The sequence below is a fragment of the Stenotrophomonas sp. SMYL8 genome (assembly GCF_036320065.1).
Classification (GTDB): domain Bacteria; phylum Pseudomonadota; class Gammaproteobacteria; order Xanthomonadales; family Xanthomonadaceae; genus Stenotrophomonas; species Stenotrophomonas maltophilia_A.
The window spans coordinates 8,397-66,067 of the sequence record NZ_JAWIRR010000015.1; the positions used below are offsets into that span (position 1 = coordinate 8,397).

Consider the following 57,671-nt stretch of genomic DNA (forward strand, 5'->3'; position numbering starts at 1 on the left):
CCGCCCCCCCGCTATTTTGGTCGTGTCGCCCCTGGCCCTCCGCCCTTTCGCACAGTGCCAGATCAGTCGAGCATGGCTCGACTCTACAGAACGCTTCCCCATCGAGGCATTGCCATGGAATTCAGGGTATTACCCGCCGGCGCACCGGGACGGCAGCAGTTGGCCCGGTGGTACCACGCCGAATGGGGCCGCGACGCCGGCCTGTCGCTGGAACAGGAACTGCAGCGGCTGAACACACCTCAGGACGCCGAGGGTTTCCCGCACCTGATCGCCGCCTTCGATGGCGGCCAGGTGGTCGGTGCCGTGCAGCTCAAGCGCCGGGAAATGCAGGCCTTCCCGCAGTACGAGCATTGGCTGGGCAGCGTGTTCGTGGCCGATAGTCATCGCGGGCGTGGGCTGGCTGGCGCGCTGGTCGAACAGGCCGCGGCGCAGGCGGTGCGGATGGGCGTTTCCGAACTGTACCTGCAGACCGAATCGTTGGATGGCGGCCTGTACGCGCGGCTGGGCTGGAAGCCGCTGCAGGAAGCCGACAACCGCAGCTATCGCGTGCTGGTGATGGTGCGTTCGCTGTAGGAGAAGTGCCCTGGTGCTTCGTCCAGGCGGTGAGCTGGATGTGCCGGTTGAATGAGCTTGGGAGCTCCGGCTCACTGCTGTCGGAAAAGGGGCGACCTCAGGGCTTGGAGACTTCGGACATCGCATGCTCAATCGGCAGCCAGGTTGCCCGCGACGAGGACAGCGTTGTGTCGTACATCGTCACGCTCGATGTATCGCAGGAGGTCCTGTGCGAGAACGCGTTTGCTGATTGTTGCCAAACGCTCATTGTCCGCATCCGATTTTGCCGATGAGCTGGCTGAGAGCAACAGCATGTTAACGATGTGGGATGAGATTCTGGACTGCAGTTCAGCCTGGGATCTTGCTTCACCATCCTCGTCGAAAAGCATGTGGATGGACATCGCAAGATCATCGCTGTACTGCTGCTTCAGACTGGGTAGTCCATGGGTGATGTGAAAGGCTCCCAGAAGCGAGAACGCAATGGCGACCAGGGAATGCGATCCCAACTGCAACCATATCTTCATGACGGAACTCCTAGCGGGGACGGACCCATTCGCAGCGGTCCAGCTTTCCGTTTATCGATCCGCATCGGTAATAGCCGCCACTAAAGTTGTAGCGGATCTCACGTGGCCAATCCCCCTTGTCGATATCAATATCAATCTGTCCCCCATTCCTGATGGTGTCTGATTCAGGCAATGCCTGGCCAAAAACATCCCTGGCGGTGTCTTTGATCAGTCGAGCCGCCCCTCTTGCCATTGGATTGATCTGCCAGCAAGCGGTGTCGCCGTTGTCCATCAGCAGGCAGCCGCCAACGCCTCTCCCGAAGAAGTACTCGAGCGACCGGAAGAGTGAGCCAATGAGGTTTCCATTGATCTGCCCGTGTTGCCAGGCTGGATTGTTTGCGGTGTGCGCGATTCGGATAGCATCGTCCACTGCGGGGATGAACTGGTTTGCGACATGCAGGCTTGAGAAGTAGCCGCTGTCGTTTACGGGTTTTATGAACACCCATTCTTTCGACATGCGGACGATCGCTTCAAGCTGAAGTCGTTCGCCGTCTGCCAGGCCCTGTGAACTGCTATCGAAGTCACCTTGCCCATACCGGGTCAACACCGGTTGGCTCGGTAGGCGCCAGCTTGGAACGTTGATGTCGGCAGCGACTCCCAGATCGCCCTGGGAAGGGGCCTGGTGGAGGCGTCTGGGAACCTCGCCAGGAGGAATGTAGTTGACGGTGACGTAAAGCGCTTGGGCGGTGTTGGGGTTGACCACGAGGTAGGCCTCCCAGCCACGACGGAACCCATGAGCCATCTCGCCAGCGGATTCGTATTGCCAGGATTGAGTGCAGTTGCCACAGGTGACTACCTGGACCGCGTGTGCCTCGAACGGGGAAAGCACGGAGCCTGCGAGAATCAAGGTGGCTGCAGAGATCATTTTCACAAAGTGGCTCCTTGGACGAGTGGGTGTACCTGCGGGTACACCTTCCTGATCCACGGTGTTCCCACGCATTCACCTTGCGCTTCGTGGCGACTGCCGCGTATCGGTATCCGCCGTGCGGTTCGTCAGAGATCCGAGGATCTTGATGTCAGGCATCCAATCTGACCCCTGCTGCACCCAATGTCAGTCAGCGTTATTCTGGAAGCGGACTTCATCTTCTGATGGCTGATAACGTGACCATGGCTGTACCCCGCCATTCCCGCTCCGCCCTGATCTTCCTGATCGCGGCGATCGTTGCCGCGTTGGTCTCCATGCCCCTGCTGCGCGCCCTGGGCATGGTGCTGTGGCCGGTGTTCGTCATTGCCTGGCTGATCAATCTGGGCGCGGCCTGGCATCTGGCCCAGTGGGCGCGCCAGCAGGGCCGTTCGGCGTGGGCATTCGGGTTGCCGGCGGCGCTCGGCACCGTCGCCTCGATCGTGGTCTATGTGCTGCTGGCGTTGCTGGGGCCGAAAGCCCCGGTGCACTGAATCTTCGCGGCTGTCGTGGACAATGTGCCGAGCATGGCTCGGCACTACAGTAAGGCCGAGCCAAGCCCGCAGGTGTTGCGTGGAGCGCCGGCGGACAGGCCGGCGCCCCGTTGCCTCACATCGTCACCTTGCGCCGGTTGTCATCGCTCACCCGGTCGATCAGCTTGTTGTAGGGATCGAAGCCTGCTTCATCCGGCTTTTCATCCACCGTCACCGTGATCTTCGGCTCGGCACTGGTGATGTGGTGGCGCTGCAGATACAGCACCTTCTGGTCGCGTTCCTTGCCGGAGGGCCCGTTGGCGAACACGCCGATCTCGACCCAGTCATCCATCGTGCCGTCGCTCTCCTTGCCCTTGCCATCGGCGTACTGCTTGGCGGCGTGCAGGTCCAGGGTCACCTCGTAGCGGCCGTCATCACGCTTGCGGGCGCTGGCGGCCATCACCCGGTTGTCGTAGAAGCTGATCTTCTCGAACAGGTCGGTGACCAGCTGCTGGCGGTCGGCCGGGGTTTCGGCCCGGATGTAGTCCAGCAGTTCGCGTGAGGTGGTGTACGGCGGTTGCTGATAGCCCTTGTCCTGCAGGAAGTGCTTCAACGCACGGTTCAGCGCCTGCTCGCCGATTTCCTCGCGCAGGCGGTAGAACACCAGCGAACCCTTCTGGTAGTGGATGTACTGCTGGTTTTCCACGCGCTCCAGCGGCTGCTCTTCGATGGCTTCGCCGCCGCGCCCGGAAAGGTAGCCGTCCAGCTCGCGCTTGAGGAACTGGCGCATGTGCTGGCGGCCGTACTCCTGCTCCATCACCATCAGCGCAGAGTACTGCGACAACGATTCGGAGAGCACCGTCGCGCCCTGCACGTTGGCACCGATCACCTGGTGCGCCCACCACTGGTGCGCGATCTCGTGCGCGGTCACGTAGAACACGTAGTCCACCTTGTCCGGATCGCGCAGGTCGGCGATGAAGCCGATGGCCTCGGAGTAGGGGATGGTGTTGGCGAACGACTGCGCGAAACGCGCATAGCCCGGGAACTCGATGATGCGTACCTGGCGGTGCTGGTAGGGCGTGAAGTTCGCTTCGTAGTAGGCCAGCGACTTCTGCACCGCTTCGATCATCCGGTCCACGTTGTAGCCGTGCGCCGGGTCGAAGTAGACCTCGATCGGGATGTCCTTGTACTTCGCCTTGCGCACCTCCCAGCGTGCCGACAGATAGGCGTAGAAGTTCAGCATCGGCCGATCCATGGCGTAGCTGAAGCAGCGGCGGCCATTCACCGTGGTCTCCTTCTGCAGGTAGCCCGGGGCCAGCGCCACCTGGTCCGGCGCGGTGCAGACCGTGGTGCGGAAATCGAGCCAGTCGGCGTCGTTGGAAATGTAGGTGTTGGCGCGCGCGGCTTCGTCTTCCAGCTTGGGCATGCGCCGCGGCTCACCCAGGCCGCGCTTGCGCCGCTCGTTGCGGTCGCTGATCTCGGCGCCTTCGTTGTAGCCGAACGACGGCAGTACGCGGCTGTTGAAGAACGTGCCGTTGTCGACGATGTTGCTCGGCGCCTGGCCGGCGGTGATGCCGTTGGGTTTCTGCACCACCCGGAAGTGGACGTTGCGGCTTTCACCCGGTTGCAGTGGCGCGGCCAGGCGGTAGATGCGGTAGCCGAGATCGGCGTCATGCATCGACAAGGTCTGCCCACCCAGGTCAGCCGCGACCAGCTGCTTGTCGTCGCCCATCGAGACATGCACGTCCTGGATCGGTACGGCATGCGTGTTGCGCACCGTCCAGTTCGCATCGATCACCATCGACTGCGATTCGGGGAACAGGTCCACGCGGTTGTCCACCGCCACGATGCGAGGCTGCGGCAAAGTGCGGTACTTCGACAGCTCGCGCTCGTAGCGGGCCTGCAGATCCAGCTGCTGGTCGGGCGAGATGAACTCGTTGCGGATGTTGGTGCTCCAGTAGAGCCAGCCGCCCACGCCGATGAAGGCCAAGGCCGCTACTCCAGCGAAGACGCCGGTCGGACCGCGCAGGCGGCGGCCGGCCAGGGCCAGTCGCTGGCGCAGCCCTTGGCTGACGCCACGCACCCAGAATGCCGATGCCAGGCACATCAACGTCAGCAGGAACAGGGCCCAGTAGCCCTGGAACGCCAGCTGCCCGGTCAGGAAGTGGCCGTAGCCGTTCATGTCCGAATAGGGCGCGTTGGGCCAGCTGCCGAAGTTGTACAGGTTCTGCGTGTAGTCGAGCAGGCCGAGCACACCCTGGCCGATCATCACCACGATCAGCAGTGCGTAGCCGACGAACTTGTTGTTGGTGAGCACCTGCAGCACCAGCGCCAGGCCGCCCATCAGGATGTAGACCACCGAATCCAGCGCCAGGCTGCGCAGGTACAGCAGCGGCTCAAGATGCGTGTAGCCCTTGGCCAGCTGCACGCCCATCGCCGCCAGCGCGCCGGCGGCCTGGAAGCAGACGATCACCGCCAGCAGTGCAGTGAACTTGGCCAGCAGCGGCACCCAGTTCGGCACCGGCATGGCATCGGTCACTTCATTGATGCGCGCGCTGCGTTCCTTCCAGACCAGCTCACCGGCGAAGAACAGCACGATGATCACCAGCAGCCAGCTGAAGGCGCCCTGCAAGCCCATGATCATCTGCGAGGTGACCGGCCAGATCGAGGTGCCGTACAGGGTCTGCCGGAACAGCGCGCTGGGCAGGAAGTTGGCCAGGCCCAGCACCAGCAGCACGATGAACGGCACGCTGCGCAGGACACCACGTGTATCGAAGCGGACCTGGCGCAGGAACTGCTGCCACGCCGTGGTGGTAGTGAACGCCGGTACCACGCGCGGCAGCGTTGCGCGGGTGGGGCGGACGGCGCCGGCATCGGCAACCGGTTGCGCCTGCCTGCGGCCCCAGCGCCGACGGCCACTGCCGCTGCGTTCGGTGCGGAACAGCGCGAAGGTGGCGGTGAACAGCGCGGCAGCCACGCCCAACCACAGGGCGCGATTGGCCAGCAGGTAACCGGCCAGCTCGGGAATCCCGTTGTTGCGTTCGGTGGTGGACCAGTAGCGGATCGTGCGGCCCAGTGCGCGCATGCCCAGCGGTTCGCTCAGCACCGCGATCCACGTGTTGTCGATGTCGCGCAGCAGGGCCGCGCTGGCGCCGTACAAGACCAGGTAGGCCACCAGGCCGATGTAGACCCACAGGATCGAGCGCGTCAGCGCCGCCAGCAGCGACAGCAGCGCGGTGGTGAACAGCAGGTTCGGAATGACGATGACCGCGAACGTCCACGCATAGCCCTGCCAGCTAATCGGGCCCATGCGCTCGGGATCGACCCACGGCATGAACGGCGCCAGCCACAGGCCGAACGCGATCAGGACGTAGACCAGCAGCCCGGCCGCCAAGGCGGCAGCGATGCGTCCGGCCAGGTAATCGCGGCGTTTCACCGGACTGGCGAAGATCAGTTCGGCGGTGCCGAGTTCGAAGTCACGCAACAGGGCGTTGCTGACGAACAGGGCGGTGACCAGCATTCCGAGCAGGGTGAAGATGCCCAGCATCTGCGCGATCACGGTGGGCGCGTTGCTGTGCACGTTGCCAGTGCCGCCACCGATCTGCACGGCGTCGCTGGAGGCGGCGGCGAAGGCGAGCAGGGCGAACAGCCCGGCCAGCAGCCACAGCAGCGGGGAACGCAGCTGCTCGCGCAGCTCGAAGCGGAAGAAGTTGAGGATCATGGCGTGCTCCGCTCAGGCTGCCGCGCGGGCACGGGCCTGCAGGCGCAGGCGCTGGAAGTACACGTCCTCGAGGTCGGGAGCTACGGCCGCAAAGCCGTCGCCGGGGTCGTTGGCGCTGTGCACGTGGATCACCGGGCGGCCACCGACCAGGCGGGTCGACAGCACCACGTAGCGCGCTTCGTGGTCGGCCAGTTCAGACGGATCGACCTGCTTGCGCCAGACCTGGTGCTGCAGGGCGTCGATGGCTTCGGCAGGACGGCCGGTCAGCAGCACCTGGCCCTTGTTCATGATCGCCATCGTCGGGCACAGATCGGTCACGTCCTCGACGATGTGGGTGGACAGGATCACCGCCACGTTCTCGCCGATGGCCGCCAGCAGATTGAGGAAGCGGTTGCGCTCTTCCGGGTCGAGGCCGGCGGTGGGTTCATCGACGATCACCAGCCGCGGGTCTCCCAGCAGCGCCTGGGCAATACCGAAGCGCTGGCGCATGCCGCCGGAGTAGGTGCCCAGCTTGCGTTTGCGGGCGTCCCACAGGTTCACCTGCTGCAGCAGCCCATCGACCACCTCGCGGCGCTGCGCGCGCTGGGTCAGGCCCTTGAGCACCGCGAAATGTTCCAGCAGGTCCAGCGCGCTGACTTTCGGGTACACGCCGAAATCCTGCGGCAGGTAGCCCAGCCGGCGGCGCACCGCGTCCTTGTCGCGCAGTACGTCGATCGGCGCCTCGCCTGGAATGGTGAGCGTCGCCGTGCCGCTGTCGGCCTCCTGCAGGGTGGACAGCGTACGCATCAGCGACGACTTGCCGGCGCCGTTGGGGCCGAGCAGGCCGAACATGCCGCGCGGGATGTCCAGGTTGACGTTGTTGAGGGCATGCACGCCGTTGGCGTACGTCTTGGACAGCGAATCGATCTTCAGCATGCGACGTACACCTTTCCATGGACGATGTCTGCGCGTTATCCGCGCATCAGCCTCCGTGCGCATCCGCCGTTGGTCATGGGGGGAGAATTCCGCCGTCGCACGTTGGGCCGGGGCGGGAGGCCTGGCGGCGCTTACCGGCGCAGCGACGATTCCCGCACCACCAGCTTCACCGGGATGCTCTGGCTCTCCACCGGCTGGCGACCGATCAGTGCCAGCAGGCGCTCCACCAGCAGCTGGCCGGCCTGCTTGGTGTCCTGCTGCACGGTGGTCAGCGCCGGGGATACCGAGGCCGCCAGCGGGATGTCGTCGAAGCCGGTCACCGCCACGTCCTGTGGCACCCGCAGGCCGGTCTCGCGCAGCGCGCGCATCGCGCCGATGGCGATCAGGTCGCTGGCGGCACAGATCGCATCGATCGGCTCACCGCGTGCCAGCAGCGCCTGGCAGGCTTCCTGGCCGGAAGCCTCGGTGGTGATCGCATCGTGCTGCAGCGCCGGTTCGGCGACCAGGCCGTGGTCCTGCAGGGCCGCGACATGGCCGCGGTAGCGCTCCTGGAATTCGGGGTAATGGCTGGAGGCATGGCCGAGGAAGGCGATGCGGCGGCAGCCCTGCTGCAGGAGGTGGGTGGTGATGTCATGCCCGCCCTGGAAGTTGTCGCTGCCGATCGATACACCGGGTTGGCCGGGCAGGGCGGCGCCCCAGCGTACGAAGTGCGTGCCCTGTTCGACCAGCCGCTGCAGGCGGTCGCGCGATTGGTGGTAGTCGCCGTAGCCGAGCAGGATGATGCCGTCGGCCTTGTTGCTGTCCTCGTAATCGGCCTGCCAGTCGGTGGACAGCTGCTGGAACGAGACCAGCAGGTCCTGCCCATGCAGGGCGCAGGCACGGGTGATCGAGCCCAGCATCGAGTGGAAGAACGGGTTGATCAGCGAGTCGTCGTTGGTCGGGTCCTCGAAGAACAGCAGGGCCAGCGTGCCGGCGTTGCGCAGGCGCAGGCTGGAGGCGTTCTTGTCGACCTTGTAGTTCAGTTCGCGGGCGATGCGCAGGATGCGCTCGCGGGTCTCGGCATTGACCATCGGGCTGCCTCGCAGGGCCCGCGACACGGTCGGCTGGGAGACCCCGGCCAGGTGGGCGATGTCCAGGGAGGTGGCTTTGCCTTTGATCGTCATGGGAACGGATAGGGAACGTGCAGCGATCATGATGCCATGAGGCTGGCCCTCTGCTTGCAGGTGCGCTCCTGTCTGGATGAACGGAGTTGATGTTAAAAAATGTGATCAATTTGTCACTTTGACCTGATTTGCACAAAAGCGCATTCAGCGGATGGACAGCTGCCATGGGATGGCCCTAGAGTCCGCGCACCAGGGGACAACAAGGCAGTTGACGTGGGCAGTAACGGATCAGGGATCGATCTGCAGGAGTCACTGTGCGTGGACGATGGAGGCGCGCTGGCGTGCTTCGTCGCCCTGTTGGGGTTTCTGGATCGGCCTGCCGACCCCGACCAGCTCCGGCACCAGCTGGGCCACCCCGAAGGCCGTATCGATACACAGGATCTGTTGCGCCTGGCCAAGCGGATGGACGTCAAAGCACGCGTGGTACAGGCGCGGGTAACCGCGCTGCGCGACCATCCGCTGCCCGCCATCGCCTGCCTGGCCGACGGGCGCTATACGCTCGTGCTCAAGGCTGACGCCGAGAACGTGTTGTGCTTCGACGCGGCGGCCGACGGACGCCCGGTCACGCTGTCCCTTGGCGAGTTCTCGCAGGAGTTCGATGGCCGCCTGTTGCTGATGACCACGCGTGAAAGCGTGGCCGGCGCCGTGAGGCGCTTCGATGTCGGTTGGTTCATTCCTGCCCTGGTGAAGTATCGCCGCCTGCTGCGTGACGTGTTGGTAGCCTCGTTCTTCCTGCAGTTGATGGCACTGATCACGCCGCTGTTCTTCCAGGTGGTGATCGACAAGGTACTGGTGCACAAAGGCATCACCACGCTGGAAGTGCTTGCCCTCGGCCTGCTGGTGGTTTCGGTGTTCGAAGTGCTGATGGGCGGACTGCGCACCTACCTGTTCTCGCACACCACCAGCCGCGTTGATGCCGAGCTGGGATCGAAGCTGTTCTCGCACCTCACGCATCTGCCACTGGCCTATTTCCAGGCGCGCCGGGTGGGCGATTCGGTGGCGCGCGTGCGCGAACTGGAAACCATCCGCGAGTTCCTCACCTCCTCGGCGCAGACGGTCGTGCTGGACCTGTTCTTCGCCATCGTGTTCCTGGCCGTGATGTGGCTGTACAGCCCTGCATTGCTGCTGATCGTACTGATCACGCTGCCGCTGTACGCGGTGGTGGTCATGGTGGTCGGGCCGATGCTGCGGCGCCGCCTGGATGAAAAGTTCGTGCGCGGTGCCGAAAACCAGTCGTTCCTGGTCGAAGCAGTGACCGGTGTGGAGACCATCAAGGCGCTGGCGGTCGAGCCGCAGGCGCAGAACCGCTGGGACAAGCAGCTGGCGGGTTACATCCAGGCCAGCTTCCGCGCCAGCATGCTGGCCAACTGGGGCTCGCAGGCGGTGCAGCTGATCCACAAGCTGGCCACCGTGGCACTCCTGTTCTTCGGCGCGCGGCTGGTGATTGACGGCAAGCTGACCGTGGGCGAACTGGTGGCGTTCAACATGCTTGCCGGGCAGGTTGCCGGGCCGGTGCTGCGCCTGGCGCAGTTGGCGCAGGACTTCCAGCAGGCGCGCATTGCCGTGGAGCGGCTGGGCGACATCCTCAACTCCCCTACCGAACCGGCCAGCTCACCCTCGCGTGCCAGCCTGCCGGCAGTGGATGGCCGCATCGCGCTGGAGCACGTGTCGTTCCGCTATCGGCCTGAGGGGCAGGAAGTGTTGTCGTCGGTCAGTCTGGAGATTGCTCCGGGTGAGATCCTCGGCGTGGTCGGGCCCTCGGGATCCGGCAAGTCGACCCTGACCAAGCTGATCCAGCGCCTGCACACCCCGGAGCGCGGCCGTGTGCTGGTGGATGGTGTCGATCTGTCCATGGTGGATCCGGCGTGGCTGCGGCGACAGGTGGGTGTGGTGTTGCAGGAAAACCTGCTGTTCAACCGCAGTGTGCGCGAGAACATCGCCATGGCCGACCCGGCGATGCCGATGAGCCGGGTGGTGGAAGTGGCCAAGCTGGCTGGCGCGCACGATTTCATCCTGGAGCTGCCCGAGGCCTACGACACGCGCATCGACGAGCGCGGGGGCAATCTCTCCGGCGGCCAACGGCAGCGCCTGGCGATCGCGCGTGCATTGGCGATCGATCCGAAGATCCTTATCTTCGATGAGGCGACTTCGGCGCTGGATGCGGAGAGCGAAGAGGTCATCCAGGACAACCTCAAGCGGATGTCCGCCGGCCGCACCGTGATCATCATCGCGCATCGTCTGTCGGCGGTACGCCAGGCCAACCGCATCGTGACCCTCGAACGTGGCCGCATCACCGAGACCGGCACGCACGAGGATCTGCTCCGCGCGGGAGGCCGTTACTCACTGCTCTACACCAAACAGATGGGCCTGCCCGCCGTGGCGGCCCCGCTGAACTGACCACTGCGGGCCCAGCCAAGGACAGCACGCATGTTGAAGGGACTGAGGCATCACCTGGGCATCCTGCGCGAGAGCCTGCGCGCAGAGCGTGCGCAGCCGGATCAACGGGATTCGGCCGCGCCGGACTTCCTGCCGGCGGCGCTGGAAATTCTGGAAAAGCCCCCGAACCCTATCGGCCGCACCGTTCTCTGGTTGCTGATCGCCTTCCTGGCCATCGCATTGGTCTGGTCGTGCCTTGGCCGCCTGGACATGGTTGCCGTGGCCGAAGGCAAGGTCATTCCGCGCGGCAACGTGAAGGTGATCCAGGCGGCGGATCAGGGCGTGGTCCGTGCGATCCATGTGGTCGAAGGGCAGTCGGTGAAGGCTGGCACGCCGCTGCTCGAACTGGATCCGACGGTCAGCCATGCCGAGGTCGAGCAGGCGCGCCAGGCGTTGCTGACCGCGCAGATCGATGTGGCACGGGCGCAGGCCGTGGTTGACCACGTTGCCGGCCGGGCCGGTCGGTTCATCGCACCGGAGGGAGCATCTGACAGCATCGTTGCCATCCAGCAGGCACTGGTGGCCGCCAAACAGCGCGAGTTCGATTCCACCGTGGGCGGCTTGCAGCAGGAGCGCAGCCAGCGCGATGGCGAGCACGGCATGATCCTGGCCGAGATCGCCAAGCTGGAAGAGCAGCTGCCGCTGGCTACAGACCAGCTGAACAAGCTGGAGGAGCTGAGCCGCGACAACTATGTGCCGCGACTGCAGGTGGCCGAAGTGAAGGAGCGTGTTGTCGGCATGCGCCAGGACCTGGCGATCCGACGCGAAGAGCAGCGCAAAGCGACCGCAGCGCAACTGGCGGCCAGCCAGCAGATGAGCAAGAGCCGCAGCGAGTTCGCACGTGAAGCACTGGACGCCCTGACCGAGGCCGAAGCGGCGCGCGCGCTGCGTGGCGAAGAATTGAAGAAGGCCCATGACAAGGCCGGGCACATGGTACTGCGCGCGCCGGTGACCGGCGTGGTGCAGCAGCTGCAGGTGCACACCATCGGCGGCGTGGTGAAGCCGGCAGATCCGCTGATGGTGCTGGTGCCGCACGACGGCGAACTGGTGGTCGATGCGATGCTGCCCAATCGTGATGCCGGCTTCGTCCGCGACGGCCAGTCGGTGGAGGTGAAGTTGGAGGCCTACCCGTTCACCCGCTACGGCGTGGTCGACGGAATCGTGGAGACCGTGGGCCATGATGCGGTGCAGACCGAGAAGGAAGGGCTACGCTACCCGGCGCGCGTGCGCCTGCTGAAGCCCTGGATCGAAGTGGATGGCCGGCGCCGCGCGCTGGCGCCAGGCTTGGCTGCCACGGCGGAGATCAAGACCGGTGATCGCCGCATCATTGAATACCTGCTGTCACCGCTGTCGCGGCGTGTTCAGGAGGCGGGGAGGGAGCGATGAAAAGCGGAGTTCGAGCCTCAAACGGCAACCCTGTACCTATGCGGGCTCTTGGTCTGATTCTCGCGCTGGTACTCCTCCCTTGGCATCTACAGGCACGAGATCACGCCTCCTTGAGGTCGGTGGACCTGCAGGAACGCCTGGTTGGACTGCTGGCCCGACAGGGCGGGGACCACTGGAAGGGCATCCCGCCGAGCACTCTGGAACAGGCGATGCGGGTCAGTTGGCGGCGTGGAGCAGGTTTGCCTTCTTCCGGCAGAGGGGAGGGGGTCACGGTCGAAGGCTGGTCTTTCTGGATGCACACCGAGTTTCGCAACGGTGGCTATCAAACGCGCCTCGACACCTACGTTGCCACGCCAGGGAGCACCTGCACCTTCAATGCCGATCAGTTTGCCCGGAGGCTCAAGGCCATCGGGATGGAGGGTGGGCCAGTCAGATCAACGCTGCTTCCCGAGACCTGGTACCTCGGTGCCAGAAACGTGGAGGTTGCGGTCAGGACATACACAAGCACTACCAATGGTCAGCGCCATCAGTGCGTTGAAACGATCAGCATCGGTCCCCGGGAGTTCTGAACATGCCATCGATCAACAACGAGCTTGAAGCCGTTCTGCAGAGCCTCCGTCAGAAGGGAGGGCAGTTCTCCAAGGCCGAGCAGACCATTAGGCGGACAATCGAGAGTTCACCCGAACTCATGATTCGCTTGAACGTATCCGCCAAGAATGGAACGCTGAAGGGAATCGAACTGCTTCCCTCCGGTGCGACAGAGGGAGGGCACTACAGCGCCGGGTCCGGAGTCATCCGTATAAGTCGCGATCGGTTCGTTGCTGGAGGTGAAGCTGCGTTGGACGCGCTGGCATTCGTGCTCGGCCATGAAACCGCGCATAGCATCTATCAAGTCGAGAACGCCAAAGCGCTCGAAACTTTCCGCCAGCAGGTATACGCACTCTCGGTCGTGAAGGGTGTCAGAGACTACACGCCCATCCTGGCTGCCTACCTCAAGGCTACTCGCGAAAACGAAGCGGTTGCGATGATCGGCGGATGGAACGCAGTCTGGGGACGAGCCGTACTCAATTCCAGCAATGGCATTGACCAGCAGTCGTTCTTGGCCAGGATGTATCAGGCGATGCCACCGGGATGCGTCATCAAGGAGCCCAATGGTAGTTACAAGCTCGCACAGGGCATCACCATGCGCGGCAACTACTCCATTGAGTCCAGCAGGAATTCGCCGAACATCGAGGGATTCGGAATCTGCTACTACGACGGTACCGGTGCGGGGCTCGGCCAATCCGGGGGGCTCGATTACCGGAACTACTACTTGGGTCCCCAATTGGAGTACATCATCGAAGCCGAGCTGCAGATGCAGCGGCTGATGCCGGCGGGAAACCAGCCTGGCGACGTTCGGATTGATCTTGAGGCGATAGGTGGCAACGAGGCGGTCCTTGAAGCAGACGGCCTGTACTTCAGCGGAAGAGATAGCCAGTTCATATTCTCTGATGGCCGGGGGCCATTGCGGGTCTTCAATAGAAAGGGTGATGCTTCGCAGAAGCCGCGAAGCCCTTCACAGATACAGCTCCCCGTTGACAGTGAAACCTTGCAACGAATCACCATGTCTGGGGGTTTGGGCGGGGCCATTGGCGGGGCAATAGCCTCTGCGCTGAAGATCAACGATCCACTGTGGAAGGTACTCGCTTCAGCCACGTTGAAGACGGTAGGCAAAAATCTGGGCGAGATTGCAGCCGCCGGTGGAACGAAGGTCGTGACCCGGGCGGGCGTCTTGGATCTGCTCTCTGATGTTCCGGACGAATTTCGAGTAAGCCTTCAGGGCGCCGCTGCTGGCACGGTTTCTGCCTATTTGACGGCTGAGCTGATCAGCTCGCTTGGCATCAAGGGCACGCTGGGAGAGGTCGGACAGAGCGTTGCCGCAAGCTCACTCAGCCAGATCATTGAGAATGCGATCAAGATTGCTGATGGCGCCACGATCGGCATCACAGATGGCTTGTCAAAGGGGCAGGTCTTTACCGCGATCGGTGGGTACATCGGCGCGCGCCTGGGCGCCAGCCTCGTCCAGTTCGAAACAGTGGGTGGACAGTTGGGCGCTCAGATCGGCTCTGCTGTGGGCGCCTATGTTGGTGCCACGATGGCACAGACGTGGAGTGCCTTGCTGCAGGCCGTTGGCACGACCTATGCCGGACCCATCGGCGCGGCTATTGGCGCGTTGGTTGGGTACATATTCGGAGGATTGATCGGAAGTTTGTTCTCCAGTGGGAAGCCGCGCTCTTGGGCATCTGTCACCTGGGACGAGGCGAACTCGACCTTCACCGTTTCTGGCGTTCGTGCCCGCTCGGGCGGCGTGAGTATCGGAGCGACGCTACTGGCCAATCAGGTCGCTGGCACAATGAATGCGGTACTGGAGGTGTCGGGGAGCCGGGTGGCAACGGGTGCGACGGTGGATGGCGGTACCTATGGAACGTACGGCAAGAAGTATCGCTATTGGTCGGAGCCTTCATTCACCACCTCCAAGGCCGAGGATGTAATTTCCTACGGTACGGTGCGGGCGTTGTCCAATCTACTCGATCGGATGATTGGTGGAGACATCTACATCAAGCGTGCCATCGGAAAGAATCTTGTCAGCCTAGATGCGCCGACAGGTTTCAGTGCGACCAATCTGTTTGGCGACATAGCCGTTGCTTCCGACTACGCTCGATATGTTGCGTCTCCATGGGAAATCAATACTCTGATTGCGGGAGCGCCTGAGAGTGGGTTCGCCGCACAGTGGGCCATTACGCTCGTCCGTGTCGAAGAGCTCGGACTCAACCGCCGTGCAGCGTCTGATTGGACGGGGGGATTTGCTGCATGGCTTGATCAACTGGCAGACGGCGCTGTAGACGGTGTCGGTCTGGTCGCCTCCAACATGACGTTGGCGCTCGATCCTGATGGAGGACGAAAGCGTACCTTGGTCAGCTGGACCGGAGACGAAGTTCACTCGTTGGGCGACACCATCGTCACCGCAGATAAAGACAGGATCCTCGGCGGAACCGGCAGCGACAGCATCATCGTCAATGGTGCATTGCTGTCCAGCACCACCGGCCTGCTGGTCAACGGCAACGCACCTTCGGCCACGCATCGCATCGAAATCGCGGCTGTCATCGATGCCGGTGCAGGTGACGATCTGGTCCGGGGTGGAGACCTCGGCAACGATCTGCTCGGCGGCAGCGGCAACGATACCCTGGTGGGCGGCCTGCTCGATGACTGGCTGTTTGGCGGGGACGGCAATGACGTGCTGTTCGCCGGCAATATCACCAATGTGAACTTCGCCATCGGTGATGCCAGCGCACAGGCGCTGGCGATCGCTGCGCGTGGTGGCAACGGCAACTACCTCGACGGCGGTGCCGGCGATGATCGCCTGTATGGCAGCACCGGTTCGGACTGGCTGGAAGGTGGCGCTGGCAACGACCTGCTGGTGGGTGGCGAAGGGGGGGACATCATCGCCGGTGGCGCTGGCGATGATCGGGGTGCCAATGTCGAAGCACGCCTGTTCGGTGGGGGCGGCGCGGACCAGTACCTGTTCCGGCTCGGTGACGGCCGCGACGTGATCTACGACGAAGAGGGCGCAGGCGCCATCCGTGGCAGCGGCGACAGCTTGAATGATCGCCTCGCCAAGATCGCCAATGGACAGCTGGCGCGCAACTGGGCCGGTGGCGGCGAGTACGAGGTCAACGGTTCGGTGAAGGGCGGTGAGGACGCGATCGTGTTCGGCACCGGCCTGTCGCTGCAGAACATCCAGATGCGCCGCTCCTCGGCCAGCGGTGCCGGCAACGACCTGATCATCGCCCTGGTCAGCTATGACGCCGCCGGCAACGCGACCCTCACCGGCGATGAGCTGACCATCAAGGACTGGTTCGAATCCTCGCATCGCGTGGAGTGGCTGCGGTTTGCCGATGGCGAGGACATCCGCATCGGCGACATGACCTCGTACATCATCGGCACCGGTGGCTCGGATGTGATCCTGGGCACCTACGGTGCGGACTTCCTCTATGGCGGCGCCGGCAATGACGAGATCCGGGGCCTGGCCGGCAATGACTTCGGCAATGGTGGCTCGGGCGACGATTTCGTTGCTGGCGATGGCGACCAGGACTGGGTGATGGGCGGCTCCGGCAACGACCAGGTGCTGGGCGGCGCGGGCAATGACACGGTGTTTGGCGATGATGGCAATGATCGTGTGTATGGCGGTACGGGTTCGGACCTGGTGGTCGGCGGCCGTGGCAACGACGAAGTGGTGGGCGGTGAAGGCGATGACGTCTTCCGCTACCAGCGCGGCGATGGCGACGACATCGTCATGGACGACTATGTCGACAACTGGGATCTGGTCTGGGAAAGGGGCGCCTATGTCAACGGCTATGTGCGCAATGCCGATGGCACTGTCAGCAAGGATGGCGTGGTCTACTTCGATGGCTCCACCTGGATCAGCCACAACGACTGGAATGATGAGGCGCAGGTGCTGCGCCGGCACAAGGGCGCGCTCAATGGCCTGATTGCGCGCAACGCGGGTGTTGATTCGCTGGAGTTTGGCGTTGGCATCGACATCCAGGATGTGATGTTGCAGCGCGATGGCAATGACCTGCGCCTGGTGATCGGCCGCGATGGTGAGAAGGAGCGCCTCTCGGCGTCCAGTGACCGCATCACGATCAAGGACTGGTACGCGCTGGGTGGATCGATCGAGAACATGGTGTTTGCCGCGACCGGCCGCCATGCGCTCACCGACATGACCCTGCTGGGGGGCGGCGATGGCAATGACACCATTGCCGGTACGGCCGGCAAGGACTGGTTGACCGGCAACGGTGGCGATGACGTCATCGACGGCGGCGCGGGCAATGACCTGCTGATGGGCAACGAAGGCGACGATACGCTGCGTGGCGGTGCGGGTGACGACATCCTGTACGGCGGCCAGGGCGATGATCTGCTGCACGGCGGTGCCGGCGCGGACACCCTGTTCGGCGGCGGTGGCGTGGACATCGCCTCTTACGCGGGAAGTGCGGCGGTGCGCGTTTACCTGGAAGGCACGTTCGCCAATACCGGCGACGCCAAGGGAGATGTCTACAGCAGCATCGAGGGTATTGAAGGCAGTGCCGGTGCCGATCGCCTCGGCGGCAGCATCGGCGCGGACGTGCTGCGCGGTGGTGGCGGCGCGGATGCGCTGTACGGCGGTGAGGGCGACGATGCCTATGAGTACAACGTCGGCGACGGTAGTGATGTCATCTATGAAGGCGCCTTCTATCTGGATGAGGTGATGTCCAGCTCAGGGACGTTTGGATCAGCCTACACGGCGTCCTGGGAGTATCTGGGCCTTGGCGAGACAACGGCGGGCAACAAGCATCAGTATCGGTTGACGGTCAAGGAGATCGCATCCGGCACCGTTGTCTACCAGAGCGTGGACAAGGTGGACTTCCTGTTTGACGCCCCAGTGGCGAACGCGCCAGCCTCCACCACGTGGCCATCGGCGCAGGGGCAGTTCCGTTCGTCGACCTGGCGAAACGGGCCAAATGGGCAACAGATCGTGCGCGAAGTGTTCCAGGCCACCGACGGGGGCCAGGATACGCTGGTACTGGGAGCAGGGCTCAGCCTCTCCAATCTTCGGTTGGCGCTGAGCGGGACGACGCTCCAGGTGGATGTCTTCGCCGCACAGAACGGTACGATCAAGCTCGCCAATCATACGAATGCCCAGCGTCGCGTCGAGTTCATGCAGTTGAAGGACGGACTGGTGCTGGATCTGCGCCAGTTCCGCCAGCTTTCCCAAGGCGGTAGCGCGAGTGACGATGTATTGTTCGGGTCCGATGGCGCGGACACGCTTACGGGTCTTGCAGGTCACGACGTGCTGGCGGGTGGAGATGGCAATGACACGCTGCGGGGCGGCGACGGCGACGACACGCTGGAGGGCGGCGCCGGTGCCGACATCCTCGACGGCGGCAGCGATCGCATCAGCCTCGGCCAGGCCGCGGTGGCGGGTGAAGCCTATGGCGATACCGTCCGATACGTGACCTCCACTGCGTCGCTGGTGCTGGACCTGGCTGCGGGTACTCTGTCGGGCGGGCACGCCGATGGCGATACCCTGGTTGCAGTCAACGGCGTCAGCACGCTGGAGAACGTAGTTGGCAGCGACGGCTTCGCCGATACGATCAGTGGTGATTCACGCGCGAATCGCTTGATCGGGCTGGGTGGCAACGACTGGCTGGATGGGCGGGGGGGCGACGACGTGCTCATCGGTGGTGATGGCAATGACACCCTGATGGGCGGCGACGGCAACGACGCGTTGTCCGGTGATGCCGGCGATGACCGGCTTGAAGGTGGCGGGGGCAACGATGTGCTGGCCGGCGGCGCCGGTGCCGACGAGCTTTACGGCGGGCTGGGCGACGACCAGATCAGCGGCGATGTGGGCAACGACAAGGCTTGGGGCGGCGAAGGCAATGACACCCTGGGGGGCCAGGACGGAGACGATCAGCTCTATGGCGAGGCCGGCAACGATACCCTGGTGGGCGGCGCAGGCGACGACCTGCTGGATGGCGGCACCGGCAACGACACCCTGGCCGGTGAGGCCGGCAACGACCTGCTGCGGGGCGGGGATGGCAATGACACCTACCTGTTCGATCGGGAGGGTGGCAACGACCGCATCGAAGACGCACTGGGCGTCAATCGCATCGTGCTGCAGAACGTGGCCAACCACGAGGTCTGGCTGCAGAAGGTGGGCAACGATCTGCTGGTCAGCGTGATTGGAGGCAGCACTCGGATCACCATCGCGGGCTACTACACCGGCGCCAGCCGGATCACCGAGATCGCGACCGGTGCAGGCTCGCTGTTCCTCGCCCACGCCGAGCCGCTGCTTGCGGCAATGGCGGCAGAGTCGGCGTCCGTGCCGGCTGGGATGTCCTCCAGCTTGCAGGGCATGCTCGGCAGCTACTGGCAGAACTCGAGCAAGCCGGCACCGCTGGTCGAAACGCAGTACCTGGCCACCGACGAGGACGTGCCGCTCAGTGGCAGCGTCAATGCCGTCGACCATGACGGGAACATCACCGGGTACACGGTGATCACCGCCCCCGGCATGGGGACCGTCACGCTTAATGCGGCCACCGGCGCCTGGGTCTACACGCCGGCGGCGGACCGCCACGGCAATGACCATTTCGTGGTCCGGGTCACCGATGCCGACGGCAATACGGCCGACCAGATCGTCGATCTGGAGGTGCGCTCGGTCAACGACGCGCCCAGCGACATCCTCGCACCCGGTCCGCTGGCCGTGGACGAGAACGCCGCCAACAACCTGTCGCTGGGCCGCTTCGGCCATGTCGATCGCGACGGCGCGGAAGATACGGCCAGCTTCACCCTGATCAATGATGGCGGCGGCCGCTTCAAGCTCACCGCCGATGGCACGCTCAGCGTTCGTGATGGCACCAAGCTGGACTATGAGACCGCCACCGCGCACACCATCCGGGTGCGCGTGACCGACGGCGCCGGCGCGTGGTTCGAGAAGGACTTCAAGATCGACGTCCGCAACGTCAACGAGGCGCCGTTCACGCCGACGCGGCCACCGAACACTGCGGCCGTACTGGCCGGCGAGAAGACCGGGGCCGGTACGGTGGTGGGCACCTTCGTGATCGGGGACCCCGACAAGACCACGCCGACCCTGCAGCTGGTGACCAACCCGGGTGGCCTGCTGGAAGTGGTGGGCAACCAGGTGCGTGTGCGTGCGGGCGTTGCGATCGACTTCGAGACGCTGGCCGCCGCGCAGGGCGCGACCCTGGTCGATCTGGATGGCGATGGCATCAAGGAGGTGCTGCTGACCGCCAGCGTGAGGGCGTACGACGGCAGCCTGGCATCGGCCTCGACGCTCAGCTTCACCTATGCCATTGAAGATGAGAACGAAGCGCCGACGGCGGTGGTGTTCGCGGCCACCACCACCAGCTTCAGCGAAACCGATCGCGTTCCCACCGGAACCGCGCTGCCGGCGATCCTGCTCGGCACGCTGTCGGCCACCGATCCAGACACCACCGCCGGCAGTGATTTCGCCACGATGGTGTTCAGCGTGTCCGACAGCCGCTTCGAGATCATCAACGGCAACCAGCTGCGCCTTAAGGCCGGTGCGATCGTTGACTATGAAGCGGGAGGCAACGTCACCGTGACGGTCACCGCGACCGATCGCGGCGGCGCCGGATTGAGCGTCAGCAAGCAGTTGGTCTTCACCGTGGTCAACCGGGATGACTACCTGTACGGCACTGCCGCTGGCGAAACGCTGGTCGGCCAGGCCAACCGGGACGTGATCCAGGGGCTCGGCGGCAACGACATCATCAACGGCGGCGGTGGCAACGACGACCTGTACGGCGGCGATGGCGATGACAATCTGCGCGGTGAGGCTGGCGACGACAAACTGTGGGGCGAGCTGGGTCGCGACACGCTGTACGGTGGCGCAGGCGTCGACGAACTGCGTGGTGGTGATGGCGATGACAACCTGTATGGCGAAGACGGTGATGACCGCCTGTACGGCGACGCCGGCAATGACATCCTCGATGGCGGTGCCGGCAATGACCTGCTGGAAGGGGGCATCGGAAATGACACGCTGCGCGGCGGCGTCGGCAACGACATCCTGCGCGGTGGCGATGGCGACGATATCCTCGATGGCGGCGTCGGTGCCGACACCCTGTCCGGAGGCGCCGGTGTCGATACGCTGACCTACGCCTCGGCGACTGCGGGCATCGTGCTGAACCTGGCTACCGGAACACATGGCGGGGCGGCTGCCGGCGATGTGCTGGAAGATGCGTTCGAGCGCGTGATCGGCAGTGGGTTCGACGACGTCATCACTGGTGGCGCTGGGGATGATTACATCGAGGGTGGCGCGGGCAACGACAAGCTCTACGGCGGCGCTGGCAATGACACGCTGTATGGCGGTGATGGTGACGACCTGCTCGATGCGCAGGCAGGCAATGACACCCTGTATGGCGGCGCCGGTAACGACATCCTGATTGGTGGCGATGATAGCGACGTCTACTTGATCGACCGCAACTCCGGTGCCGACGAAATCCGCAACTACGACTCCAGTGGCGACGATATCGACGTCATCGGCTATCGCGACATCAGTCGCAATGATCTGTGGTTCAGTCGAACCGGCGACGATCTGGTGATCTCGGTGATTGGTACCAGTGTGGTGACCACGATCAAGGGCTGGTACACCACCACCAACGCCAATGATCGCGCCAACTACAAGATCGATTTCTTCCTGGCCGGCGAGCACGCCAGCAGCACGATCAATGCAGAGGCACTGGTCGCGTTGATGGCCGGCCGCACCAAGCCCGCCACGGTCGCGGCCTATCAGGCATTGCATGCCGACGGCACGTTCGAGAACCAGTGGCGGCACTACTGGGATGGCAACGGCCTGCCGTCGATCAGCATCGTGCCGGATCAGTCGATCAACGAGGATGGCCAGGTCGCCCTGCAGTTCACCGTCGGTGATGACCTGACCCCGGCGTCCGGGGTCACCGTACGTGCCGTGGCGGTGGATGCCACTGACCTTACGACGGTGGTGGCCTGGATGAATACTCCGACCATCACTGCGGGGGGCAACGGCGAGCGCACGGTGACGCTGGTGCCCAAGAGCAACGCCAGCGGACGCGTTGCGATCAAGCTGATCGCAACCGATGCCGGTGGGCTGGTGACCGAGCGCGTGTTCTTCATGAATGTGGCGCCGGTAGTGGACGCGCCGGTGATTACCCGTGCCGTGCAGGTCGGCAAGACACTTGATAGTGGCACGCTGACGCTGGATGTGCAGGCGGCGCTGTCCGATGCCGATGGTTCGGAGACCCTGGAGATCCGCATCTCGAACCTGCCGACCGGGCTGACCCTGAACAAGGGCACGAACCTGGGCAACGGCGTGTGGTCGCTGACGCCGGCGCAGCTGGCCGGTCTAGCGCTGGTCGGTCCGGCCACGTGGTCGGCCGACCTGACCGGCACTGCGGCGCTGACGGTGACTGCCATCGCCAAGGAGACCGCGACGGGCAAGACCAGCAGCAAGACGCAGACGCTGTCGGTCACCATCAATGCGCGTCCGACCGACATCACTGTCGACCGCGCGTTGAGTACGGTCGAGTCAACCGCGGATGCACCGGTGGCCAATGGCACGGTGCTCGGCAATTTCGCCCGCGTCGATGCGGACAACGATGGCTTCACCTTCAGCCTGACCAACAACGCGGGCGGCCGCTTTGCGATTTCCGCAGCCGGTGTGCTGACCGTGGCCAATGCCAGCCTGCTCGACTACGAGGCCAACACCTCGCACCAGATCGTGGTGCGGGTGACCGACTCGGGCGGGTTGACCCGCGACAAGACCTTCACCGTCGCGGTGACCAACGTCGATGAAGCCCCGGCAACACCGACCGTCTCCAGCCAGCCGGTGGCAATCGCTGCGGAGAACGCGGCCTTGGGCGGCGTGGTGATCGCCAGCCTTTCCTCCAGCGGAGGCAATGGCAGCTACAGCTATGTGCTGGAAGGGGACTCTCGCGGCTGGTTTACCCTGGTCGGCAACCAGCTGAAGTTCCGCGATGGCCTGGTGCTGGATTTCGAGGCGCTGAAAGCCGCAGGCCTGACCCTGAGTGATGCCGATGGTGATGGCCGCCAGGAGGTGGTGTACTCGGTATCGGTGAAGGCCGTGTCGGGTGGGCTGACCTCGGCGGGGGCGCGCACCATCACCGTGCGCCTGGAAGACGTCAACGACGCGCCGCATGGCATCACCGTCGATCGCACGCTGAGCATCGCGGAGAATACCGCCAACGGTTCCGAGGTCGGCAAGTTCAGCGGCCAGGACCAGGACGTTACCGACGGCCTGACCTTCACACTGGTGAACAATGCGGGAGGACGCTTTGCCATCACCGCTGCCGGGGTGTTGAGCGTGGCCAATGGCGGGCTGCTGGACTACGAGGCCGCCACCTCGCATTCGATCACGGTGCGGGTCACCGACACTCATGGTGCCAGTCGCGATCAGGTGTTCCAGGTCGGCGTGTCCAACGTCAACGAAGCACCGCGCACGCCTGACGTCGTCCAGCATGTGGCGCTCACCTCGGAGAATACCGGCGTGGCCGGGCAGGTGGTGGCTACGTTGTCCTCATCTGATCCGGATGGCACCGCGCCCTCTTATCAGATCATCAACGATCCCTTCGCCTGGTTCGTCATTTCCGGAAACCAGCTCAAGTACAACGTCAGCAGTTTCGATTTCGAAGCGGTTGCACCGTACCTGCAGCTGATCGACGGCGACGGCGACGGCCAGCTGGAGGCTTACTACAACGTCACGGTCCGTGCCACGGATGGTGCGCTGGTGTCGGGCAATCGCGAGATCACGGTGCGCATCGAAGACGTCAACGAGGCACCGACGACCTGGGGCCAGAGTCTGACGCTGGCCGAATCGGCGCCGGGCGCGGGCCAGACCGTGTTCCAGTTCACCAACTGGTCCGACCCCGACAGCCAGTGGTACAACCGCGACCACCGGTTTGCCATCACAGGTGGTGCCAGCAACCTGTTCGGCATCAACGCCACCACGGGTCAGATCGCGCTGCACGGGCAGCTGGACTATGAAACCGCGCAGAGCCACCAGATACAGGTGACGGTCACCGATCGTGGTGGCTTGTCCAGCAGCACCTGGGTGACGATCAATGTGCAGAACGTCAATGAGCGGCCGACGGTCGTCCAGACGCTGGATAGCAACTACGTGTACGTGCTCTGGGGAAGTGACCAGGAGGACATCTTCAGCCGTCTGGTGATCACCAGTGCGGTGGAGCTGGTGAGTACTACCGGCCAGTACTGGGACACCTACACCAACGAGACATCGTTCTTTGACTATGGGACCACGTCGAGGGCCATTTCCGGTGATGGCTTCCTGAACGGCTATTACTACAACGGCACGCTTGCCACGCGGATCGTGAATCGTGGAAACCGGCGCCAGGTGAATGACGGAAACTGGGGCGATCCGCGCGGAAGCGGCGCGGGCTACTACCAGGAGACCTACTACGACACCTACTATGAAATCGTCATCCAGAGCGTGGACAGCGCTGGTCTCTGGAGTGATCCGCTGAAGTTTGTCGTCAACGAGTTCGGTGCACGCCTCGGTCCGGTCGTGCTTGATCTGGATGGCGACGGCGTGGAGACCGTGGGTTGGGCACAGAGCGCCACGCGGTTCGACATGGACGGTGATGGCGTGCGTGACTTGACCGGTTGGGTCGGCCCGCATGACGGCCTGCTGGTGCTCGACCGCAACCGCAACGGCACGATCGATTCCGGCGCCGAAATCTCGTTCACGATGGATCTGGAGGGGGCCCATTCCGACCTTGAAGGCCTGGCTGCCTATGACAGCAATGGTGATCGGCGTCTGGATGCCAATGACGCCCGCTTCGGAGAGTTCCAGGTCTGGCGTGACGCCAACCGCGATGGCATCAGCCAGGCGGGTGAACTGTTGACGTTGCAACAGGCGGGTGTGGCGTCGATCAACCTGGATGCGCGGCGCACCGGGCAGATGCCCGGTACATCGCCGGACAACACCACCTACGCCAACGGTCAGTACACCCGTACCGATGGCACCCAGGCGGCCTTGTCGGACATGTTCTTCGCATTTGGTGAGCGTGAAGAGGATGCTGACGGTGACGGCCTGAACCTGAATGCTGGCGCCGGCAAGGGCGGACGCGACCTGGGCAGCGGTGATGCCGCCTCCGGCCGGGTCAACCGTCGAGGCGGCGATCCACGCTTCGCGCCTGCAGCTGACCTGCCGCAGGCCCCGGTGGCGCAAGCAGTGACGGAACCGGGGGATCGTTTCGGTGGCGTTGAGCCCACCGCCGCCGAGCGGATGCAGCAATCGACTCGTTCGGAACATCGTGCTCCTATCGACGAAAGCATTCCCTCCGGCCAGGCATCACAGCGCTCAGCCTTGCATGACAATCTGGCGCTGGCACAGAAGAAGCGGTTCCAGATGATCGAAGCGATGTCCACGTTCGACGCCCAGCCCTATGCCCAGGGCATCAGCACAGCGGCGCGCGATCCGGCCACCATGGAACTGTTGACCGCCATTCCCGACTACAGGATTTCCCGTTCATGATCACGTCCACGACCGCCACCGCCACCACCACCACCGATGGGGCGCCGCGTACCGTTGCCGAGGCCCTCGGCCAGATCGTCTGGCTGCTTTCACAGTCGCCGCTGCACCGTGAGATGCAGTTGAAGGACCTCGAATGGTCATTCATGCCGCCGCTGCTGAAGGAGCAGTTCCGGGTGTTCCGTTTCGGCATCCTGCCGCCGTTGCCGGGCATGCAGGAGGCCGGTGCGGCCTTCGCCGGGGTGACCCAGCAGGCGCTGGAACAGTTGCCGCTTGGAGTTGCAATCTGGGCCAATTTGTCAGAGGAGGCCGAGCGCAAGCTGGAAGCCGGCGAGCGGCTGGAACTGGACGACTGGAACAGCGGCGATCGCCTGTGGCTGATCGAGTTCATCACCCCCTTCGCCCAGCCCGGCAACGGCCTGGCCGAGGCCATGCTGGGCGATCTGCTGACCGGGCCGTTCGCGGGGCGCAGTCTGTCCATGCACCGGACCGATCCGGCCACCGGCCGGCGTGACAAGGTGACCCTGGGCGGCGTGCCGTCGCAGGCGGCCTGATCCGGGAGAGGTGAACGTCCGCCCCGGTCGCCACGCTGGCGGTCGGCGGAGTAGAGGCAAGCCCGGTGGGCCGGGGCTCGATGATAGAATGCCGGGTTTCTGGCAGTGCCCACCCATGGGCGGCCGGGTATCGGCAACTCCGGCTGTGTGCTATGACAGGCACCAGCCCCCGGACAATGGAATCACTTACCTATGGCGCGCGGCATCAACAAAGTCATCCTGGTCGGCAACCTCGGCAACGACCCGGACGTGAAGTACACCCAGAGCGGCATGGCGATCACCCGCATCAGCCTGGCCACCACCAGCGTCCGCAAGGACAAGGATGGCAACCAGCAGGAACGTACCGAATGGCACCGCGTGGTGTTCTTCGGCAAGCTCGGCGAGATCGCCGGCGAGTACCTGCGCAAGGGCAGCTCGGTCTACGTCGAAGGCAGCCTGCGCTACGACAAGTACACCGGCCAGGACGGCGTGGAGAAGTACTCCACCGACATCGTTGCCGATGAAATGCAGATGCTGGGCGGCCGTGGTGAAGGCGGCGGTGGCGGCGGTGGCGGCAACTACGGCGGCGATCGCCCGCAGCGCCAGCAGGCGCCGCGCCAGGAGTACGGCGGCGGTGGCGGTGGCCAGCGCGGCGGCCAGGGCGGCGGTTACGGCAACCAGGGTGGCAACCAGCGCCCGCAGCCGCAGCAGGCGCCGCCGATGGACGACTTCGCTGACGACGATATTCCGTTCTAGCGAATACTAGATCAATAGTGGTGATATAGCTTCGAGGAAGGCCCTGTTTTTACAGGGCTTTTCTTTTTTCTACGCTGACTTGCGTAGTCGAAAATTTCATATACAGTTGTACATATGTCAAAACAGTAGAAGAACAGTGATGGCCATGCTGTCAGTTCATGTGCTTGGCGAAGGAGAACGAGTTCCAATGCTCCACGACGAGCAGGGCGTGCCTTTGTTCTACCCGACCCTGTTTGCTACTTCCCAGCTTCGGAATGCCGGGGCAGCCGTCAACACGATCCGAAACAAGCTTGCCGACATCGTTGTACTTCTGCGCTGGGAGCAGGCCAATGGCCGAGACCTGATCACCGAGTTCCGCAGCGGGCGCCTTCTCACAGTTTCAGACATAGTCTCGCTTCGAGATTTCGCCAAGCTCGACATGCGGGAGTTGAGTTCAGTGGGAGAAGGTGACAAGAAACGAAGCGTCGTCATCGATTTTCTCGAGGCGCGAGTTGCCTCAAATCAGGTGCTGGCCACCATTGGTGGGCAACAGCATTTCAACCGTATCAGCACGTTTGCCGACTATCTGGAATTTACGGCTTCGGTCGTTACACAGCACCAGAACTCGTCTCGAACCGCTCAAGAAATTGCGCGGATGGCTAGAACCATTCGCAAGCACCGACCGCGCGGGTTGGCAAAACAGAGGGATGACGATTTGGATCTGCGCTCGCCACCCTCCGAGTTGGTCGAGCGATTCATGGCGATAGGCACTGAGGGTGATCCGCGCAATCCGTTCCGGCATCCGGAAGTCCAGCTCCGCAATGCCATCATCTTCGGGCTGCTAAGACACACCGGAATGCGACGAGGAGAGCTATTGAGCTTGCGACTCGACCAGTTCGACTTGGGCCATGAGCCGCACGTCTGGGTTCGGCGCAATCAGGATGATAAGCATGACCCGCGACCCTATCAGCCGGTAACGAAGACCAAGGAGCGGCCATTACCGATACCTGAGGCGCTCGCCAATCAGATCGACCGTTACATGCTGAATGTCCGTTCCAGGATCGGCCCCGCCAGAAGGCATCCGTATCTACTTGTCTCGCACAGGAAGGGCGATACATGGGGCAAGCCACTCTCCACCTCAGCTCTGAGTAGCCAGATCTTTTCGCGGATGCGCGCGGTGGACCCCGCCTTTGAGGCGATCCATCCCCACGCCTTTCGACACCATTTCAATTACGAGCTTTCCGTCAACATTGACAAGCACAACGCCAAGATCCGGTCGGGTGAAGATGCTGAGGCATTGCCGTTCAGCGAGGCTAGGGAGCTGGATGTTCGTGCTTTCCTGAATGGTCATCGCAGCAAGGCATCGGGAGCGACGTACAACCGGCGCCACATTCGTGAAGCCAGCGACAAGGCTGCTCGTCAGGTGCAGGCCGCTCATCCCAAGCGTAGCGATAACTCCAAGGGGGGCGGTGGTGATCCGCGCTAATCCAAAGCAGGTCGATGTCGAGGGAAAGTCGACCGCTCAGACAGTGTCTAAGGATGGTTATCCCTTCAAGCCTTCGGATAAACATTGGCAATTAAACAAGGACGTGCAGATTTCACTAGCGCTGCCGGGGGTGGTTGAAGCTAGAACCGAGGCTGGCTTTCGCGCCACGCTGTTGCGCTATGCGGAAGAGGCATCCGCTCGTCATGCGCGAAATATGGAGACGCGTTTCAAGCGATACCTGCGGGATACAGGAGCGTCGCGGGTGACCGTGGTTGACCTCATCAACTGGCGCGCCAGCCTTGCGGCAGACGAGCAATATCAGTTAGGCGGCCTGAAGGGCTTCCTGCTTGCCTGGCACGACTACGGATTTGACGGCGTCACCAGCGAAGTCGTTGATCTCCTCCAAAGCTGGCGAATAAAGGGGAACGAAAAGGGGGCGGCCGTTGCTAGTGGTTGCCCCGAGAATGGGCCCTACACCGACCTCGAGATGGCTGCGCTCCTGGATTGGGCGAACCTCGCGGTAGCACGAAAGGACATTGCATTCGAGGACTACGCATATCTGCTCACCTTGGCGATGACCGCGCGCCGTCCCGTCCAGATCGCTGCTCTCAGGGGGCGGGATCTCGTTCGTGAAACAGGTGAAGGCGCGCCCATGTTTAGGCTCAACATTCCGCGAGCCAAGCAACGTGGCATCGCTTTTCGAGGTGCCTACCGGTCTCTTGCCATCCTTGAAGACCTATATTTGGTGCTTCGGCAGCAGCATCGACAGTCCGTCGCCGCAGTTTTCGAGGCGATTGGGGGGACGGTTGATCCTGCCTTGGTAGGTGAGGTGCCGATCTTTCTCAATCGCAAGAAGCTTGAGGATGTTGGAAATTTAGACGAGCTCACCGACTATCTGATGGGTGGCGCGCCAGATCAACTGCATGCAAAAATTGACTCGCTCGATTCCGCTCTACAGCGTTGCGCGAAGGCGTCGACTGCGCACTCGGAGCGTACTGGTGAGTTTATTCGTTTTTCCGCACTGCGATTCCGACACACGCGAGGCACGAAGCTTCGCCGAGAGGGATTCGGTGCATTCATCATCGCCGAGTTGCTGGATCATTCCGACACCCAGAACGTCCACGTGTACACGGAGAACACCGCTCAAGAGGCGGTAGTCATCAATGAGCTAGTGGGTGCTCGACTCGCTCCCTTCGCGCAAGCCTGCCTCGGCAAGCTTGTCCACTCTGAACGTAAGGCAGTTCGCGGTGACGATCCGCGGAGCCGTGTGCCGAATGATCGTCAACACGCGGTGGGGACCTGCGGTAACTATGGATTCTGCGCTAGCGGCTACCGAGCCTGCTACACATGCTTTCACTTCCAGCCGTGGGTCGACGGGCCGCATGAAGAGGTGCTGGTGGACCTATATGCCGAGAAGGAGCGCACCCGGGAGGCAGGCTGTTCCAACGTCATTGTTAATGCTAATGACCAACTGATCCTTGCTGTCGAGCACTGTGTTTCGATGTGCAAGGATGCGAGGGCTCAGATGCTCGACGCGAATCTGTTGGAGGCGGGCACCCATGGGTGATGTCGTCCAGTTCGTTCCCCGCGCTGAGCGCGAAGCCAGCGGAAACCTTGCCGACTTCATACGCTTGGCAAAAGAGGGTCTGACTGCCTTCGCGAATGGTGGCGCTTGGGATCGCGACAAGTGGCAGCAAAACGAGACCATAGTCGTCTTCGCGACGAAAACAGCACCTCTGAACTCATACTCTTTCACGCCCTTCGTCGAACCATTCATGCAGTTCGCAAAGGCATACATTCGATACAGATATAGCCACAGGCCAGTCAAGAGCTTGGCAATGATGCTCCAAGCACTTCGCTGCGTGGAGGCAGGATTGCTGGCGGCTTGCGGCCGAGGAGATGTCGGACTCCTGAGTGGTGCGGTAATGGACGTTTGCGCCAACAAGTGCAAGGAGTTCTACTCCAGCGAGGACGTGCACCACAAAACCGGGCTCCAACTTCAAGCTGTATTCGACTTCTTACGTGAGAAGAGCCTTGTCCCGTCGTTGCCGGCTTGGAAGTCTCCTTTCAAGAAGCCGGTGATCCTGACCGAGGATCTCGGCGAAGCGGGACAGGCCCATCGCATGGAAAAGCTTCCCACCAATGAGGCAATGCTCGCAGTTGCTGACGTGTTTGCCCAGGCCGACGATCGGGAGAGTCAGTTTTACTCATCAATCTTCATCCTGCTTATGGCCGCGCCAGGCCGCGTCTCCGAAGTGCTGAAGCTTCCTATTGACTGCATCCAGTGGGAGGAAGATGACGACGGTAATCTTCAGATGTTCCTGCGTTGGAATGCGGCCAAGGGCAAAGGAGCGACGAGGAAGTGGGTCGTGCCTGTCATGCATGACGTCGTGAAAGAGGCCGTCCGGCGCCTGATCGAAATCGGTGCTCCTGCACGTGAGTTAGTCAGGGCGGCGTTCGAAGGCTCCACGTCTTCGTCTGAAGATGTCGGCACGTCCAATCTCATCAAAGAATTTGGCGGCTTCTACTGGCCCTTCCTTGATGAGAAGAGGGTGCTGACGACCTGGAGTGCTCTGTGCCTGCATCGAGAGAATGAATTCAGTCGCGAGAAGGAAATTAGGCCTGACTCATGGCGGATTCCAAACGCTAACGAGGTGAATAAGCGCTTGGGCGCTGGCAGCGGCCACGGCGAATCTCTCTTTGACCGTATGGGCCTGCGGAATTTGGATGGCACGCGCATCACGTTGACATCGCACCAGCTCCGTCATTGGCTCAGCACGATGTCAGAACGGGCGGGCATGGACGACTACAGCCTGGCGCGCTGGGCCGGTCGCGCAAAGGTTTCCGACAACCGTCATTACGACCATCGCTCGCCGGAGGAACGCCTAGAGGCTGCCCGTGGGCTGCTTCCGATGCAGCCTGCCCCATTGCTCGAGCGCATCAAGCAGCGTCAGCCGGTGACGTATCAGGAACTTGGGACTGATCGGCTGGGAACGGCCAAAGCCACGCTCTATGGCATGTGCGTGCACGACTACGCCATGGCACCGTGCCAGAAACAGCGCGAATGCATGACCTGCAAGGAGCATGTTTGCATCAAGGGTGATCACGTTGCGCTAGACCGGATTCGCCTCTTGGAGGCGCAGACGGAAAAACTGCTCCAGCAGGCCATGAAAGCTCATGAGGATGGCGACTTTGGTGCCGACCGCTGGGTGGACAATCACAAGTGGAAGCTCGCGCACGTCAAGGCAATGAGGATCGCATTGGAGCATCCCAATGTTCTGGAGGGAGCGGTCCTCAGGATTCCGGATGGGCACGATCCTTCTCCGGTTCGCCGTGCTCTCATGGATCTTGGCGTTGTCGAAGTGCCCTCCATGGATGCGCTTGGTCCGAAAATGATTGCCTTGGCTCTTACCTGACCCGCCATGCCAAAGAAGATCATCACCAAGGCAACGCTGCCAAAGATAATGCGTGAGCTGGATCGCTGGGACGGCAAGCTCACTTGGCCGCTATTCTGCGAGCGCGCCGCAAAGGTGCTGGACGTGCCTTCGATCTCGAAGCACACGATGTACCTTTATCCTGCCGTCAAGGAGCGGTTTCAGCAGCGTCAAAAGGATTTGCGTGAGGCGAGAGATGCGCTCCCGAGAGATTTCACGTTGGACGCCGCTATCCGCCGCATCACTGACTTGGAAGCGCAGGTTAAACGGTTAGGGGACACCAACAATCTGCTTCTTGATCAGTTTCGTCGATGGCAATACAACGCCTACGCGAACAACGTTCGTATGGACTTGCTTGCATTGGACAAGCCGTTGCCTGAGGTGAACCGTTCTGGTCGCCGGAAAGGTGAAAAGAAGAAGAGAGAGAATAGCGAGCAGTGACCTGGAAGTGGTCTCTTTTGAGAGGTCACGGCAGCTCCGCGGGTCGCAATGCACGCTACTGAGTAGTAGAGCCTCGGTTCGGACCGATCAGAATCGGCTGCCGGCTCTTATCGGCGCCTTGCAGGAAGGGATCCGGACACTGAAAGAGCGGTGCGCGCAAGAAGACCAAGCTACGCACGGTCGATCTGTTCGAGGTGTGGTGCGCATTGCTGTACGTAGTGCTCTTAAGTCGAACCTAACATTCGCTTGGATGAGACGGGGATCCTGTAGTGCTGTTCCTGCGCGCTATAGCCTGCAGCGGAGTGCGCCCCTCCGACCATGTGCGGCTGCTGTAGCCGATTCACCGCAACCGCGTGATGCAGATAGGCGCTAAAGATCTGAAGTGCGCTTCCCTCGCCGTCCCGTGGAGATTCAATGGCGTAGGAGGAGTTAGGGTCGGTGGTCACATCGCCGTGGACGTTCGGATCCGTTCCGGCAACGCATGAGAAGGACCAGGCGGGGCCGTCTAGAACACAGATGCAGTCGGGCAACTGTTCAATTTCCTCAATCCCAAGCTGCTTGAACAGTTCGCCGGAGTTCATCGCTTCAGGCAGCTTTCGGAGGGCGCGCGCAGAATATGCGATTACTCCCGCAAAGTACGTATTGCGGCGGATGGATGCAGCTTCCATCACGTCGACCGCAGATTTGATGTTCTCAAGGGCCTCGACCAGGCTGCCCGCCCAGCGGTAGTGTCGCCCCTTGGGGGTGAGAAACGATGGGCTGGTACTCATCCGGACGGTTTCTCTCACTATTTCTAGAGAGCTCTTGACCTCAATGATCGCAGCAACGGATTCAGGCCTAACGATCGAAAATTCATCGGCGCGTAACAGCGGGGTAAAGTCCTGCTTGTCATGCGCGAGGCAGTCGATCTGACGCGAGGATCGATCAACCTGATTGTCTTGCTCTCGATCATGATCGGTCACGAATCCGCTGGTAACCAGGAAGCGTGATGGGAGATGCTGCTTGAGGAACTCTCGCAGACTCGCTTCCCGATATGCTCCCAGCGTGCCCGGGTGGCTGGTGAAGAGGCTGATCCTCTTCCCGTCAGCAAGGAGTTTCTGGGCTTCCAGGCGGTAGGACGTTGAGACGCTCATTGTTCCGATGACTCCAAATGGGGCGTCCTCTCTGCCGGGGCGGGTTGAGGAGCTTGATGGACTACTCCAAAGGACGGCTTGCTCCCGCTTCCTCTCCATTGGAAGGAGAGGGGGCTGGCTCTCCAAGCTCCTTCAGCGAGGCCTGAAACGCCGCTATCGGCGTGAACAGCTTGAACTTTAGCCTCGGAGTTCAGAGAACGCGATCACGATGCCCATGCCTGCCGCATCTTGGCCTCGGTGGCCGGCTCAGGTTTCGCATGATATGCGTTGGTTATCGGGCTGCATGCTTTTTATGAAGGCCTGCTTGCTCGTAACTTGATTTCTCGACCGTCTCGGACAATTCAAACTCGCCATTATCGGGTACACCGCTGTTCTCAAGGGCTCTCAACTTGGAGAACTCGCAAGTAGCGAAGGATGAGTCAGGAGCTGCCGGATTCCCAGGTCAAAAAAAAGGAATGCGCACTGTTGTTCCACGGTATTTGCCATTGCTCCGGCGAGTTGGAGTCCTCCAGTATCTGGTGGCATCAAAGCTGGGTTGCTCCGATCGCCTGATAGTCCTCGAGCGGACATGTCGATATGACCTATGCGCAGAAGCAACTGATGCTTGAGATGAGAGGGCGCTGGGTCTGTGCGAATCCTTGGACCACCGTGGCGACTATTGATCGATGGCCCTAGAATTGGTTCCTAAAAGCCACTTTCAGGATGAGGACAAGGAATGTCTGCCATGCTTCAGTCGGATGAGTTCCCGTGGGAAGAGCTGATCGCGGACCAAGGACTGGCTCCGACGAACATCGTACTGACGGCTAACACTGGCCGCGCGGAGCGGGTGGCCAAACTGGTCAACCTGATGCTGATCTCCACGGTCGACTCGGGGGAGGCTGCATTCAGTCAGGTCTGTGTTCTATTGCCCCCTGATGTTCCGGATACGATCCATCAAGACGTGATGAATGACATGGCTCGGCGCCATGGTGGATCCGATGAGGTTCACGCACAAGCTGTGTCAGGGCGCCTCCATGTTCACCGCGTTACGTCCCTGAATGCCGCTGAGCTGGTCGCGTTAATTACAGACCTTCCTGATGGAAGCTTTGCCATTGTCCTCGACGCGTCAAGGTATCGTGCGCCAGACGCGGCCAGCATAAGCTCATCATTTGGGCTGCCGGAGGACCGCTGGATTCCATCCTTGATCTGGCTGGCGGATGCGTGTATCGAGCGTTCATCAGCTCCCAGATGTGTTCTGATCGATGCGGGTGCGTCACCGCCACAGTTGGAGCGTAACATTGATGCCTTCCGGGATCTTGACTGCCTGGTGTGGGCGGTTGGCGGTCAGGCCGCGGTAGCTGATGACGAGATCCTCAGATTCAAGCGATGGGTTGCCCGAGTCAAGCGAGGGGATGTCCTGACTGTCCTGGATGAAGTTGACGTTCTTGAAGCCACGTCCAACCAGTCAAAACTCATAATGAAGGCTGACCTTCTGCATAAGGGCGGAAGGTCGTCTCGTGCCGCGGAGCTTCTTCAACCCCTTTGGGCCTCTGCGGAACGTCTTGCTCCGTTTGTAGGAATTCGATTAGCTGCCATCGCAGTTGCTGGTGGGGACAGGGTAGGCGCAGCGGTGTTTCTAAACGGGTGCGCCGCCAAACTTGACGATCCTCAGATGATGGAGGATGCCCTTGACCTGGCACAAACGCTACAGTCCGAAACGGTGACGCGTCATTGTTTGTCCTGGTTGGCCCGGTACCAGCCTGATTCGGCGGCGCTACAAGAGCATCAGCTGCAGGCCATGCTTGTCGCCTGTCGTGACGGGGGCACGATCCAGTGCAATGACATTGCAGGTCTCCCCCTCACGGCCTATGTCGATCTCATTCTTGCCAGCGTTCATCGCCAAGAGGTTCCGGACTACTCTGCAACTATTTCAGGTCTTGGGACGGAGTGGGAGCATCTTCACAGTGAGACCGTACTTGCGTGCGCACTTGATGCGATGCGACGAGACCTGCCCGTTCAGGCGGCAATGCTTGTGGTCGGCCTGTCTCCGGTGGCGGGGCGCGTAAGTGCCTCGAGCCAGCTTCTACTCTGGACAATTGAGCGCTTGCTGATCGCTGGACAAGGGGATCATCGTGAACTCATCAGCGATGCCGTCCTGTGGGCGCTCAGGTACTTGGCTGCTCACCCAGCTGATACGCAGGTTCGTGAGCGGCTTGACGAGCTTCTTTCCATTGATAGTGCTGGCGTGAATGGCATCGCACTGCTGGCTCACGCGGTTCTCCGACTCATTGATATCCAGCAGGTGTCCGAAACCTCCCTCCACCGGCCTTCAGTGCCGGCGGGGGCGTGGCAGGATGAGGAGTGGCTGGGCTTCTACCGTTCGGCCACGGAATGGATCACCCAAGATGGGGTCGTGGACCTGGCGACGGTGCGCCTTCCGATAGAATTACTTACGCTGAGTGCTGATGAGGTACTGGCAAAGCTCAAGGTGCTGGCACAGTATGTCGTCGAGCAAGAGCAGCCTGACGATTACGCCGTTCTGAATCAGATGTTGATGATCGCGTTCGCGGTAGTGCCGCATGCGGACAACTCGAGCGCGGATCTTGAGCTGCTCAGGTTGGTGGCTACACGGCTGGTCATTACCGGTCAGGCCCAGCTTGCCCGCGACCTGGTCGAGTCGGGTTTGTCTGCCACGCATGATGATCCTCATCGACTTCGTCTTGCGTGGCATGCCTATGGCGATGTGTTCCATCGGATGCAGGACCATCCAAGGGCACTGCTTTCCTTCGGTTGCGCGGTCGCGAGCGGTGGAGATATCGGGCTGGAGCAGGCGTACTATGAGAGCGTTGCCTTGGCAAGAGCCCTGCGCGACATCGGGCTGTTTGACGTCGCTCACGCGCTCTTGGCGCGCTGTGAGGGGCTGATTTCCCGAATGGGGGCTGGGGAGGACATGGCCCATCGATTGCAGACACTGCGGCTCGGTGTTCGCCTTGGCGAACTGCATTCTCTGAGAGCAGAGCTGGGGCATTGGATACCGCTACTGAGTGAACTATCAGCCAATCTTCGCGAGGTCATGCGCAGGGATGATGAGATCACCACGGTACTTCTACTTCTCGTCCAATCACGCGATCGCGTTCTGCTGCTTGGCGGGGAAGTGCCCTCGTCAGTTGATGAAATCATACAGCAGGCCAGCGCAATGGCCGGCGCGATCACTCAGGATCTATTGCTTCTGGCTGAGAACGCAGCCCCGGGGAGGGACCGACTCGTTTCCTATGCGCAGCTTGCTCAACGTGCACGGTATTCGGGCGATGTCGGCTTCGATGTGCAGCGTTTGGTTCGCGCGGCCCGAGCTCAACTTGCCCAGGAAGAGACGCTCGCCGACGCAGAGCTGGCTGCGTTCGCGGTGGAGGCTACCTCCGATCATGCCATTCTAGTGCCTGGCGCAGTTGGCCAGCGCTGGCTTCCGTCCACCCTCGACGAACCGGCTGAGACGATCAATCTCTTGTCCCAGCAGGGGCTTCAGGTGGAGTTGCTCGCCCTCGATAGCGCTGACCGCCTCATCCGCGTCAGCGGTGTGGACGGACGGATTCTGGTGAATCGTGAGGATGGGGTGTTCTCCGCCCGCGGACTCGATGCATGGTCCATCGTATATCCATATGCCTTTGGCATAGACAGTGATGATCCCAATCTGTTCCATACCAGTATGCGCGAGTTGGGCCTGTCCAGTAGCATCGGGGCTCGCACCGTTTTTGTAATGGACACCCGGCTGCAGAGCATTCCCCCGCAGCTATTGGTCGTTGAAGGAGAGTTCGTCGGTAATCAGGCCTCTATTGCGGTGGCCCCTTCCTTGGCGTGGCTGCGAGGTGCAACGACCTCAAGCCCGCTTCAGTACGGACCACCGGCAGCTTGGATATCAACCGCCGTATCCGACGGTGAGGACGGTACGCTGTGTAGGGTGGCTGATCGCCTGAACGAGACTTTTGTCCAGCATCAGATTCAGCTGGATACCGGCGCCGAGCCACCTCCCAGCCTGCGAGCTGCCCAATTGGCGATCGTCGCCGCTCACGGCGGGCTGGATCCCGGTGCACGCTTCTTCCAGGTTGTGTCGGACGAGTCGGCGCTGAGAATCAGCTCATTGGACCTTGCTCGAGCGCTTGAGAGGGTCGGGGTGGCGATTCTTTTTGTATGCAGCGGTGGGCGGCAGAACGCTCATCCGGCAGCGAACACCACCGTGGGACTACCGAAGCAGCTTCTCAGTCGCGGAACACGTGCGGTCATCGCATCGCCTTGGCCTTTGGACTCTCGTGTGCCGTCGCACTGGCTCCCGGCGTTTCTTCATGCATGGAATGAGGGCGCCCGACTGATCGATGCAAACGCGGATGCAAACCGGGCGGTCGCCCGGCAAATGGGTCATGAGCCACGCGATGCGCTGGCAATGACGCTTTACGGCAACCCTCTTCTGTGCAAGGGTGACCTGCCGCTTTCTGAATAAGGGTGACGGCAAGTGCGGGGTAACTCCCTGGCTCGATGGGTAGGGCATGGACCGCAGTATTCTTGAACGTCTAGGGGGCAAAGAGACTTTGGCGATTGCCTCGACGTGCAAACGCACACCTGGACACTCGCTTAGCTCGACTCACGGCCTGAAGCGACCACTTGCATGCTCACTGCTGCAAACCTGCAGCAGATACGTTCTGGCCATTTCGGCAGGGTCGATAGTCAACGTTGGCTGACGGGGCCTTTGCTCCTGTCCAGAGCTCGCTCTCTTCAGGAGAGTCGCTTGGTCCATCTCTTGGTCAGTGACAGGATGCCCACTCCGACCGGATGCGCATTGAGTTAGGCCCAAGTGATGACAGATGCGATCATTGAGTCGGAGAGGACATAGCTTAGAGAGGCCCTGCGGCTTACCAATGGACGACGCTCACGCCGCCTTTGAGGCTCTTGAGAAATTGGATGGGGCACTATCGCCGGCCCTCGCCGCAGCAGTGGTTCGCTTGGTCCAGTCCAAGCATGCATACGACGCTTTGGCAAGAAGGGGCGACCCTTTGGCTGCGATTGCTGGGAGTCGCCTGGGGATCTGGCAGAACGAGCACTCTGTACCTGGTGCTGTCAACTTCTTCCACCGAGTGGCGCTAGTGCCTGCGGTCCACATCATTTAGGGCATTTTTCCCTTTCATTTCATATAGATAGAAAAATTACTGCTCATTTAGAGTGGCCATACAGCATGAGATGTCTGCCAGCATCGCTGATCAACTACCGCACAACAGATGCATCACCTCTACAGCTAACGTCATGTTGATCACGACGAACCAGCCATCTATCCAACGTTGCAGGCTAATGCCCAGCGTCGCGGTGCGGAGCTGCTCGGATCATTTGTGATGGATTTCCCCTTCCAAGCCCAATGGTGCCGTGAAATCCATCGCCGGCGCCTTCCCTATAAGGCCTATTGCGGCAGGGCATAGAGGCCCAGTAGTCACTGTTGTCCCCTTCAGTGTTTATAGGTCCTGAAGGGGTCACACCACGTTGTTCACTACCAGCCACCACGTGTCGTTGAAATAGAATGCAGACGTGCGGCCGGCAGGCAGTCGGCTGCCAGACCGTCGGCCGAGGCGGGGCTGTTAGGCCTCCCTCGCACCGAACGGTCGAGATGACATGAGCATCGCCCGCCTATGTAGGCCAACTATTTATTCAATCGGCGCATCGCGGAAGGGTGCGATGAGTGAAACGGGAGTAGCATGACTCATCTGCTCCCCCAGGCCAGAGGGATGATCTACCCAATCGCCAGTGACGCCACCAGCCTGGAAGGACCTGCTCTGCGCGCGTTTACCAAGATGGCAGAAGTTTGGAAACTAAGCGCTCATGAGCAGTCGGCAATCCTGGGTAGGCCCATCGACGTTGCTTGTGCACAGCTAGAGGCGGGAGTGACTGACGGCCTTTGGCCAGAAACACTCGAGCGAATCAGCTATGCGCTCGGCATATACCGGGCACTGCACATCCTCTTCCCTGATCAGCAGCAAGCTGACAGCTGGCTACGACGCCCCAACTGCGCAGCACCGTTCAAGGGGACCCCGGCCTTGGCCTTCATGTGCTCTGGTCAACTCAACGACCTTGCCACTGTTCGTGACTATCTAGAGGCCCAGGGAATCGCCGCCTCCCTGACAGCTCCGACGACGTCCAGCAGTCTGTGACCGAGCACCACTAAGAAAGTCGGGACTATAACCACCACCTCGTCACAACCACCAAACCGCATAGCCGATACGTGAGACGAACGAAGACGATGGATCCTGTTCATTTTGCAGTCTTTGATGGCTTACCTTCTGTGCCCGCCAGGCCTGTCCAGAACAAATTCTTTCCAAATCCAGTCCAGTTGGCATCGTTCTTAAGAGCCGCGTAAAGTTCTGTAGAGACAGGATAGTCCACTGGGGACGGAGCATGCCGATCGAACGTATTGTTATCGATAACTTCAAGTCTTTTCGTCACCTCAATCTGCAGCTCAATGCGCACATGAACCTTGTGGTTGGTGACAACGAGGTGGGAAAGTCCACCTTGCTGGAAGCGATCCACGCAGTAATAACTGGGCAGCTGTATGGTCGCAACCTCACCTACGAGCTCACACCCTATCTTTTTCACCAGCCAACGGTGAGGGAGTACTTAGCGGCTCTGCGCGCAGGAACGCCTGCGTCACCGCCCAGGATCTCCATTGAAGCCTATTTGGGGAACGATCCCGCGCTGGCGTCTTTGCGCGGCACCAACAACTCATTAGGTCTAGACAGTGCAGGCGTCCGATTGCTGGTCGAGCTTAGCGATGACTATCGCGAGGAATTCAACGCCTACCTACAGCAATACCAGGGCGCGACCAGCCTCCCAGTGGAATACTACACGGTGCGCTGGTACTCCTTTGCCAACAACGGCGTCACCGCTCGTACCATCCCGTTCGATTCAACTATCATCGACACCCACGGTATCAAGACACTGTCCGGAGCCGATCGCTATATCGCCAGCATCATCGAACAGGCGCTTACCCCAGCGCAGCGCGTTTCGCTATCTTTGAGTTTTCGCCGCATGCGGCAAAGCTTCTCGGAAGAGGACGACGTTGCCGCCATTAATGCTTATCTCACTCAGCACACAGGAGACATCAGTCACAAAGCACTGACGGTTGGCGTGGACTCTTCACCGCGCTCAACGTGGGAAACAAGCTTGTCACCGTACCTGGATGAGCTTCCTTTCACCCAAGCTGGCAAGGGTGAGCAAAGCGCAGTAAAGATGAAGCTGGCTATGCATGCTGCAGGGTCGGCGCATGTACTGCTGATCGAAGAGCCGGAGAACCACCTCTCCTTCTCTGGCATGAGCCAGCTGATTGACAAGATTTCAGCGCTCTCCACGACGCAGCAGGTGGTCATCGCAACCCACAGCAGCTTCGTTCTGAACAAGCTGGGCGTGGACAACGTGATCCTGTTCAGCGCCCAAGGCCAGATGAAACTGGATCAGTTGCCGCATGATACGCACGATTACTTCATGAAGCTTCCTGGTCATGACACGTTGCGACTGATTCTGGCCAAGCAGGCAATTCTGGTGGAGGGCCCGTCCGACGAGCTGATCGTGCAACGTGCCTACTTTGATCACCACGGCGTAGCGCCATTGGCGCGTGGCGTGGACATCATCTCGGTCAAATCACTGGCGTTTAAACGCTTCTTGCAGATTGCGGAGCGCCTGCGTATTCAGGCCAGAGTCGTCACCGACAACGATGGTGATATCGCGCTGGTGCAAGAGCGATATGCCGACTTCCCCAATGCCATCTACTACGATTCTGACGAGAGCGCCCCATCGTTGGAAGATCAACTCATTAAAGCCAACTCATTGGACGAGCTGAACACCGTGCTGGTCAAGTCATTCGCCGACGAGGTGGCGTTGCTCAAGTACATGAAAGGTCACAAGACCGATACGGCCCTAGCCATTTTCAACAGCCCTCATTCAATCAGGTTCCCGGACTATGTCCAGCGTGCTATCGCCTAACCGGGTACTGCTATCGGCAGCCGGCTCTGGCAAGACCACCTTGCTGGTCCGCCAGGCCTTGGAGCGACCACAGCGCCGCATCGCTATGCTCACCTATACCTTGGAGAATCTCGAAGAAATTCGGCGCTCATTCGAGGCCCATGCCGGCGCGGTTCCCGCGAATGTTACGTTGTATAGCTGGTACGGATTTCTGCTACGCGAGTGTATTCGACCTTATCAGGCTGCACTGTGCCGCGAGCCACGGGTTGAATCGATTCAGTTCGTTGAAGGACGGACTAACAACCGGGCACCCCGCTCGCAGACTTCCCGCCACTATCTGGCAGGCGACAGGATGTACTCGGATCGGGCCTCCGATTTCGCCGTTCGTTGCGATGAGCTAACTCATGGTCAGGTCATCTCGCGCTTGGCGGACATGTACGACGAAGTGTACGTCGATGAAGTGCAGGACTTGGCTGGCTACGACCTAGATCTGATCGAGCGCCTGTTGAGGAGCCCGATCGGCATTACCCTGGTGGGCGACACTCGCCAAGCGACCTACGCCACCAACTACGCGCCTCGGTATAGCCAGTTCCGCGGACCGAACTTGGCGACCTTATTCCAGCTTTGGGAGTCGCACGGCTTGTGCCAGATCGATCACCGCCTCACAAGTTTGCGGTGCGTGCAGGCGCTATGTGATCTGGCCGACGCGCTCTATCCACAGATGCCTCGGACTCGATCAGGGAATGATCAGGTGACGGGTCACGATGGCATCTACCTTGTCGCGCCCCATCATGTGACCGCATACATGCAGGAATTTGCCCCGACCGTGCTGCGGCATGACCGACGGCAGGCGTGCGACGGCCTACCAGCGATGAACTTCGGTCAGTCCAAGGGACGCACCTACGGCCGGGTCCTCATCTTCCCTAATGGGCCTTTGACGCAGTACCTGCGCACTGCAGATGCGTCACGCATTACGGCGCCACCTAAGTATTACGTGGCCTTTACCCGGGCGAGGCAGAGTGTGGCGTTTGTGTATAACGGCACGTGCGCGCTTCTGGGCCACCAGCTCTATACGCCTCAATCCTAAACGCCTTAGCGGAGCGGTAGCTCGCAGGACTCGCAGCAGACCTCGATTCCGGACAGGTACGTCCGGAGATGGGATCGCCGGCCAGACACTTGCATCCTACAAGAATAGTTGTAGGATCTAGGCATGAAAGATGATTCCGCCGTCCTCGCACTCTCTGCGCTCGCCCAGTCTGATCGCCTAGCTGCATTCAGGATGCTGGTTCGTGCTGGCCCGGATGGCATGCCCTCCGGCGAAATTGCGGAAGCTCTCGCGATCGCGCCACCACGCATGAGCTTTCACCTCTCGACCCTGGAGCGAGCTGGCCTGCTGCGCTCGTGGCGAGACGGGCGGCGCGTGCTGTACGCCGCTAGCTATGAGCACATGCGCCAACTGCTCGCGTTTCTGACTGAGGACTGCTGCTCCGGGACTCCCGAGATTTGCGGTGACCTCTTCAAACTCGCCCGCCCATGTACCTCGGAGACCTGCGGATGAGCCTTACTCAGCCCTTCAACGTCCTGTTCCTATGCACGGGCAATTCTGCGCGATCGATACTGGCGGAAAGCGCCCTGCGGAGTATTGGCGATGGCCGTTTCAACGCGTTCTCTGCCGGCAGTCACCCCAAGGGCGAGGTCCACCCGCTGGCGATTGAGACGCTGTACGAGGCCAACTACCCGGTCGAAGGCCTGCGGTCCAAAGCATGGGAGGAGTTTGCCGCGGCAAGTGCCCCCCGCATGGATTTTGTCTTCACTGTCTGCGACCACGCTGCTGGCGAGGCGTGCCCAATGTGGCCCGGGCGACCATTGACGGGGCATTGGGGTATCGAGGATCCCATCCGCGAAGCTCACGGGGAAATGTGGCAACGCGCCGCCTTCCGAAAGGCGCTGATGTACCTGGAAAACCGCATCCGAGCCTTCGTCGCGCTGCCACTCCATACGCTGTCTCGAGCAGCATTGACAGCGCAAGTCTGCGCAATCGGCCAGCTCGAAGGCACTTCGTTCTCCCGACCAGACGTTGCTTGAGGGATCCATCATGACACTAACGATCTATCATAATCCGGCCTGCGGCACGTCCAGAAACGTTCTGGAAATGATGCGCCAGTCGGGCGAAGACCCGCAGGTCATCGAGTACCTGCAGTCACCGCCGACGCGCGAGAGACTTGTCGAACTAATTGCCGCAATGGGCATCACGCCTCGCGACCTCCTGCGCAAGAAGGGAACGCCATACGAGGAGTTGGGCCTGGACAACCCTGGCCTCACCGACGACCAGCTGGTGGACGCGATGATGGCTCATCCCATTCTCATCAACCGTCCAATCGTGGTCTCCGACCGTGGCGTTGCATTGTGCCGACCGTCTGAGAAAGTGCTCGCACTGCTGGCGAACCCCGTGTCTTCCTTTACCAAGGAAGATGGCGAGATCGTTACAACCGGGACGTCACCGTGATTGATCGCATTGCGGCAGATCTGCCAAACATCGACCCCACACAACTTGCGCCGATCGACGTAGACGCCCTCATCGGGCTTGGCGACCCGATCCATCCACCGCGGATGCTCATCCTCTACGGCTCACTGCGTGAACGCTCCTTTTCCCGCCTGCTCGCAGAGGAGGTCGGTCGGCTTCTACGCTGGTACGGCTGCGATGTGCGTATCTTCGATCCGCACGACTTGCCATTGCCCGACGGCGCGTCTCCCGATCATCCTAAGGTGAGCGAACTTCGCGAGCTCGCGTACTGGTCCGAGGGCATGGTCTGGGTCAGCCCTGAGCGTCACGGCGCCATGACCGCCATTATGAAGGCTCAGATCGATTGGATACCTCTGGCCGACGGTGCCAAGCGACCGACACAGGGCAAGACTCTGGCCGTCATGCAGGTTTCCGGCGGCTCGCAGAGCTTCAATGCAGTAAACCAGCTACGTGTCCTTGGCCGATGGATGCGAATGGTCACCATCCCGAACCAGTCGTCCGTGGCCAAAGCCTTCCAGGAGTTCGATGAGGCCGGGCGCATGAAGCCATCGGCCTACTACCAGCGTGTCGTTGACGTATGCGAGGAGCTAGTGAAGTTCACCTGGCTCGTACGAGGACGCGCAGCCTATCTCGTTGATCGCTATTCCGAGCGCGTTGAGAGCGCCGATGAGCTTTCCAAGCGCGTCAATCAGCGCTCTATCTGACTTCCAACGGTGGGTTACATGCTTGCTCTCGCGATTTTTATCGTCACTCTTGTTTTCGTGATCTGGCAACCTCGCGGGCTTGGCATAGGCTGGTCGGCACTCGCCGGTGCCGCCGTTGCTTTAGCCACTGGGGTTGTTGGGTGGAACGATGTTGGAACGGTGTGGGGAATTGTCTGGGATGCAACGTTCACCTTCGTCGCTCTTATCATCATCTCTCTCATTCTCGACGCAGCCGGTTTCTTCGCGTGGGCCGCCCTGCATGTGGCCCGTTGGGGCGGCGGCAATGGTCGGAAGCTTTTTCCGCTCATTGTCCTGCTGGGAGCTGCAATTGCTGCAGTGTTTGCCAACGACGGCGCGGCTCTTCTGCTGACTCCGATTGTTCTTGCGATCCTGTTGCGCTTGAATTTCCCGCCTGCCGGCGCGCTGGCATTTACGGTCGCCTGCGGATTTATCGCCGATACCGCCAGCCTTCCGCTCATTGTCTCCAACTTGGTCAACATCGTTACAGCGAACTTCTTTGACGTGTCCTTTGGGCGCTACGCCGCGATCATGGTGCCGGTGAACCTGGTATCGGTCGGAGCTACTTTGATCGTCCTATGGCTCTGGTTCCGGCGCGACATCCCCAGTAGGTATCCAGTCGAGGATCTAGAAGCGCCCCGCGACGCGATACGCGACGTGGCAGTTTTTCGCGCAGCGCTGCCTCTTCTAGTACTGCTACTGATTGCGTACTTCGTAACCGGGCCGCTCGGCGTTCCTATTGCTTTGGTGACGGGTGCAGCTGCACTAGTGCTGATGGGTATTGCAGGCCGCTGGGCGACTGGAGGCCGGGGCGCCACAATGGCTGTGACCAAGATCCTGTGTGACGCACCCTGGCAGATCGTGCTGTTCTCGATCGGCATGTATCTAGTCGTCTACGGACTGGGTAATGCCTGGCTGACTGACGCGGCGAGTGCAATCCTAGAGTGGTTGGCAACGCAGGGTAGCTTCGTGGCAACGATTGGTACGGGCTTTGCGGTCGCTGCTCTCGCTTCCATTATGAACAATATGCCTGCGACACTGGTCGGTGCGCTTGCTATCGATGGGGCGAACGTATCGACGGCCACTCGCGAGCTGATGATCTACGCCAACGTCGTGGGCAACGACCTTGGTCCCAAGCTGACCCCAATTGGGTCGCTAGCGACCCTGCTGTGGTTGCATGTCCTTGCCGGAAAAGGCCAACGGATTACGTGGGGGCAGTACATGAAGGTAGGGCTCATCCTGACGCCCCCCGTCCTGCTGACCACGCTCATCGCGCTTTGGATTTGGCTGCCGTTTACACGATAACTGCGTAGGCACTCAGGAGAGTCGCAGCGATCACAATTTCTTCAATGGCGCCGTCGTGGGTGGCGGCGGCGCCGGCCCAGGGTCGTTGAAAGAAAGCACTGCCTGCTCGATGCCGAATTGATCGAAAAGTACGCGGGCGATCACAGCGTGGACCACGTCAAGGTCCGCCGAGGGGGCAGCGACAGTGATCGTGGCCACAATCGCGCGGCCAGTTGCCGGGCCTGGGACCAGCCGCAGGCCGTCTACTGCTTTCACGCTCGGGTCCGTGAACATCGCTGCCCGGACCTCTTCCAAATTGATCTCGTTCATGAGGTTGAGGGCTCTTGGATAGCGCCATCGCCACGACTGCCGCGGTCGCGATGTAGCCAGCGGTACAGCACCGGCAGGACCAACAGCGTCAGCGCGGTCGAGGACACGATACCGCCGATTACGACCGTGGCCAGCGGCCTCTGTACTTCAGAACCAGCGCCTACGTTCAAAGCCATCGGCAGGAAACCAAGGGAAGCCACCAGGGCAGTCATCAAGACCGGTCGTAGTCGCCCCAGGGCGCCATCCCGGACAGCATCTTCGAGGGCGTCGCCTTGCTCACGCAGTCGGCGGATGAAGGCAATCATGACCAAGCCATTGAGTACTGCCACGCCCGAAAGCGCAATGAAGCCTACGCCCGCAGAGATTGACAGCGGAATTCCGCGTAGAGCCAAGGCGATTACGCCACCAGTCAATGCCAAGGGAACGCCACTGAACACGATGGCGGCATCCTTGGCCGAGCCGAAGGCCATGAACAGCAGGGCGAAGATCAGCGCCAATGTGACCGGGACAACCACCGCCAAGCGCTGGCTGGCCGAGATCAGCTGCTCGAACGTGCCGCCATAATCGATCCAGTACCCCTCTGGAAGCGGTACATCCTGGCCGATGCGGGTACGCAGATCGCCAACGAATCCGCCAAGATCACGCTCACGCACGTTGGCGGTGATCACCACTCGACGCTTGCCGTTCTCACGATTGATCTGGTTGGGCCCGCGCTCTACCTGTATCTTCGCCACTTCTCGTAGTGGAACAGTGCGAGGCCCACCGTTGGCACCAGCGGCTACACGGCTGGACTCATCGATACTGGTGCTCTCCGGCAGTGGAATGGGCAGGTCCGCAAGCACAGCCGGGTCTTGCCGCAGCGATTCGGGCAAACGCACCACCAGGTCGAATCGGCGGTCGCCCTCGATCAGCTGGCCAGCGACGCTACCGCCGATGGCGGTTGCCACCGTGTCCTGCACGTCACCCGGATTCAATCCATACCGCGCCAATGCCGCTGGATCTGGCGTGATGGTGAGCAGTGGTAGGCCAGTAACCTGCTCGGCCTTGACGTCTTCGGCGCCGGGGACCCCGCGCAGGACGCGCTCGACCCGGCTGGCCAGGCGGGTCAGCTGGTCAAGATTGTCGCCGTAGACCTTGACCGCAACGTCCGAGCGAACGCCGGAGATCAATTCGTTGGTGCGCATCTGGATGGGCTGAGTGAACTCGTAGTTGCTACCCGGGATCTCCTTGGCCGCCGCCTCCAGCTCTTCCACCAGCTCGGCCTTGGGTTTGCGCGGGTCGGGCCATTGGTCGCGGGGCTTGAGCATCAGAAAGGTATCGGCCATGGAGGGGGGCATCGGGTCGGTGGCCACTTCGGCGGTGCCGATCTTGGAGAAGATGTTGGCCACCTCCGGGAACTGGGCCAAGCGCTTCTCCAGCGTTTCCTGCATCGCCACCGACTGCTCCAGACTGGTGCCGGGGATACGCATGGGCTGCAAGGTGATGTCGCCTTCATCCAAGCTCGGCACGAACTCCGAGCCCAAACGGGTGGCCAGCACGCCACACCCCACCACCAGCACGGCCGCGCCTGTCAGCACTACGACCCGCCGCCGCAGCGCCCACTCCAGCAGCGGCGTGTAGCGGGCACGTGACCAGCGCATCAAGCGGTTGTCGTGCTCGGCCACACGGCCGCGCAGGAAGGTGGCAATGGCCGCCGGTACGAAGGTCAGCGACAGCACCATGGCACCGGTCAGGGCCAAGACCACCGTGATCGCCATTGGGTGGAACATTTTTCCTTCCACCCCGGACAGCGCGAAGATCGGCAGGTAGACCGCCGCGATGATGCCTAGACCAAACAGACTGGGGCGAATCACCTCAGCCGTGGCCGAGGCGGTCAGATCAAAGCGCTCTTCGTCGTTGAGCTGGCGGCCCAGTGCGTGCTGCGCCTCCCCAAACCGGCGCAGACAGTTCTCGATGATGATCACCGCCCCATCCACGATCAGGCCAAAGTCCAGGGCGCCCAAGCTCATCAGGTTACCCGACACGCCGCCACGCACCATGCCGATAATGGTGAACAGCATTGCCAACGGGATCACTGCCGCGGTGATCAACGAAGCGCGCACATTGCCCAGCAGCAGGAACAGCACCACCACCACCAGCAGCGCGCCTTCGATCAGGTTCTTGGACACCGTGCCAATGGTGCGATCCACCAGCGCGGTGCGGTCATAGACGGCCTTTGCATGTACGCCAGCGGGCAAGCTGGCGTTGGCGGCGTCCAGCTTGGCCGCGGCTGCCTGGGAGACTTCCCGGCTGTTTGCGCCGAACAGCATGAAGGCGGTACCGACCACGACCTCATGGCCATTCTGGGTCGCCGCACCCGTGCGCAGCTCCTTGCCTTCGCCTACGCTAGCGACGTCGCGGACGCGAATGGGCACGCCATCGCGCCGGTCCAGCACGATGTTCCCAATCGCGTCCAGATTGGCCAGCTGGCCGGGCACGCGCACCAGAAATTGCTGGCCGTTGCGCTCGATGTAGCCGGCGCCGATGTTCTGGTTATTGCGCATGACCGCTGCGACCACATCGTTCAGCGTAAAGCCCAGTGCCACTAACTGGGCCGGATCCGGGGTGATGTGGATCTGCCGCTCAAAGCCACCGATTGTGTTGACCTCGGTCACTCCAGGCGTGGTGCGCAGCTGCGGCCGGATCACCCAGTCCTGCAGGGTGCGCAGGTCCGTGGCGGTATACGGGGTGCCGTCGGGCTTGCGGGCGTTGGGCTCAGCCTCCACGGTGTACATGAAGATCTCGCCCAGGCCGGTAGAGATGGGACCCATCTCCGGGTCCAACCCTTCGGGCAGCTGAGATGCGATCTGCTGTAGCCTTTCGGCGACCTGCTGGCGGGCAAAGTACAGGTCGGTGCCGTCTTTGAAGACGACAGTGACCTGGGAGAGTCCGTAGCGCGACAGCGAGCGGCTGTAGTCCAGCTTTGGTAGCCCGGCCATGGCCGTTTCAATGACGAAGGTCACTCGCTGCTCGGCCTCCAGCGGCGAGTAACCCGGGGCCTGGGTGTTGATCTGGACCTGGACGTTGGTGATGTCGGGCGTGGCGTCAATGGACAGGTGACGGTAGCTCCACACGCCCAGTGCGACTAGCGCAGCGGTGAGCACCAGCGTCAGCCAGCGGTGGCGGATGGACAGACCAATGAGGCGTTCGAGCATGGCGGGCCTCATTCCTCTTCCACAGTGGATTTTTCGATGTCGGCCTTGATCAGGAAGCTTTGGGCCACCACCACTCGTTCACCCGCCTTGAGCCCTTCCAGCACTTCGGCGCGTTCGGCGTCACGGCGCCCCAGCTTGATCGGCCGGGTGTGGTACGTCTCGCCCTGCTGCACGTAGACAACGTCCTGGTCCTGTGCGGTCTGCAGGGCGGTGATCGGAACCACCAGCGACGCCGATTGGCGATCCACGGTGACCCGCGCCTTGACCGCTGAACCCGGCCGCCACAGCCCATCGGTGTTAGCTACGGTTGCGCGGGCAATAGTGCTTTGGCTGGCAGTGGCGGTGCCGGGCAGGACGCGCTCCAATGTGGTCTGCGCCGTGACGCCATCACTCAAGCGGGTGACCGTCACCGGCACGCCGGCACCGATGTGCTGGGCGTCGGCGCCGAAGATGTGCAGGTCCACCCACAGCGTGGACAGGTCAGCTACCTCGAACAGCGGGGCGCCCTCAGGCGCCGACATGCCCACGGCGGCCGTACGCGCCATGACCACGCCATTGATCGGCGCGGTAACGGTGTAGGTGGTCAGGCTGAGGTTGCTCTCCACTGTCGCGAGCACCTGGCCGGTGCGTACCTGGTCACCCACGCCCACTCGCACGGAACGGACCGGTCCGGGGAAGCGTGCAGTGACCTGCGCGATGCGCCCATCGATTGGGGTCAACAGCCCTTGTACCTCATGCTCATCGGCAATCTCACCGGGTCCAGCCGGCGCGACCTGGATTCCCGCCGCCTGCGCAGCTTTGGCCGAGATCTCGGTTTCCAGCGGCGCTTCCTCGTGCTCGCCGTGCTCTTCGCCCTCAGCGGCGTGGCCTCCTTCGGATGCTTCGTTGGGGGTCGACGCGTTGCAGGCCGCCAGCATCAGAGCCATGCCCAGTGCGGTCCAGGAAAAGCGATTCATGGGGTCTCTCCAGTGGAAGCGGCAGCCGGCGGCGTGACAAGCGCCTGGCCGGTCAGTCGTTGAATTTCGATCAGGGCGCGCTGCGCATCCAAGGCGACGTCCAGCTGTTGCTGGGCCATGGCGGTACGTTCGGACTGCAACTGTGCCCATTCCAGGTAACTGATCGCCCCAGCACGATAGGCACGCTCAGCGGCCTGCTCGGCTCGGGCCAGCTTCGGCAACACGTCGTCGTGCAGGCGCGCCACCTCGGCCTGTGCCACGGTGTAGCGGCCATGGGCTTCGACCAGCGTGGAGTACAGCGACAGGCCCTTGGCCTCGCGCTCGATCGTCAGGACCTGCAGCTCGGCTTCGCCGGCTCGAATCTCTGGCTGTGCGCGGCTGCGGCTGCCCAGCGGCATGGATAAGCTGGCGACCAGCGCGGTGTCATCGGTCTCCTGTAGTCGGCGCACTCCGAGCTGCCAGGACAGGTCCGGTGAGGCCGCTGAACGCGCCAGCTGCAGGCGTGCCTGCGCGATCCGGCGGGCGTCGGCAAACTGCGCCAATTCCGGAGTCCGTTCCAACTCATCGGCCAGCGTCTGCATGGAGGCGATCGCCGGCAGGGCCATCGGATCGGCCGGGACCACTTCGAAGGTGGGAGTACGTTCGCCCCACAAAGCAGCCAGATGCTGACGAGCAGCGAGTCGCTGTTGCTCGGCCCGATCACGCTTCAGCTCGGCCCGCGCAAGCGCTGCCTGCGCGGTGAGCAGCACCGACTCGGGTGAGGCGCCGGCCTGCAGGCGCTGCCTGGCGGCCACCACGGTTCGCTGGCGCTGGCCAACATCGATGTCCGCTAGGCTTCGTTGCCGGTCGGCACCAACGACAGCCAAATAGCGCTGCGCCGTCTCGGCTAGCAAGTCCAGGCGCCCGGTCTCGCGCTGCACGGCCAGCGCATCAATCCGGCTTTGTGCCAAGGTACGGCGGGCGTCGAGCTTGCCGCCGCGCTCCAGCACCGAACTCAGGCTCAAGGTTAGCTCGGCGCTGTCCAAGCCACCGGCCGCGCCGGTGCCCAGCGCGTTTTCGACCTCGGCACCGAGCGTCCACGGTGGACGCTGCATCGCCTTATCTCGCTCGGCAGCGAGGACAGTGGCTCGCGCATCGACCAGACGCAGCTCCGGATGGGTTTGGGCTACGCGTGCAAAGGCATCGTCCAAGGTCATCAATTCGGCCGCCACCGCAGGCATCGCTACTGCGCCCGTTAACAGCAACGCGGCCAAGGCCGCCCATCGCACAGACATGGAAGTACTCCGAAGGTTCTTGAGATCACAGGGATCGGCCTGCGCCTACATGCGTCACCCGGCAATTGGCGGTCGAAAGGGCGCGACCTGATGCTCATACGCATCTGTACGCGTTTCGGCCTCGATTTCAGGCAAATCCCGGCCGACAGCCAATTTCGCCAGCAGCAATCAGCGCAGGGAAAATCCCAGTTGGCCGCCCGCGGTCATGCAGGGGTCTTGCGCGCGTCGGCGCGTGCCCGGCGCGCGTCGCCCAATATTTCAAAGGCTTCCTTCATCACGTAGAGGCCGATAAAGGCACCGATTACGAAATCTGGATATGGACTGGCCAGCCACCACACCAGTAGGCCAGCCAGGATCACGCCCACGTTGGCTACCACATCGGCTCGGGTGAAAAGCCACGTTGCCCGCAGATGTACTTCGCCAGACTTCAGTGGCGCCAGCATGCGAAGGACCGCGAGATTGACCACTAGCGACAATAGAGCCGTACCGATCATCCACCCGCTTACCGGTTCAGCCCCGTGGAGTACGCGGCGGCCGACCTCGACCAGCACGCCAACGCCCAGAATCAGCAGCACGCTACCGCTAACCCAAGCAGCGTTGGCCTTGAAGCGCGCCGTCCGACCGATAGCGACCAACCCAATGGCGTAGGCCGTGGCGTCGGAGAGCATGTCCAGTGCGTCGGCAAGCAAGCCGGTGGAATGGGCGATCCAGCCGGCAATGCCGCCAATCACCGCCATTGCAGCGTTCAGTGCCAGAGCGATCCACAGCACGCGCCGTTCCTGCGCGTTCTTTGCCTCGTGGTGGCAGCCGCAATCACTCATCGGATCTTCTCCATCGCAGGGGAGCCGGGCCGGCGCGGTCCGCTGGCATGGCAGGGTCCATGAGGGTAAAGTCCGTAGCTACTACGGAGTCAAGCCTACTACGAATGAAAATCAGTGACGCCGCCGCCGCCAGCGGGTGCCATCTGGAGACGATCCGCTACTACGAGCGCATCGGCTTGCTCCCGAGGCCGGGACGATCAGGCAATGGTTACCGGGTCTACGGATTGCCGGACATTGAGCGCCTGCGCTTCATTGCCCGCGGTCGGGACTTGGGTTTCAGCCTGGAAGAGGTCCGTAGCCTGCTGCAGCTGGCCGGCGACGAGGGCCTGTCGTGCGTGGATGTGGATCGTCTGGCCCGCAGCCACTTGTCCGACATTCGCGCCCGGATGGCAGACTTGCAACGTATGGCCAACGAGCTGGAACGGGTAATCGCCAGTTGTCACGGCGGACAGCGAGCTGAGTGCACCATCCTGTCGACGCTGCGCCGGCCGGCTTCCGAGGACTCCCTACGTACGGAATCGAGCAAGAGCGCTACCTAGGCGCCCGCGGTCCAAAACCTATGCCTTTCGCAGTCCGACCGGTCGACGGTGTCAGTTGCCTGTAGCTTGGCTGCCCGGACCTGGACTCCAGGCGCGTATGAAGTCCTCCTGCTCACGCGTCTCGATCGCACCCGTCCTGACCTGACGAACCATGCTCATGGCCTGCTCACCTGTGGCAGCCGTGCCTGTTTCTAAAAGCAACAAGCACGCTACGGTGCCAGCTCGTCCTAGCCCGCCCTTACAATGAACAACTGCGCGGCTTCCGCGCAACAATTCACGACTGAGTGCTGGACCCAGCTCGCGCCATGCCTCCAAGAAAGAACTGTTCGGCGCTGCGCCGTCTACGATTGGAAGTCCGTACCATTTGATTCCCTGCGCCATCGCCCGCTTTGGCAGCGCGGCAATCCTAAGCTCATCGAACTCCCATGGCTCAATCAGGGAGATCAAGTACCCCGCGCCCCACTGGCGAATCGCGCAAAGATCCACGTCAATGTCACGACTCCATGGCCCCGTCATCGCGGCCTCCTGAAACTTCCCTGGCGCGAAAGTTACACCTACTGCGCCGCCACTGACTCCGACAGGGATCGTGGCGATATGCAGAGGATGTGTGTGACTGGTTCTGAACATTGTCGATCCCTCATCGCGGCAACAAAGAGAGCCGCAGCGCAGCGGCGACCACCCATGGCTCCTATGCCGATCCTTGAGCTAAACATTCCAGCCGACCAAGTGGTGCCGCCCTGCCGAGCAGCACAGCAAAGGTGATCCTTTTGTCAGTTGCAGGCAACAAGTACCAGTAGGCTCACGCTGCATGCGTACCAGTAGGCTCACGCTGCATGTGCACCAGTAGGCTCACGTGTTGGACAGCGAGAGTGTCCAGGAGCAAGGTGTACACACGCTCCTCGCTAGAGACAACACATGAAGCCGAGCATTCTGGCATTGGACCTCGAAGGGACACTCATTTCCAATGCGATAAGCCAGATTCCAAGACCCGGCCTCTGTCGGTTCTTGGAGGACGTCCGATCGCACTTCAGTCAGCTCATGATGTTTACGACTGTGCCGGAAGAGCGCTTTCGCAGCATTGCCGATTTGTTGGTTCGTGAAGGAAGCGCGCCTCCGTGGTTCGCGAGCCTTGAATACATCCATTGGACGGGCAGCACGAAGGATCTACGGCTAGCCACACCAAAATTAGGCGCGGCCTTGCTGCTTGATGATCATCGCCCCTATGTACACCCAGGACAGGAGCATCTGTGGGTTCAGATACCTCTGTTTGCGTCTCCCTACCCGTCAGAGGACGAGGGATTAGCGATCGCGCTTCGACTCCTGCTCGATCGCATCCACGCAACGGGCAATTTCACTGAAGCATCTCTCCAAGTACAGCTAAAGCCACAGGCAGAAGCAACGGGCGCACCACGGCGTTCCGACGCCTGCTCATCGGCCCAGAAGATCCTGTCCGACGCCGCCGTCAGGCGAGATGAACTTGCCGCACAGTGGCATAGCGCCGCCGAAGTCAGTTCACAGCTCGGCCCGTCATTGACCAGTGGTAGCGGCCTAGCCGGTCAGCTGCGCAGAGCCGGCCAGCTACTCGGGGTCTATGTAACGAAGCCTGTGCCCGGCTATCGCTACCCAGACTGGCAGTTTGGTGAAAATGGCGAACCCGTTGAATATTTGGCAGAAATCCTGTCAGTACTGCGTGCACTCGATCATTTCGAGATCGAGCCGGACAGGCTATTTCGCAGCACCGGATGGAGTGAGGCAGAGTGGTTTCTCTCACCGCACGCTCTGCTCAACGGCATGCCACCTGCCGAAGCCCTGACCTCTGATCCAGCTCGCGTGCTGCGGGCAGCCCGTACCGAGTTCGGGCAAGAGGACTCATAGCGTCCCCGTCAATCGACTTCGCTCAATGCACCCAAATCGCAGCTTGGAGACCGATCAATGGCAAGCGTTACGCCGGAATCGTAATAGTGATCAACTGACCACCAGCAACAGAAGGAGCAGTTCGCCCCTGATAACCGGGCGTTGGCCATCGCGCCTTAGCGAACTGGAGGGACGCGCATCGCCCTCCACTCTGACATCAAAAGCGAGCTTGCCTCTGCAGCACTCATGCCAAGGGCCGAGGTGAGCCTGAGGTACTCGAGCAAGTCCAATCTCCGGGCACCGGCCTCAATGGAAGAGATAGTTTGCTGCGGCCAATCCAAGTGCGAGGCAAGCGATACTTGGCTAATTCCCATAGCCTCCCGTCTCGCCCGAAGCTGCTCAACGAGACGCCGGTATGCTTCTTGGTAGATCGTCTTGGTTGCCATTCCGCCCGCTCGAGGAAGCGGACAGCAATCTATGGCCCAGTGCCGCGTTACATGAAAATCATGTAGACAATGCAACTGGCTGGTGGGTAAGATCGCTCACTGGTGGGAGCCCTTGGAACTGAGTGCGCCATGGACTTGATCAACTGACCCTATTGACTGCGAGGCCAGACTTGGCCTCACTGGTCGCGTCCCTTGGACCGTACTACTCGTGCCTGTGGTGTGCACTCGAAGACTCTGTTACAAGAAATGCCCCGGTCGCCTCAGATGACGGGCCTGTGTGGAGTTTGCTGCGAAACCTCCAGGCGGCGGGAGTACTGCTGACCGAGACCAGCGATTCACCATCCACTCGAAGGTCCCTTTACCACCCTTTCGCCTGGACATACTCTCCGGCGTGGCAGGCTCTCCCAAACCTTCGCAATGCGCTGGCAGTTGCACTAAATGGCTGGCAAGGGCCGGCCCATACAGAAGCTCGCGTCGCTCTGTGGGGGCGGCTTGTCAACGACGAGATATCCGCATACTTGGCGAACCTTCTTCGACGGCACCGAATAAGTCCTGAGCGAGCAAACGGAGTCATCGCAATGCAGGAGAGCCCGTGGTTCAACCTCAGCTCGGGCAGACGGCGATATGTCGCATGGTCGGGGATGCGTGTGGCAGCTAGTGTCATGTTGCAGACTGAGATGAACGAAGAGGCCGCCATGCAAGCACTTTGTAAAGAGATGCAGATCAGATCGCGATGGCTTCAGCGACGGGAGCAAGAAGCAAGACTCGGCCCGAGGGAGTTCTCCTTCTTGCCCAACGCCGACTGGCGCAGACCTATAGCTATTGAGGTCGCGCTAGGGAGCCTCTTGGGATCGGACAGTGACTACTGGACGCTTTGCCCTTCCGCGATACGTCTTACACATGCCGCAAGTTCTCGTCGCTAAAACGTTCCAGCATGCACCTGCTGGCTTGGCCTAGCGCACAGCCGAAGGCGGAGGCGGGTCGCGCGGCACCGAAGACCGCACACGTCGTGGGTCAGAGCTCCCGCCAGCCGATCAGCGCCTGGTTGAGAAGCAGCGATCTACCTCAGACGCTGAAGGGTAGAGACATCCTCGGATGAGAGCAGTTCCTCCCCAGTGGCGCTGTTGAAGACAGAGCGATCTAACCGAAGACCGAACCGACTGACATGGCGCTCGTTCAGTAACTTCTGTATCAACTCGGATACTTCGGTGTCGGATGGCCTCTCCTGCGCTCCAGCGACCAAGCCAAGGGAATCTCCTTCTCGCGTCCCGGAGATGAGCGCCTGCTGGAGCGAAACTGGCCTAAGGCCACGCAGTGTCTGTGAAAGACCAATCACCATCTGCTCGATCACGCTGAGCCTTTGCTCCAGCGACCGTACGTATGCGGCAACTCCCGTGTCGTCTGAACGCCAGGGATCAGCAGTAGCTGGCATCCGCAGATCTTGCCTAAGCTCCTCGGACCTTAGCTCAATGTAGATGGCTGAGCGGCTCCTTGGAACGGTTGCGAACGATCGACGCAACCCGATGCGGTCACCACCATTGGCCAGGTGGCATTGGCCTTCGAGCGCTACAGCGAGCACCATCGACATAGCGCTCTGCGCTTCCGCTCACCCCGGGAGTTTCGGCGCGCTATGCTAACCGGCGCGCAAGTAAGGAAACCTGTCCGCAGATACGGGGAGCATTCCACGGGATGAGTTAAAAAAATTATCCAAATTGTGCTGTGGCTCAATGCTATTTTCTTCGCTGCAATCTGGCTGTTCAGAATGTGGGTGGGGACAGCCCCGTGGCCGGCCGCAGCTCAGTCAATTTCCATAGCCATTGTCCTTTCTACGTTGACGCTGAGGCCTTCACGCCCTAGGTGTATTGGGACGACGCAGCTCTGCTACTAGGGTGCCTGCCTCGGCTTGCTTGAGCATGGCAATGATCTGGCTATCAAAAAATAGGGGCTTTCTCATGGAACCTCCTCGGGTCAGATTTCGAGGGAATTCCAATTTGAGGTCATCTGATTTGCGGGGATTGCCGGGACGCCGGTGAGTTGGAGCCTCTGCAGTGTTGAGAAAAATATAGGATTGAGGTCAGCGGGCACTCTTTCTCACCCAAATTTTCCATTTGGTAGAATAACTGGTGCTATCAATGGTGAATGAATTCCTAGAATGGCAGTGTTTTAGAGAGATTTCTAGTAATGAGGTATGCACAACATGTGTGCACAACCCTTCTGATCGAACGCTCGTTCGCAGCAGAAAAGAAAGCCCCGCTCATGCGGGGCTTTTCTTTATCCGGAATCCCTTCGGAGTTGTGCCCCGCAGCATCGGTTTTCGTGCACCGCGACTTGCAAACAGACAATTTCCTCCCCTATGGTGCAATCGATTGCATTGCTGTGAATCGTTGCGTTTGATACCGGTTGGGAGGCCGGCAGGTGGATGTCCATCCATTCGATCAGACCGGCCTCGGCGACGGGCCTCACGCGGCGCGATGCGTTGCGCATGGCGGTTGCTGGAGGCGTAGCTCTGGGTACTGCGGGTACGCTGCCCGCATTCGCCGCCATGGCGCCGCTCAAGGGTAACCTGAAGCATTCTGTCGCCCGCTGGACCTTCCCGCAGCTGTCCGTCGCCCAGCTTTGCGCGACGGTGAAGGACATCGGCTTTGCAGCGATCGACCTGGTCGGCCCGGAAGACTGGTCCACGCTGAAGGCGAATGGCGTGTACAGCTCGATGTGCAACGGCGCGGAGCTGGGCCTGACCAAGGGCTTCGCCGGCCGCGAATTCCACGACCAGCTGGTGGAG

General features: G+C 61.5%; 36 protein-coding genes and 1 pseudogene (1 of these 37 only partly in view). 24 read left to right on the plus strand and 13 right to left on the minus strand.

Translation table 11 applies throughout. The annotated features are described in order from the left end of the window. Positions 1-114 precede the first annotated feature (114 nt). The gene (locus tag V3B25_RS13125) at positions 115-573 is read left to right on the plus strand and encodes a GNAT family N-acetyltransferase (protein ID WP_049422732.1); all 459 of its coding nucleotides are present in this window, start codon (positions 115-117) and stop codon (positions 571-573) included. 128 nt (positions 574-701) lie between these two features. Here V3B25_RS13125 and V3B25_RS13130 read toward each other — a convergent pair whose 3' ends face one another. Both V3B25_RS13130 and V3B25_RS13135 read right to left on the minus strand, forming a co-directional pair. Then, positions 702-1,076, minus strand: coding sequence for a hypothetical protein (locus V3B25_RS13130; RefSeq protein ID WP_049422733.1), 375 nt, complete (start codon positions 1,074-1,076; stop codon positions 702-704). A 10-nt stretch (positions 1,077-1,086) separates the two neighbouring features. Continuing rightward, positions 1,087-1,986 carry a hypothetical protein gene (locus V3B25_RS13135; RefSeq protein ID WP_152905240.1) on the minus strand — a complete coding sequence of 300 codons (900 nt, stop codon included), beginning with the start codon at positions 1,984-1,986 and terminating at the stop codon, positions 1,087-1,089. Positions 1,987-2,222: 236 nt separating this feature from the next. Between V3B25_RS13135 and V3B25_RS13140 the strand changes: the two genes are divergently transcribed. Then, entirely contained in the window at positions 2,223-2,510 is a 288-nt protein-coding gene (locus tag V3B25_RS13140) for a hypothetical protein (protein ID WP_239669963.1), read from the plus strand. A 115-nt stretch (positions 2,511-2,625) separates the two neighbouring features. Here the strand turns inward: V3B25_RS13140 and V3B25_RS13145 are convergent, their stop codons facing one another. From V3B25_RS13145 to V3B25_RS13155, 3 genes are all read right to left on the minus strand, one after another. After that, the gene (locus V3B25_RS13145) at positions 2,626-6,210 is read right to left on the minus strand and encodes an ABC transporter permease subunit (RefSeq protein ID WP_329810823.1); all 3,585 of its coding nucleotides are present in this window, start codon (positions 6,208-6,210) and stop codon (positions 2,626-2,628) included. 12 nt (positions 6,211-6,222) lie between these two features. Continuing rightward, the gene (locus V3B25_RS13150; protein ID WP_024956967.1) at positions 6,223-7,125 is read right to left on the minus strand and encodes an ABC transporter ATP-binding protein; all 903 of its coding nucleotides are present in this window, start codon (positions 7,123-7,125) and stop codon (positions 6,223-6,225) included. A gap of 131 nt (positions 7,126-7,256) precedes the next feature. After that, entirely contained in the window at positions 7,257-8,288 is a 1,032-nt protein-coding gene (locus tag V3B25_RS13155) for a LacI family DNA-binding transcriptional regulator (RefSeq protein ID WP_107433648.1), read from the minus strand. 258 nt (positions 8,289-8,546) lie between these two features. On the opposite strand from V3B25_RS13155, the gene V3B25_RS13160 reads away from it, so the two are divergent. The 10 genes from V3B25_RS13160 to V3B25_RS13205 all read left to right on the plus strand — a co-directional run bounded on the left by V3B25_RS13160 (position 8,547) and on the right by V3B25_RS13205 (position 31,844). Beyond that, positions 8,547-10,685, plus strand: coding sequence for a type I secretion system permease/ATPase (locus V3B25_RS13160; protein ID WP_235202901.1), 2,139 nt, complete (start codon positions 8,547-8,549; stop codon positions 10,683-10,685). A 30-nt stretch (positions 10,686-10,715) separates the two neighbouring features. Then, positions 10,716-12,110 (plus strand): HlyD family type I secretion periplasmic adaptor subunit, encoded by a 1,395-nt coding sequence (locus V3B25_RS13165; RefSeq protein WP_049422738.1) that lies wholly within the window; start codon positions 10,716-10,718, stop codon positions 12,108-12,110. A 119-nt stretch (positions 12,111-12,229) separates the two neighbouring features. Beyond that, a complete protein-coding gene (locus tag V3B25_RS13170; protein ID WP_138927384.1) occupies positions 12,230-12,679 on the plus strand; it encodes a hypothetical protein in 450 nt (149 codons plus the stop codon). A 2,381-nt stretch (positions 12,680-15,060) separates the two neighbouring features. Continuing rightward, positions 15,061-25,218 (plus strand): cadherin domain-containing protein, encoded by a 10,158-nt coding sequence (locus V3B25_RS13175; RefSeq protein ID WP_329810824.1) that lies wholly within the window; start codon positions 15,061-15,063, stop codon positions 25,216-25,218. Further along, positions 25,215-25,769 (plus strand): toxin-activating lysine-acyltransferase, encoded by a 555-nt coding sequence (locus V3B25_RS13180; RefSeq protein ID WP_049422741.1) that lies wholly within the window; start codon positions 25,215-25,217, stop codon positions 25,767-25,769. Before V3B25_RS13175 ends, V3B25_RS13180 begins: the two co-directional genes overlap by 4 nt. A 192-nt stretch (positions 25,770-25,961) precedes the next feature. Next, a complete protein-coding gene (locus V3B25_RS13185; protein WP_279914260.1) occupies positions 25,962-26,504 on the plus strand; it encodes a single-stranded DNA-binding protein in 543 nt (180 codons plus the stop codon). A 139-nt stretch (positions 26,505-26,643) separates the two neighbouring features. Next, complete coding sequence (locus V3B25_RS13190) at positions 26,644-27,969, plus strand: site-specific integrase (RefSeq protein ID WP_231347519.1); 1,326 nt, start codon at positions 26,644-26,646, stop codon at positions 27,967-27,969. Next, positions 27,956-29,536: a site-specific integrase gene (locus tag V3B25_RS13195; RefSeq protein WP_148239573.1), complete on the plus strand. Its 1,581-nt coding sequence runs from the start codon at positions 27,956-27,958 to the stop codon at positions 29,534-29,536. Before V3B25_RS13190 ends, V3B25_RS13195 begins: the two co-directional genes overlap by 14 nt. Then, positions 29,529-31,385: a hypothetical protein gene (locus tag V3B25_RS13200; RefSeq protein WP_197599790.1), complete on the plus strand. Its 1,857-nt coding sequence runs from the start codon at positions 29,529-29,531 to the stop codon at positions 31,383-31,385. The genes V3B25_RS13195 and V3B25_RS13200 overlap by 8 nt, the downstream gene beginning before the upstream one ends. 6 nt (positions 31,386-31,391) lie before the next feature. Further along, entirely contained in the window at positions 31,392-31,844 is a 453-nt protein-coding gene (locus tag V3B25_RS13205) for a hypothetical protein (RefSeq protein WP_197599789.1), read from the plus strand. Positions 31,845-32,068: 224 nt separating this feature from the next. On the opposite strand, the gene V3B25_RS13210 is transcribed toward V3B25_RS13205, so the two are convergent. Next, positions 32,069-32,977, minus strand: coding sequence for a DUF6602 domain-containing protein (locus V3B25_RS13210; protein WP_099484968.1), 909 nt, complete (start codon positions 32,975-32,977; stop codon positions 32,069-32,071). A 724-nt stretch (positions 32,978-33,701) separates the two neighbouring features. Between V3B25_RS13210 and V3B25_RS13215 the strand changes: the two genes are divergently transcribed. The 9 genes from V3B25_RS13215 (at position 33,702) to V3B25_RS13255 (ending at position 45,496) form a co-directional block, all read left to right on the plus strand. Further along, positions 33,702-37,448 carry a CHAT domain-containing protein gene (locus V3B25_RS13215; protein WP_329810825.1) on the plus strand — a complete coding sequence of 1,249 codons (3,747 nt, stop codon included), beginning with the start codon at positions 33,702-33,704 and terminating at the stop codon, positions 37,446-37,448. A 1,240-nt stretch (positions 37,449-38,688) separates the two neighbouring features. Beyond that, a complete protein-coding gene (locus V3B25_RS13220) occupies positions 38,689-39,141 on the plus strand; it encodes an antitoxin Xre/MbcA/ParS toxin-binding domain-containing protein (protein ID WP_231347516.1) in 453 nt (150 codons plus the stop codon). A 244-nt stretch (positions 39,142-39,385) separates the two neighbouring features. Continuing rightward, positions 39,386-40,966, plus strand: coding sequence for an AAA family ATPase (locus V3B25_RS13225; RefSeq protein WP_197599787.1), 1,581 nt, complete (start codon positions 39,386-39,388; stop codon positions 40,964-40,966). Then, complete coding sequence (locus V3B25_RS13230; RefSeq protein ID WP_197599786.1) at positions 40,944-42,032, plus strand: UvrD-helicase domain-containing protein; 1,089 nt, start codon at positions 40,944-40,946, stop codon at positions 42,030-42,032. Before V3B25_RS13225 ends, V3B25_RS13230 begins: the two co-directional genes overlap by 23 nt. 123 nt (positions 42,033-42,155) lie before the next feature. Next, positions 42,156-42,503, plus strand: coding sequence for a metalloregulator ArsR/SmtB family transcription factor (locus tag V3B25_RS13235; protein ID WP_099484974.1), 348 nt, complete (start codon positions 42,156-42,158; stop codon positions 42,501-42,503). Continuing rightward, positions 42,500-43,030, plus strand: a complete 531-nt coding sequence (locus V3B25_RS13240; RefSeq protein WP_197599785.1) for an arsenate reductase ArsC — start codon at positions 42,500-42,502, stop codon at positions 43,028-43,030. The genes V3B25_RS13235 and V3B25_RS13240 overlap by 4 nt, the downstream gene beginning before the upstream one ends. Before the next feature lie 7 nt (positions 43,031-43,037). After that, the gene (arsC, locus tag V3B25_RS13245) at positions 43,038-43,451 is read left to right on the plus strand and encodes an arsenate reductase (glutaredoxin) (RefSeq protein ID WP_338322621.1); all 414 of its coding nucleotides are present in this window, start codon (positions 43,038-43,040) and stop codon (positions 43,449-43,451) included. After that, positions 43,448-44,173: an arsenical resistance protein ArsH gene (arsH, locus tag V3B25_RS13250; protein ID WP_005411450.1), complete on the plus strand. Its 726-nt coding sequence runs from the start codon at positions 43,448-43,450 to the stop codon at positions 44,171-44,173. The genes arsC and arsH overlap by 4 nt, the downstream gene beginning before the upstream one ends. A gap of 18 nt (positions 44,174-44,191) precedes the next feature. After that, positions 44,192-45,496: an arsenic transporter gene (locus V3B25_RS13255; RefSeq protein ID WP_329810826.1), complete on the plus strand. Its 1,305-nt coding sequence runs from the start codon at positions 44,192-44,194 to the stop codon at positions 45,494-45,496. Positions 45,497-45,526: 30 nt separating this feature from the next. Here V3B25_RS13255 and V3B25_RS13260 read toward each other — a convergent pair whose 3' ends face one another. The 5 genes and pseudogenes from V3B25_RS13260 to V3B25_RS13280 form a co-directional block, all read right to left on the minus strand. Continuing rightward, positions 45,527-45,805 (minus strand): hypothetical protein, encoded by a 279-nt coding sequence (locus V3B25_RS13260; protein ID WP_109337117.1) that lies wholly within the window; start codon positions 45,803-45,805, stop codon positions 45,527-45,529. Further along, positions 45,802-48,999 (minus strand): CusA/CzcA family heavy metal efflux RND transporter, encoded by a 3,198-nt coding sequence (locus V3B25_RS13265; protein WP_197599784.1) that lies wholly within the window; start codon positions 48,997-48,999, stop codon positions 45,802-45,804. Before V3B25_RS13265 ends, V3B25_RS13260 begins: the two co-directional genes overlap by 4 nt. 8 nt (positions 49,000-49,007) lie before the next feature. Next, positions 49,008-49,814 (minus strand): annotated as a pseudogene (locus V3B25_RS13270) (efflux RND transporter periplasmic adaptor subunit); the annotation flags it as partial. A gap of 137 nt (positions 49,815-49,951) precedes the next feature. After that, positions 49,952-51,175: a TolC family protein gene (locus V3B25_RS13275; RefSeq protein WP_329810847.1), complete on the minus strand. Its 1,224-nt coding sequence runs from the start codon at positions 51,173-51,175 to the stop codon at positions 49,952-49,954. Between the two features lie 257 nt (positions 51,176-51,432). Then, positions 51,433-52,050, minus strand: coding sequence for a cation diffusion facilitator family transporter (locus V3B25_RS13280; RefSeq protein WP_114618997.1), 618 nt, complete (start codon positions 52,048-52,050; stop codon positions 51,433-51,435). A gap of 104 nt (positions 52,051-52,154) precedes the next feature. On the opposite strand from V3B25_RS13280, the gene V3B25_RS13285 reads away from it, so the two are divergent. After that, on the plus strand, positions 52,155-52,589 hold the full coding sequence (locus V3B25_RS13285) for a helix-turn-helix domain-containing protein (RefSeq protein WP_197599781.1): 435 nt from the start codon (positions 52,155-52,157) through the stop codon (positions 52,587-52,589). A gap of 51 nt (positions 52,590-52,640) precedes the next feature. Here V3B25_RS13285 and V3B25_RS13290 read toward each other — a convergent pair whose 3' ends face one another. Beyond that, on the minus strand, positions 52,641-53,216 hold the full coding sequence (locus V3B25_RS13290; RefSeq protein WP_197599780.1) for a protein-tyrosine phosphatase family protein: 576 nt from the start codon (positions 53,214-53,216) through the stop codon (positions 52,641-52,643). A gap of 288 nt (positions 53,217-53,504) precedes the next feature. Here V3B25_RS13290 and V3B25_RS13295 point away from each other — a divergent pair, with 288 nt between their 5' ends. Beyond that, complete coding sequence (locus V3B25_RS13295; RefSeq protein WP_329810827.1) at positions 53,505-54,464, plus strand: NIF family HAD-type phosphatase; 960 nt, start codon at positions 53,505-53,507, stop codon at positions 54,462-54,464. A 155-nt stretch (positions 54,465-54,619) separates the two neighbouring features. Here V3B25_RS13295 and V3B25_RS13300 read toward each other — a convergent pair whose 3' ends face one another. Beyond that, complete coding sequence (locus V3B25_RS13300) at positions 54,620-54,889, minus strand: helix-turn-helix transcriptional regulator (protein ID WP_197599779.1); 270 nt, start codon at positions 54,887-54,889, stop codon at positions 54,620-54,622. Positions 54,890-57,308: 2,419 nt separating this feature from the next. On the opposite strand from V3B25_RS13300, the gene V3B25_RS13305 reads away from it, so the two are divergent. After that, positions 57,309-57,671: the 5' end (the start) of a TIM barrel protein gene (locus V3B25_RS13305; protein WP_049422742.1), read on the plus strand. 534 nt of this gene lie beyond the right edge of the window; 363 of the gene's 897 nt are visible here — the first part of the coding sequence; its start codon is at positions 57,309-57,311; the stop codon falls past the right edge of the window.

Excerpts from the sequence above, each read along its gene's own strand:
- V3B25_RS13125 (WP_049422732.1), top strand. The coding sequence starts at position 115 with ATGGAATTCAGGGTATTACCCGCCGGCGCACCGGGACGGCAGCAGTTG.
- V3B25_RS13130 (WP_049422733.1), bottom strand. The coding sequence starts at position 1,076 with ATGAAGATATGGTTGCAGTTGGGATCGCATTCCCTGGTCGCCATTGCG.
- V3B25_RS13140 (WP_239669963.1), top strand. The coding sequence starts at position 2,223 with ATGGCTGTACCCCGCCATTCCCGCTCCGCCCTGATCTTCCTGATCGCG.
- V3B25_RS13145 (WP_329810823.1), bottom strand. The coding sequence starts at position 6,210 with ATGATCCTCAACTTCTTCCGCTTCGAGCTGCGCGAGCAGCTGCGTTCC.
- V3B25_RS13150 (WP_024956967.1), bottom strand. The coding sequence starts at position 7,125 with ATGCTGAAGATCGATTCGCTGTCCAAGACGTACGCCAACGGCGTGCAT.
- V3B25_RS13155 (WP_107433648.1), bottom strand. The coding sequence starts at position 8,288 with ATGACGATCAAAGGCAAAGCCACCTCCCTGGACATCGCCCACCTGGCC.
- V3B25_RS13165 (WP_049422738.1), top strand. The coding sequence starts at position 10,716 with ATGTTGAAGGGACTGAGGCATCACCTGGGCATCCTGCGCGAGAGCCTG.
- V3B25_RS13180 (WP_049422741.1), top strand. The coding sequence starts at position 25,215 with ATGATCACGTCCACGACCGCCACCGCCACCACCACCACCGATGGGGCG.
- V3B25_RS13185 (WP_279914260.1), top strand. The coding sequence starts at position 25,962 with ATGGCGCGCGGCATCAACAAAGTCATCCTGGTCGGCAACCTCGGCAAC.
- V3B25_RS13190 (WP_231347519.1), top strand. The coding sequence starts at position 26,644 with ATGGCCATGCTGTCAGTTCATGTGCTTGGCGAAGGAGAACGAGTTCCA.
- V3B25_RS13200 (WP_197599790.1), top strand. The coding sequence starts at position 29,529 with ATGGGTGATGTCGTCCAGTTCGTTCCCCGCGCTGAGCGCGAAGCCAGC.
- V3B25_RS13205 (WP_197599789.1), top strand. The coding sequence starts at position 31,392 with ATGCCAAAGAAGATCATCACCAAGGCAACGCTGCCAAAGATAATGCGT.
- V3B25_RS13210 (WP_099484968.1), bottom strand. The coding sequence starts at position 32,977 with ATGAGCGTCTCAACGTCCTACCGCCTGGAAGCCCAGAAACTCCTTGCT.
- V3B25_RS13215 (WP_329810825.1), top strand. The coding sequence starts at position 33,702 with ATGCTTCAGTCGGATGAGTTCCCGTGGGAAGAGCTGATCGCGGACCAA.
- V3B25_RS13220 (WP_231347516.1), top strand. The coding sequence starts at position 38,689 with ATGACTCATCTGCTCCCCCAGGCCAGAGGGATGATCTACCCAATCGCC.
- V3B25_RS13225 (WP_197599787.1), top strand. The coding sequence starts at position 39,386 with ATGCCGATCGAACGTATTGTTATCGATAACTTCAAGTCTTTTCGTCAC.
- V3B25_RS13230 (WP_197599786.1), top strand. The coding sequence starts at position 40,944 with ATGTCCAGCGTGCTATCGCCTAACCGGGTACTGCTATCGGCAGCCGGC.
- V3B25_RS13235 (WP_099484974.1), top strand. The coding sequence starts at position 42,156 with ATGAAAGATGATTCCGCCGTCCTCGCACTCTCTGCGCTCGCCCAGTCT.
- V3B25_RS13240 (WP_197599785.1), top strand. The coding sequence starts at position 42,500 with ATGAGCCTTACTCAGCCCTTCAACGTCCTGTTCCTATGCACGGGCAAT.
- V3B25_RS13255 (WP_329810826.1), top strand. The coding sequence starts at position 44,192 with ATGCTTGCTCTCGCGATTTTTATCGTCACTCTTGTTTTCGTGATCTGG.
- V3B25_RS13260 (WP_109337117.1), bottom strand. The coding sequence starts at position 45,805 with ATGAACGAGATCAATTTGGAAGAGGTCCGGGCAGCGATGTTCACGGAC.
- V3B25_RS13265 (WP_197599784.1), bottom strand. The coding sequence starts at position 48,999 with ATGCTCGAACGCCTCATTGGTCTGTCCATCCGCCACCGCTGGCTGACG.
- V3B25_RS13275 (WP_329810847.1), bottom strand. The coding sequence starts at position 51,175 with ATGCCTGCGGTGGCGGCCGAATTGATGACCTTGGACGATGCCTTTGCA.
- V3B25_RS13280 (WP_114618997.1), bottom strand. The coding sequence starts at position 52,050 with ATGAGTGATTGCGGCTGCCACCACGAGGCAAAGAACGCGCAGGAACGG.
- V3B25_RS13285 (WP_197599781.1), top strand. The coding sequence starts at position 52,155 with ATGAAAATCAGTGACGCCGCCGCCGCCAGCGGGTGCCATCTGGAGACG.
- V3B25_RS13290 (WP_197599780.1), bottom strand. The coding sequence starts at position 53,216 with ATGTTCAGAACCAGTCACACACATCCTCTGCATATCGCCACGATCCCT.
- V3B25_RS13295 (WP_329810827.1), top strand. The coding sequence starts at position 53,505 with ATGAAGCCGAGCATTCTGGCATTGGACCTCGAAGGGACACTCATTTCC.
- V3B25_RS13300 (WP_197599779.1), bottom strand. The coding sequence starts at position 54,889 with ATGGCAACCAAGACGATCTACCAAGAAGCATACCGGCGTCTCGTTGAG.